Below are 57,671 nucleotides of genomic sequence, written 5' to 3'. Positions count from 1 at the left end.
TTGGTGCCGGTCAAACCTTCCCGCTCGCGCAACAGGTCGAGCAGCGAGACGCGGGGGTCGTCAGGCAGGGGATAGTCGGCACCGTTGATCGAGATAGGCATGAACGCCTCCGTGCTGAGGCCGGTGCGCTAAACCTGCGCCGGCATATCGAAGAATAATACGAAGTTCGTATTATTCAACGTTCGTATTTGCGACTTTCTCCGTAAGTCGGATCAGCTCGTTTCGTTCCGTGCTATCGAGCGCCCGCAGCATCGCCGCGCAGGCGTTGCGATAACCCGCCTTGTGGTCATCGACCGCTTGCAGGCCCTTATCGGTCGCCGTCAGCGCCACGGATCGGCGGTCTTCCTTGGGCCGGCGCCGCTCGATCAGACCCTTGCGTACGAGCCGCTCGATCGCGGAAGACATCGTGGTCGGCACGACATCGAGATAGCGGGCGATTTCGCCGGCATTGCAGCCTGCATTTTCGCTGACGAAGACGAGCGCCTGCGCGTCCAGGGCGTTCAGCGCGTTCTTGGCCGCGGCCGCTGCCTCGGCCACTTTGAAGCGGCGCGTGAAGCGTTCGAATGCGAGCGATAGCTGATCGATCTGTTCCTGGGTCGGTTCGGCCATGGCCCCGAGGAAAGCATGTGTTCGCGCGTGAAACCAGCGCGGTGATGGCGGTTCTGCCCGTTTCAGATCTGCGAAGTGACGTCTCGAAGGGCCTCGGCGAGCGGTGTATCAGTAATCCGGGCAAATCATGCGGTCAGGCCTGATGGGCAGGCTTCAACGCCGGCTCGGTCGTTTGCGCCGGCGGGCGCAGGACCAGCACCGCGCCGAGCAGGGCGAGGGCGATGGCGGCAAGGACATAGAAGGTCCCGGCAAAACTCCCCGACATGTCGCGCATGTATCCCCCGAACGCGGGGCCGATCGCGGCCGAGGTCGAAATCGCGGTCATGATCGAATAGAGTTCGAGACTGGCGCGCTGTCCGAAATACTCCTGCAGCAGCATGGCGGTGCCGACGTAGCTGAAGCCGAGGCCGACGCCGAGCGTCAGCACCCAGATGCCAAGGACAATCTCGCCTTGTCCGATCCCCAGTGTGATCGCGGATATCGCAAGGCATCCCAGCGACAGCATGGTCAGGCTGCGCGGGCTGAAGATTTCGCCCATCCACCCCGCCAGAGCCGCGCCGCCCGCGCCGATCAGCGCGGACAAGCTGATGAGCTGAGTAACCTTTTCGGCGCTCAGGCCGTTTTCGAGCAAATGCTGATACGAGAAGCTGTGAGTGGTCGTGTTGATCGCCAGGCAGGCGGTGTAGGCGAACACGATCACCCAGAATTGGACCGTCGAGAGGGCAGGGCGCACCAGCCACCCATGAATCGCCGTCGGCAGGTCCGGCGCCTCCATACCGTCCGATGCGGATGACGTCGTGCCGGGGCTCACGCGTGTCGAGAGGGCGGCAAGCACGCCGATGACGAGCGAGCCGAACGCGAAGCTCAGCCAGTAGCCGCGCCAGTCCAGGCCCAGATCGGTCGCAGCCCAGTAGAACAGCGGTCCTGCGACCGAGCCGAGGCTGCCGACGGTGAAATAGACGCCGAGCACTGCCGAGCGCCTGGCGAACAGGCTGCTCAGCACATGGACGCCGGGTACCGTGCCGCAAAAGCAGAAGCCAAGCCCCAGAAGAGTCGTGCCGACATAGTAGCTGGTAGTGCTTTGCGCGAGGTACATGGCCAGAAAGCCCGTGACCAGGAGCGCGGTCCCAAGCAGCAGGGTGCCCGTCACTCCGATCCGGCGGATGAGAAGCGCTGGCCCCAGGCTCATGATACCGCAGGCGATCCCGAGCAAGGTGAAGCCGAAGCCGGCCTGGGCCCAGCTCATGCCGAAAGCCTCGACCATCGCCGGCAAGACGAGGCCGAGCGAGTTGAAAGTGCCGGCCATCAGCAGGAAATACAGCAGGCTGAGCATGGCCAGCACGGCGAAGGATTTCAGACGCTCGCTCACCATGACCGTGCTCGCTCCGCTAGTCTCAGTTCGGGCGCCCGTTTCGTCACAGCACGGGCCACCGGCATTCGACGGTCTTGCCTGCCCGCTGGATAAGACCCGGCGCGGCCGCTTCGACTTGCGCCAGCAGCCGCTCTTCGTCGATCAGGGTGTGGCGATAGCCATCGACCACGCGCCGGCCGCCGACCCAGACCGAATGGACGCCGCGTCCGTCTGCCGACCAGATGAGCTGATTGATCGGATTGAGCAGCGGCGTCCATTCGGGCCGGTTGCGATCGTGAGCGACGATGTCGGCCATCCTGCCGGGCTCGAGCGCGCCGATCGCGTGACCGAGACGGGCAGCCTTGGCTCCGTTGCGTGTCGCAAACTCGAGCACTTCGTAGGCGGAGAACAGCGAGACGTCGCGCCGCGAGTCCTTGAACAGGCCGGCGGTGACGTACATCGCGCGCATCATGTCGGCGCTGTTGCCGTTGTTGTTGCCGTCTGTGCCCAACTGGAGCAGAACGCCCGCCGCGGCCATCTCCGGAAACAGACCGGAATGAGTGGCGCCGTAAGCGCCTTTCAGCGCGGTCATCGGGCAATGCGTGACGTGGGTGCCGCTTTGCGCCAGCAGCGCGACCTCGTCGAGGTCGGCAAAGATCATGTGAGTCAGCGACAAGTGCGGTCCCAATGCGCCGAGTGCGTCGAGATGCGCGACGGGGCGGCGACCGCAGGTTTCGAGATAAAATTCGGGATCGGCCGGGTCCGGGCTCATGTGGGCAGTGAGGCTCGCGCCATGTTCCTTGGCCAGGTTGCTGGCGGCAATCCACAAGTCGTCGGTAGCGGTGTTGTGCCCGACGAGGCTGGCGCAGGCGGAAAGGAGCGCGTCGTCGCGTGCCGGATACCGCTCCAGCTGCGCTTCCAGCTTGGCGATCGCCTCCGCGGTCATTGCCGCCTGATCCTCGCCCGGCGCAAACGCGCGGTCCTGCACCCATTGGCCGATACGGCCACGAATGCCTGTCTCTGCCAGGCCATCGTGAACGGCGTCGAGATCCAGGATCGTGCCCGCCTCGATGAAGCATGTCGTGCCGGTGCTGAGCATCTCGAGCGCAGCGAACTGGGCCGATAGTCGCTCCTCTTCGGGCGTCTGCGCGAGGTAGGTGGGGATCAGCCAGTCCATCACGTTGGTCCGCCAATCGAGGTCATCGGGCATGTACCCGCGGGTCAGCGGTTCGCCGGTGATGTGGACGTGGCAATTGACGAAACCGGGCGTGAGGACGAACCGGCTGCCGTCGATCGTCTCGGCGGCGTCGACGTGGGCGGCGACATCGGCGTCCGGGCCGACGGCGACGATGCGGTCGCCCCGGATCGCCAGCGCGCCGTCACGGTAAATGCGCCGCTCCTCGTCCATTGTGACGATCCAGGCGTGACGGATCAGCGTGTCCGCCGTCACCGGCGTCGCCGCTTCGCCGTCGGGTTGGCCGTGCGCGCTCATGCGCCGTAGCTCGCGCGGGCCATGTCTTCGATGTGCTCGCCGACGGTCGGCGGTGGGACGTCATCGCGGGTGTCGCCGATGCAAGTCGGCGCCCGCGCCATGCGATAGTCGGGTTCGAGTTCAAAGAAGCTCGCCACCGAATGCCGCGCGCGTTGCGCGTGATTGTTGCGCACACGGTGAAGGTTGGCGCGATAGATGCCGGCCGTGAAGCGCTCCATCATCTGGCCGATGTTGATCACGAAGCTGCCGCCAAGCGGCGTCGCCGGGATCCAGTCACCGTCGGCATTGCGCACTTCCAGACCGCCGAGATCGTCTTGCAGGAGTATGGTGATCGAGCCCCAGTCGCTGTGCGCCCCCGCGCCCAGCAGATTGCCTTCCACGTCTGCGGGCTGGGGCGGATAGCGCAGCAGCCGCACCCCGCACTGAGGTTCGCCCAGCCCATCGGCGAACCAATCGAAGGGGAGGTCCACCGACTGCGCCAGACAGCCCATGAGGTGCCGCCCCAGGCGGACCATCTCGTCCTGCCAGGCGCTCATCTGTTCGCGGAAACCGGGCAACGCGTCGGGCCATTGGTTGGGGCCCTGCATTGGCAGACCGGCGACGACCCAGGGATGATCCGGCGCAAGCTCGCACGCAATCATGAAGCTTTCCTTGAAGTCCGCGGCCGATCCTTCATCGAGGACCTGGCTGCCGTAGCCTTCGTAGCCGCGGCGACAGGGCGAACGATCGATCGAAAGCGCCAGCTTACGGGTTCGATCCTGGTCGAAGAAGCGGCGTGTCCAATCGAGCTGGGCCTCGACCAGCGCTTCGGGAACGCCATGGCCCGTCACGTAGAAGAAACCGGTTTCCCGGCACGCGTGATGGATGGCGTCGGCGACGCGGCTGCGCGCTTGGGCGTGCGTAAAGCTACCTTCGAGGTCGACGACCGGGATCGACTGTGCGGCGCTGGGAGGGTCGTAGAGGATCACGCCTTGGCGCCATCCCATGCGGTCACGACAGCCTCGGTGGTCACGAGCAGCGAGGTGTGAAGGTGCAGGGCATTGAGGGTTGCCTCATGCAGTCCGGGGTCCAGGCTCGCGCAAGCGTCGGAGACGACGAACGTGTGAAAATCGTGGTGGAAGGCATCGCGCGTGGTCGAATCGACGCAGCAGTCGGTCGTGAGGCCGGTCATGACGAGCGTGTCGATGCCGCGCGTACGCAGCTGGTTCGCCAGGTCGGTGCCATGGAAGCTCGAATAGGCCAGCTTGCTCACTTCAATGTCGCCCGGCTCTGGCGTCACCCGGTAATAGTCCTCGCCGCCGCTGCCGATGCGGCAGATGCCGGCCCCGCCGGGCGTGCCGCGCCGTTCCATCCAAGTCTTCAACGCATTGGAATCGGTTTCCGGCCGAGTCATGACCCGCATGAAAGCGACGGTCGCTCCGGCGCTGCGGGCTGCGGCAATCAGGTCCTCGATCCGATCGATCGCGGCTTCGGCGGGGCTCATATCGACGCCGTGGCGGCCGATCACGCCTTCGCTCGATGCGAAGTCGACCTGGATATCGACGACGACCAGCGCGGTGCGGGTCGGCGCGATCATCTCGCCGGGTTCGGCGACGTGGGGAAGCATGGTTTCTGCCTCAGGCATGAGTCGGTTCCGAAGTACGCGCCGGGAAACGTTCGCGAAGCACGGGCAGGATTTTTTCGCCGAACACGGGCAGAGCGCTGAGGTATTCAGGGAAGATCAGCATCAGTCCGTCGAGCGAGGTTTTCTCGAACATTTCCGACAATCGCTCGATCACGGTATCGGCCGTCCCCGCAACGTGCGGTGTCATGAAGCCGGAGCGGCTCTTCTTCACAAAGTCGTTTTCCCGTCCGATTTCCGCATCGATCATGCCGTAGGCGCGCATCATGCCCCAAAGCGCTTCCTCGTCGAGTCCCGCAGCATAATGCGCGGCGGTTTCCTCTGCCGCCGCGTCGCTGTCGCCCAGCACCACGGTCATCATCGAATAGGTCCGGATGGGGTTGCCTTCCTCCAGCGCGCCTGCTTTTGCCCCCGCGCTGTTCTTCGCGAGTTCCTCCAGATTGCCACCCGAGAGGAACAGGGCATCCATTTCCTGCGCGGTGAAGCGGATCCCGGTCTTCGACGTGCCGGCGCAGACCAGGAACGGCGGGACGAAGGGCTTGGGATCGGACATGCAATCCTCAAGCTGGAAATACTTGCCCTGCATCGTCACGCTGTCTTGAGTCCACAGGGCTTTGATCGCCTGGATCCACTCGGTCGCCAGGACATAGCGCTCGTCGTGGTCGACGCCTTCGGGCCAGGCGCCCATCTGCGCGAACTCGCCCTTGTAGGCCCCCGTCACGACGTTGAGACCGGCGCGTCCGCCGCTGATCTGGTCGAGCGTAGCGATCATCTTTGCCGTGACCGCGGGATTCTGCAGGATCGTATGGACCGTCGCCCAAACCTTCACTCGGCTTGTCGCCTGGGCAAGGCCCGCCATCATCATCGGCGAATCGAGCGTGTAGCGCCACTGCTCGATCTCGCCGCCATACCCGCGGTATTTCGCCATCGCCATGATGAAGTCCAGGCCGATGTCCTCCGCCAGTTTCGCGGCCTTGAGGTTGTATTCGTAGGACCCGTCCAGCCGGGGCGAATTGCGCGACATGATCCAGCCGCCGTTCGCCATCGGCATGAAAATGCCGAGATCGCGTCCACCCGTGTCCGAAGGAAGGCCGAAGTGTGAAGGGCGTCGTGTAGAGGTCAAGATCCGCGTCCTATTGGCCATGTGCAAGCGCCCCGGAGACTATGGCGCGGGCAGGCCGGGTTCTTGTCACCTAGCGCCCGCGCTCTTGTCACGCTCACTGTGTCTGGCCGCAGTGCTGTGGGCAAGCCGGCTTTCCGTCAAACGGACGCACGGTAGGAGACAAGAAATCGGCGCGAGCGGTGCGCACAAGTAGCGGACGTGAACAGGAAAGGACGCGGCGACATGGCAAACTGGTTCATCACGGGGGTCAGCACTGGCCTAGGGCGATCGCTGGCTTCGGCTGCGCTGTCGCGGGGGGACCGGGTGGTCGGCACTGTGCGCAGCGATGCGGCACTTGCCGCGTTCGAGGCCCTTCAGCCGGAGCGCGCCATCGGGATGCGCCTCGACGTGACCGATCTCGAGGCCGTCGGTCCCGTCGTCGATGCCGCCGAGGCACGGCTGGGGGGGCTCGACTATGTCGTGAACAATGCCGGCCACGGGTACACCGGTGCGATCGAGGAGACGCCGATCGCCGACGCCAAAGCCATGTTCGATGTCAATGTCTGGGGCGCAATGGCGGTGATCCAGGCCGCGCTGCCGCACATGCGCGCAAGCAAGGCGGGTCACATCGTCAATATCACCTCGATCAGCGGCCTTGCCTGCTGGCACGGTACCGCGCTTTACGGAGCATCGAAGTTCGCGCTCGACTGCATCGGGCGCACATTGGCGCAGGAAGTCGCGCCACTGGGGATCAAGGTCACCAACGTGGCGCCAGGCGGGTTGCGCACCGAGTTCGCCGCGGCCCGCCTGCCGGGCGCGCCGCAGAGCATCGCCGATTACGCCGAGACCGCACACGTCGCGCGCGAGACGCTGCTGGGGCACCATGGCGAGGAGCCGAGCGACGCCGATCTGGCGGCGCAGACCATCCTGCGCGCGCTGGAAGAGCCGGAACCGCCGCTCCTGCTGCTGCTGGGCGCGGATGCACTGGGCTACGCCAAGAGCGAGTTTGCGATGCTGAACGAGCAGTTCGCGCGCTGGGCAGACTATACGCTGTCGGTTGCCGCGCAGAGCGAACCGGCCGCCTGATCCGGCCGCTTCAGGACGAGAACAGGCTTTTGCGGATTACGGCGTGGACGCCCCAGTTGCCGTTGGCCACTTGGCTGACGCCGAAGTCCACGCCGACCGAGAGCAGCGAGATCGCCTCGTCCTCTGTCAAATTGCGTAAGGTCATCAAGAACCGGCGCGCTTTGCGGAAGCAGTCGCGCATGGCGGTATCGAGCGAGGACTGCTTGTAGATTTCGCTTTGCGCGTTCGCGCCGAGGTCTTTCAAGTATTCCCCGTTGCTGAAGCCCAGGATCACCCATTCGTCGCGCGTTTCGATCATCGGATAGTCGAGGTCGCGGATATAGGGTCGGCTGGTTTTGGCCGGATGCAGGATGACCTGGATCATCGCGGTCATCGAGCATTCGATCGCCGTACCGCAAAGCTCGGAGTCGCCCTGGCTCGCATGGGGATCGCCGAGCGATAGCAGCCCTCCCGCCACGTTCACCGGCAGGAACGCGCTGGCGCCCGCGCCCAGCCGCCAATTGTCGATGTTGCCGCCGAAGTTGGCCGGTGGCACCGAATCGACCAGTTCCGAATGCGCGGGAGCCAGCCCGATCACGCCGAAGTGCGGACGCACCGGGATCACGACGTCGCGCAGCACGTCGAAATTGCGCGTGATCGTTTCGGGATCGACCGGAACGCCCGGATAATCGATCGTCTTGTGCACGACACCGTTCGGATCGGTCTGCGGCGTCCAGCGATAGGAATAGACGGCTTCCGCGGTCGAACGTCCCGGCTCGCCGTCGATCTCATAGATCGTCACCACTTCGCGCTGCTTGGGCTCGGTCAACAAGTCGTTGAAGTGGAAGCCCCAGTAGGCGGCCGCGTTCGAACCGAACGAGCGCCCGGCGAAGCGCGGATTGGCGCTGGGGCGCGTATTCATGTCGAGGATGCGGACTTCAACGACATCGCCAGGCCGCGCGCCCTCGATGGCGATCGGGCCGGTGCAGATGTGGACCCCGAACCCTTCGCCGGGGCCGCGCCCCAGCGTCGATCCGTCGAGCGGGCCTGCGCCGCGTCGGTCCACTGCTTTGAAATCGGCGGTCCAGCGGTAAACGCTTTCCGCCCCCGGATCGCCCTCGATCATGCGCTCGGCATCGTCGTTGGCATGGTGCGTCAGCGTTTCGACCGTGACGAAATCGCCCGATCGCACTTCGAGAACGGGCTTGAGCGAGCGGCTGAAATAGCCCCAGTGGATCGTATTGGGCCGCACCGGCAAGTGATGATGGCGCACTTCGATCGGCGCTGGCGGCTCACTTTGCAGCGCGGAGATTTCCTCGGCGTCCTCGGCGCTGCGCGGTTCCAGTCGCACGTCGCGCGCCTTTTCCGGGCGCCCCCGACGCGGCCCATCGGTAGGCGGCCCGCCGACATCCGGCGACTTGCGATATTCGCGCGGGCTCATGCCGTATTGCTCGCGAAAGGCACGGCTGAACGAGGCGCTGTCGTTGAAGCCCCACTGGAACAGGATTTCCGAAATCGAGCGCTGCGCGTGGAGCGGGCTGCCGAGATCGAGCCGGCAGCGCTCGAGCCTGCGCAGCTTGACGTAGTGGCCGAAGCTGTCGCCGTGCGATTCGAACAGCTTTTGCAGATAGCGCGGCGAAATGTCGTGTTCGGCGGCAACCTGATGCGCATTGAGATTGGGATCGGACAAGCGCATCTCGATCGACTGGAACACCCGCTCCAGGATGGCGGCGCGGCCGCCCGCCGCTCCGCCGAGCAATTTGGCCGGCGCGCGATCCAGCAAGGTTGCCGCGATGAATTCGGGAAGCGCCAGTTCGACCGGCCGGATATGATCGTCGGTCAGCTCGACGATCGAATCCGCGACTGTTCGCAACAGCCCTGAAAGCATCCGCCCGATCGCAGTATCGCTGATCAGGTTGCTGATCTCGGTCGGTAGCGGCGAACGTGCCTTGAGGGCCGGGAGCGACAAGGGCACCTTGATGACGAGCAGGCGGAAATCGCCGTTCAGCGCCAGTCGGCAACTGTTGTCGGCTCCGCCGTACAGCATGTCGCCTTCACTGATGGCGATCGTGGTCTCGCCGCTCTTCGCCTCGAGAGTGCCCTCGAGCAGCAGGACAAGCCAGAAGGACGGCGTTTCCTGCTTACAGTCGATCGAAAGCACCTGGGCGGTCCCGGTGACGCGGATGAACTGGATCTTCTGGCCGCTGGTGAAGCTGACGAGATCGCCATAGACGTCGTCCTGCGCCTCGATCAGGTCGAGCGAGACCCGCTTGAGAGCGAAACTCCAGGCATCGCGCCTCTGGTCACGCGGGAAGGCATTGGTCGTTACGCGTAGGCCGCTCATGCAGCGGGACCCGCTCGGTATTGAACCACAGTTATGTGCATCACCAAGGCCTGACGTAAACGTGAAGTCAGGTCAATCCAGACTATGGCTAAGACACCGATGTCAGGGCCGTATCGGCAGGCTGGGCTGCCACGAGGCGGTCCTGCGTGGCCTTGTAGCGGTGGATCAGCCACTTGTTGAGCTGGCCCTGAGCGCCTTCCTGCCACGAATAGCGCCCGCGCGGGGCGTAACGCGAACGCAGGCCCTCCTGGACGAGCGCGTCGACGTGCATGTCCTGCGCAATGATCGAAAGCGCGCCCCGCTCGTTGACGTCGAGCTTATGCGCGAACGCAGGGTCGGCCATCGCTCCGGGGGCAAACAGCAGGCCCGTATCGAGTTCGTGCGTTTCCGGCCCATCCGGACGGATCAGGAGGTAGATGATCATGTCGCAGGTCATCACCAGGCTCAAAGAGGGCGGGACATTGGCGAACACGAGACGATTGCGTCCCTCGTCCGACAGGCCCGGGAAGATCGGCAGGATCGCGCGCTGCGTCGCATTGAAGCTGGCATCGGGATGCAGGGTTCCGTTGTAGCGCAGAAAGCCCGCGTCCGATGGCTCGGAATCCGGGAATTCGGCGAGCCCCGAAGGCACGAAGTCGTGCATGGGGCCCTGGTGCAGGCGGCTGGCGTGGTAGCCGTCGTTGTTGTTCTCGAACATCACCTTCCAGTTCCAGGGCAGCTGCTGGACGGTCTCCGGGCGGACGCCTTCGGCCTTGTCGAGCTCGTATTCCGCGATCGCCTCGTCGACTTTGGCGAGACGCGGTGCAAGCGGTGCGGCCTCGAGATCGAAGTTGACGAAGATGAAACCGTTCCACAGTTCGACCGCGAAGCGCGGCAGACTGTAGGCCTTCTTATCGAAATTGCAGGTCTTGCTCATGGCCGGTGCCCCCACCAGCGTACCGTCGAGCGCATAGCTCCAGTGATGGTACGGGCAGACGAAGCCGCGCGCGTTGCCGCTGCCCTCTGCCACCAGCATCGCGCGGTGCTGACACACGGAAGACATCGCGGTGATCTTGTCGTCGAGAGTCCGCGCCACGACAATGGGTTCGCCTACGATGCGAGTGGTGAAATAGTCGCCGGTCTTGGGAATCCAGTCCGCGCGGCCGACGCAAAGCCATTCGTGGTAGTAAAGCGCTTCCTTCTCGAACTCGTAGAAGTCACGGCTCGTGTAGCACGCGGGAGGCAAGGTCGAGGCGTCCGCAAGATCGAGAGCGGATTCGTCGAGTGAAGCGATGAAGGGTTCGGGAAGCGGACCTGCGGGCATGATCGGGGATCGTCCTGACTGAGTGAGGTGAGGGGGCGGCAGGAAGCGATCCTGCCACATTCGTTCATGGTGAAAAACTACTCGCGCGTATAATCAGCCGGAATCTCGGGGCTTTCTCCGCCCTTTTCCCAGAGCACGATGTCGTTCCCCCAAGGATCGCGGAAGGCGTGGTTGAGCCCGTTGAATGTGGACCAGTAGTGCTTGGTCCACAAAACGGTCGCACCGCGTTCGACGGCGCGACCGAGGATCGCTTCGGGCGAGTCTTCGTCGCCGATCAGGATCCAGATGCGCGGACGGCGACCATCCGTCGCGATCGTGCGGGGCTCCGCTCCGTCGGCATCGGGATGCGGCCGCGCGTTGGCCGCATTGAAGATCCCCATGTGCAGGTTGCCGATCTCGCTGTCCGAGCCGTCGGGGTTCGGAAATTGCCCCCCTGGAACCATGCGATGGTAGGTCCCTTCCGGCTTCAGATCGTTTTGCCACCCGAAAACCTCGGAATAGAAGATGCCGGCTGCGGCCGGATCGTCGCTGGGTATGTCGAAGAAAATAAGAGTATTGGGCATGAAGCGATCCAGTTGCTTGAGGCGGGTTGGCGCCAGGGCGCGGCGCGCCGGTTTCGTTGAACGTGTTGTGGCCAAACCGCCCGGTCATCTCTTGGCACGAGGCGACCGCATTCTTGATGGACGGCTCCACATCCGCCCTCGCACAAGTTTGCGGGCGCTTTCCGGCAAGACCATGCGGCGGACTGCGCCTGAAACGTGGGCCGACTATTTCCCGTGGATTGAGAAGGGGCTCGTGGATGGCGTCGGTGACGATGAAGACGATGAACGATGCGGCGGCTGCGACGCCGTCGAACTTGTGGCATTTGAAGGCCACGCCGGAGACGATCCACTGGGGCTATTTCTCACCCGACATCAAGCCGGTTCTGACCATCAAGAGCGGTGATCTCGTCCATGCCGAGGCGATCACGCACCATGCCGGCGATGCCCCGGACCTGATGTTCGACGAAGGGGTCGAGCGCATCTTCCGCGAAGTCGATCCCGCCAGTCGCGCGCCGGGCGTGCATATTATGACTGGACCGATCTACGTCGAAGGTGCGGAGCCCGGCGACATGCTCGAAGTCCGCTACCTGCAGATGCGGCCGCGCAACAACTACGGCTCGAATCTCGCCGCAAACTGGGGCCATCTCTACGAAGAGTTCGGCAAGAAGGAACGTGTGACGATCTACGAGCTGGATCCCGTCGCCAACACCGCCAGCGCGCTATACGCCTATGATTTTCCCGGCGAGTATCTGGTGCCGGGCACGATCACCAATTGCCCGACCTGCGATCGGCACCCGGCGCTGCCGGGGATCACCATCCCCGCGCGACCGCACCTCGGTACTGCCGGGGTCGCGCCTGCGGTGAACGAGCCTGTCTCGACGATCCCGCCCGGCCTGCACGGCGGCAACATCGACAACTGGCGCATCGGCGCCGGCTCGACGATGTTCTACAAGTGCCAGGTCAAGGGCGGACTGTTTTCGATCGGCGATCCGCATGTCAGCCAGGGCGACGGCGAAATCTCGGGCACCGCGATCGAATCCTCGCTCGATTGCCTGTTCCAGATCATCCTGCGCAAGGATTTCGACTTCCCGTCGCCGCTGCTCGAAACGCCGGACAACTGGATCGTCCACGGGTTCGGCGAGGATCTCGACGCGGCGATGAAATCCTGCTCGATGGACATGCTGCATCTGCTGACCGAACAGCAGGGCTTGTCGCGCGACGACGCCTATTCGCTGATGAGCGTGGCGACCGATTTCGGCGTTACCCAGGTCGTCGACGGCACTCTCGGCGTACACGCACGCATCGAACGCCGGATGTTCCCTCAGAAGGGGGTCGTAAAGGACAGTGATGCGGACTGATCGGACCACCGTCTAACGGGAATCTTCAGTTCCCTTTCCCGTACGGACAAGAACTGGTCGGGGCGCGATCTGATCGGGCCCCGACTTTTTTGTGGCGGTCCGTGGTGCAGCGGCCCGACGCGAAGCAACGTTTCTTAGATGCGCACCGATAGCGATGGCGTCAGAGGATCACCCCAGCGAGGCCATCGGGGGTTCTGACTCCATCACCTGGTCGATGCGGGCCGAAGGCAGGAAAAACAGCAGCAGCGCCCCGGCCGCGAGTATGACCGCGATGGCGATCGTCGCCTGGTTGTAGTCCCCTGTCGCATCGAAGCTGAGATCCATCAGCGCGGGCGTGAGGCCTTGGGCAAGGATGACTGCTCCGTAGAGCGTGCCGATGATCGCGCCATAGTGCGCGAGGCCGAAATAGCGCGATGTGAGGTAGCCCAGCGCGCCGTATTCGGCGCCCATGCCGATGCCGAGCAGAACCCCGGCGCTCATCACTGCGGCAGTGCTGTGGCCGAACTGGAGCTGGAACAGGCCGACGATCGCGGCGAGGTACATCGGCACCACCAGCACGGGGCTCGATACCTTGTCGAGCAGTCCGCCGGTGACGATCTGCCAGCCCGCCGTCACCAGCGCGAAGACGGCGACCACGCCGGTCGCTTCGCCGATCCCGAAGCCGCGGTCTGTCATCATCGGGACGACATGCGTGAACACCGCGGTCATGCCGCCCGCCCCCGATGCGACCGCGACGAGCAGGATCCAGAAGCGCGGGGTGCGCATCGCTTCGGCCAGGGTCATGCCCTGGAGATCTGCCGGCGTGCTGGTTTCGGTGGGCGGCGCATCGCGTAGCCATGCCAGCAGCACGGGGAAGCCGATCGCCAGCACCACGGCGCCGATCGCGAGATACGTTGCGCGCCAGCCCAGGACAGGCAGCAGAATGCCGGCGAGGATCGGCATGAGCGTCGCGCCAATGCCATTGCCCGCACCGGCCGAAATGCCCATCATGAGGCCGCGATTTTCGTCGAACCAGTTGGAAATGACTTTGCTGAACATAGGCGAGCTGCAGACCGCTCCGGCAAGGCCCACCGCTGCGAACTGGAGGTAGAACAAGCCCATGTTGGGGCTCGCCAGAGAAAGCGACATGATCAGACACGCCAGGGCGACATGGCCGCCGATCAACAGGTTTCTTGCACCCCATTTGTCCATCGCGCGGCCGATAAGCGGGTAGGAAAACGCGGAAATCACCGCCATCAGTCCGAGAACGCCGGAGACTGCGGCCCTTGGCCAACCGAAATCCTCCGAGACAGGGACGAGAAAGGTGCCGAACGTCGCGCTGACGGCCGCGGTCACGCAAACGACGTTTCCGGTCGTCGCCGCCGCGAGGACTTTGGTCGGGTTCACAGGTTGACGGACGTCGGGTTGCGCGACGAAGCTGGATAGGCTGGTCATGGAGCGGCTCCGCTGGGGTGCTGTTGTGGCAGTTTGACTATGTCGGCGACGCAATCCCAAGCGATTCCGGCGGCCCGCAAAGATATTCTTCGTTTGTCGTCAAGTTTGCGGACTTGCGTCCCTGCGCACTTCGCCTCAGTTCACGGGCTCGAACGGCGGCAACGCCTCGGGCGTGACGCCGCGCCTTGCAGAAACAGGATTTATGAGACCGATGGTCACAGACACCGCAATGCCGACGTTCTTCATCCCGCATGGCGGGGGACCGTGCTTCTTCATGGACTGGTCGCTGATGGGCGGCCCGGCGGACACTTGGGACAAGACCGAGCATTGGTTGCGCGGACTGGTCGAGACTCTGCCCGCACGGCCGAAGGGGATCGTGGTGATTTCCGGCCATTGGGAAGAAGACGCCTATACCGCGTCCACAGCCGAGCAGCCGGAGATGATCTTCGACTATTATGGCTTCCCTCAGCATACTTATGAGCTCTCGTTCCCGGCGCCAGGCGCTCCGAAACTTGCCGAACGGATCGTCTCGCTGCTGCAAGGGGCAGGGCTGCCGGCGCGCACAGATCCGTCGCGCGGGTTCGATCACGGGGTCTTCGTGCCCTTCCTGCTGATCACGCCCGATGCGGATATCCCGGTCGTGCCGCTCTCGATGAGGAACACGATGGACCCTGCCGAGCACATTGCCGCCGGCCGCGCGCTTGCGCCCTTGCGCGAGGAAGGCATTCTCATCGTCGGGTCCGGCATGAGCTTTCACAACATGCGCTCGTTCCGTTCTCCCGCGGCGCGCGAGCCTTCCGCAATCTTCGACGAATGGCTGACCCGCGCGGCCGAGGCGCCCGCTGCCGAGCGCGATGCCATGCTTGGCCAGTGGTCTTCGGCCCCTGCGGCGCGGATGGCGCACCCGCGCGAGGAGCATCTGATGCCGATGATGATCGCGGCCGGCGCAGGCGCGCAATCTGCCGGCGCTCGCGTGTTCACCGACAACGTGATGATGGCGGACGTTTCCGCTTACCGTTTCGGCTGAGCTCGGCTCGGCCGGGAAAGCTGCTGTCAGCCGAAAACGCTTCCGCGCTTGAAGGTCCTCGGCAAGGCTGCCAGAAGAGGACCGCATCCGGCCCTGTCTGCGGCGTTCGCAAGCACGGGCCCATCCGGGAGTAGATCATGGCAGCCGGCGGCCATCAGCTTATGCGGCCAACGAAGGACAGCGTACGCGACAGGCTCGCGCAGGCCGGGATCGAAGTGCCCGAGGAATGCCTGGAGGGCGTCGCGGCCAATCTCGACGTGCTCGTCGATCATGTCTCCACGTTGCGCGCCTTTGCGCTCAATCCGCGCAGTGCCAGCGCGATGACGTTTACCGCGTAGATATGTCCGCGACGACGAACTTGACCGAGCGCGGCGCGATCGGCTTGGCGAAGGCCGTGCGGGAGGGCCGGCTTTCGGCCCGCGATCTATGCGCGCGTGCGCTGGCGAGAGCCGAAGCGCTGGGCCCCGAGTGCAGCGGTTTTACCCGCCTTTTGCAACGTCGCGCTATGGCGCGGGCGGACGCCGTCGATGCCGTTGTCTCGAACGGTGGGGATCCCGGTCCGCTGGCGGGCGTTCCCTTCGGCGTTCCAGATCAGTTCGACATTGCCGGTCAGGTCACGCATGTCGGGTCGCGCACCCGCGCCCATTCGCCGCTCGCCAGTCGCGACGCCAAGGCCATTGCGCTGCTTGAGGCTGCGGGCGCGATCCTGATCGGAACCCAGTTGATGGACGAGGCAGGCTACGGCTTCGTCACCATGAACGAGCATTTCGGCACTGCTCGCAATCCCTACGACGAGACGCGGCTCGCGGGCGGAGCGGCCGGAGGATCGGCAGTCGCGGTTGCGCGCGATATCGTGCCGTTCTCGCTGGCGTTCGATTTCAACGGCTCGCTGCGTGTTCCGGCGGCGCTGTGCGGCGTGATCGGCCTCAAGGCGACTTTCGGCGACTTGCCGCTCGACGGGGTGTTCCCGTTCGCCGAGAGCCTCGATGTGATCGGTGTCCTGGGGCGCGACATTGAGGATGTCGCGCTCGTGCGAGAGATCTTGCGCGCCGACCGACCGCAGTCGGAAGCGGCGCCCGATCGGCCTTTGCGCTTCGGCCGCCTGCTGAGCTGGTTCGATCAGAACATCGGCGCCGAGGCGCGCGCACCGCTCGAGCAGATGTGGAGTGAGGTTGGCCGCGTCGGATTCGATCTCGAATACGCCGAGCTAGCGCGTGCCGCGGCCTCGATCATAATCGCTGCCGAGGGCGCGAGTCTCTACCGCTCGGCACTCGAGGCCGATCCCATGGCGTTCGAGACTCCGGTCCGCGACCGGCTTCTGGCCGGTTGCCTGCTGCCGGCGGAGGACTATCTGCGCGCCCAGCGTACGCGCAACTGGATTCAGCAGCGCGCGCGCGGGCAATTCGCCAAGAGCGACGTGCTGTTTACGCTGGCGGCGCCCGGTTTTGCCCCGCTGATCTCCGACCCCGTCATGGATTTCGCCGATGAGAAGGTGCCCGCGCGCAGCCACCTCGGCATTTACACCCAGCCGATCAGCCTGATGGGGCTGCCCGCGCTCGTGCTTCCGCTGGCCGGCGAACACGCGATGCCGCTTGGCGTGCAGCTGATTGCCGCGGCGGGCCAGGAGGAAATCCTGCTGAAGGCCGCACGCCAGTTGCTGGACATGGGGCTCTGCCGTGTGCCGGACCCGGCGCAGGATTGACGCGGGCCACCGTCGGCGAAGAGCAATTTGCAAATAATATGGCGCGCAGGTGCAAGCGTTCGGCCTTTCCCGCTTTAGTCTGCGGTCGGGAAAGCGGGATTTTTCATGCAGGTTGATACGCTCATCACCGGCGCTGCGGTGATCACCATGGACGAGGACCGCCGCATCCTGCGTGACGGCGTGATCGCAGTGCAGGGCGATCGCATCGTCGCGGTGGGCCCGAGCGAAGAGCTTGCGCGCCGCTATACCGCCGATACGACCGTGTCGGGCGAGGGCTTTCTGGCGACGCCGGGCCTCGTCAATGGCCATGCCCATATCACTGAAACGCTGATCCGCGGTTTCCTGCCCGAAGATCTTCCCTTCGATGAAGAACTGATGGAATGGGTGATCCCGCTCTACAAAGGGCACGACGAGGCCGAACAAAGCCTGTCCGCCCAGCTCGCCGTGGTTGCCATGCTGCGCACCGGGACCACCACGTTCATTGAAGCCGGCACCGTGATCGCCCTCGATGCGGTGATGGAAGCGATCGCGCCCATCGGCATTCGCGGGCGCGTGGGCCGCTGGTGCGAAGATCGCGCCTGGGATCGCGCGGCCGACCAGACCGGCATGACCGAGACGGCCTGCGCCGCGCTCGATGCGGATTGCGCACGTTGGCCCGATGACGGACGGCGGCTCAGCGTGTGGCCCAATCTAATCGGCCACAGCACCGGGACCGACGCCTTGTGGCAGCATGCCAGCGCTCTCGCGCAGCGCGAAGGCCTGGGCGTGAGCGCACACATGAGCCCGGTTCTCGACGATCCCGCCTGGTATCTCGAGCACGAGGGCAAGCGCCCCATCGTCCACTTGTCCGAGATCGGCGTACTGGGACCATGGCTCAATCTCGTGCACATGGTCCAGATCGACGAGGCCGAACTGGCACTCGTGGCTGCTTCGGGCACGAACGTCACGCATTGTCCCGGAGCCGCGATCAAGTGCGGCTTTGGCACCACTCGCGACGGTCTATTTCCCGAGATGGATGCGGCCGGGGTCAACTTGGTGCTCGGCACCGACGGCGCGGATAGCCACGACATGGTGCGCGCGATGGCTCTGATGGCCGGACTGTTCAAGGACGGCAGGAAAGACCGCGGCTTGTTCCCCGCCGCCAAGGTGCTGGAAATGGCGACGATCAACGGCGCCCGCGCGCTAGGCCTCGGCGAGACCATCGGACGGCTCGCGCCGGGCTATAAGGCGGACATCGTGCTCCACGCGCTTGATCGGCCCGAGTGGCGCCCGCTCAACAATCCGGTCAACCAGCTCGTTTGGTCCGCAAGCGGCGCGAGCGTCCATTCGGTCTGGGTCGATGGCGAGCGCGTGGTCGAGGCTTACCGCTGCACCAAGATCGATGAGGGCGCGCTTTATGCCCGCGCGCAAGTGGCGGCGCAGCAAATCCTTTCCCGTTCCGGCCTGCCCGCGCATGGCGCGTGGTCGGCTGCCTGATCCTCCAGATTGAGAGCTTGGCATGGCGACATCCACCATAAATGCACAGATCACCGTCTCGCCGCTGACCCCCGGCATCGGCGGCGTGGTTTCAGGCATCGACCTTACGCGTCCGTTGAACGACGGTGCCATCGCCGAGCTCAAGGACGCGCTGGCGGATAGGCTCGTGCTCTTCTTCCGCGACCAGCCGATCGATCACGAGGCGCACATCGCGCTTGCAAGGGCATTCGGCGGCATTCACATCGCGCCCAGCACCGCGCCCTGGCGCGTGCCGGATCACCCCGAAGTGACGATCATCCATGCCGACGCCGATTCCAAGTTCGTCGCGGGCGAGGACTGGCATTCGGACATGAGCTGCGACGAGGCTCCGCCGCTCGGCTCGATTCTTTACCTGCACACCGTGCCGCCCGTTGGCGGCGACACCGTGTTCTCCAACATGTACGCGGCCTACGAAGCGCTATCGGACCGGATGAAAGCCCATCTTGAAGGGCTTCGCGCCATGCATGACGCGGTGGTCGGTTTCGGGGGGATCACGCCCGAGGGCATGACGCTCCCGCGTCACAGCCATCCCGTCATCCGCACGCACCCGGTTACGGGCCGCAAGGCGCTGTATGTGAACAAGGGTTTCACGACGTATATCGAAGGGATACCGCGCGCCGAAAGCGATGCGCTGCTGGCCTACCTGTACGATCATGTGCAGCATCCGATGTTTCAGTGCCGCTTTGCCTGGCAACCGCATTCGATTGCCTTTTGGGACAACCGTTGCGCTCAGCACTCGGCCATCTGGGATTATTTTCCGCAGACCCGCTCCGGCTACCGCGTCCAGATCGCCGGAGACGTACCGCATTGACCGCGCCGCACGCCCCAGCGGCAAGGGCGTCCTCTCGCGAAATTGTTATCCTTGTCATTGCCTGCTTCGCCATCGTGCTGGTGCAGTCCGTGGTTTTCGCGGCCCAGGGCTTGTCGCTGTTCGCGATGGCGCAGGACCTCGGCTTTTCTCCGGCGACGACGGGCACTGCGTTCACCTGCGTCGTGCTGGGGGCGAGCGCGGGGGCGCCGCTGCCCATCTTACTGATCCCACGTTTGGGCGGGCGCGGAACGATGGTTGCGGGTCTCACCACGCTCGCGACGGCAGCGCTGACGCTGTCGAACGCCGAAGGGTCGCTAGCGCTGTTCCTGGGCACGTTTTTGTCCGGGATGGGGTTTTCGTTGGCCGGCACGACGACGGGCGTCCACCTGATCGCGGGATGGAGCGGAGCGCGGTCCGACCGGATGATCAGCACCTACATGATGGCGGCCATGGCGGCCAACGCCATAGGCCCGCCGCTGGCCCAGGGGCTCATCGCCCAGGTCGGCTGGCGTGGCTACGATCTCAGTGTCGCGCTGCTTGGCGGCGGGTTGGCGCTCACCGCTCTCTTCTTGCTGCGCGAGCCGCCGGTCGCATCGGGCGAGAAGGCTGGTGGTCGCGCGACCGCCGCGATTGGGCCGATCGTGCGCTCCGCACCCTTCGTGGTCCTGGCGCTGGCGACCGTCGTAACGCAGACGTGCCTGGTTACGGTCTCGAGCGTGGCGCCGGCCCACCTTGCCGATCAGAATCTCTCCGCCGACGTCACTGCGAGGCTACTGGGAATCGAAGGGCTGGCAGCGACCGCGATTGCCGGGCTTGGCGGTTTCCTGACCCGGTTTTTCCCCGCGCGACATCTTCTGACTGCCTCGCTCGTCAGCACGGGACTGGCCATGCCGATTCTGGCGATGGCCCCGCCCGGTGCGGGCCTGTTTGCCTTTGCGGTGCTGCTGGGCGCGGGTGTGGGCGGCGCGACTCTAGCCGTGACCTTGCTGGTGGTGGAATTGTTCGGTCAGCAGGGCGTGTCCAGCCTCGGCGTAGTGTGGACCTTGGCCGGCTTTGCCGCACTCGGGCCCTGGATAGCGGGCGTTTCGGCGCAGGCGACCGGCAGCTACGTCCCCGCGCTGATCGGGCTGGGTGTGGTGCAGTTGCCGATCGCGCTGCTTAGTCTGCGCCTGCGCAAGAGAAGGGTCGCGCTGCACCCCGCCTGACAGGTGCGCGCGTTCAGCTCAGGAAATCAGCCGCGGCACTGCCATCGCATGGACGGAAAAGCGCGCGTCGGGATGCTCCGGGCTGCCATCGCGCGTGCTCGAGCGATGCTGGACGACGCCGTTCTTGCCGAAGCCTTTGACCACGGGCCGGTCGGTCTTGCTCGACAGCCAGAGACGCAGCAAGTGACGCTTGCGCTGCGGCTCGGGAAAGTCCTCGAAGCTGGTGCGGGCATGAAGCGCGGCGTAGTTCGAAAGCCACTGGATGTCGCCGGGGCGGAAATCCATCTCGATCGCCATGCCCGGCTCATACGTGATTTCGTCGAAGAGCCGCAGAACTTCCAATTGCCCTTCCGTCAGTTGCGGCACGCCTTCGTATTCCTGCGCGGTGAGGATATAGAGCGAGCCCGCGTACATGCTGAACACGCCCTCCTGCATGCTGACCACCGGCGAGGTATAGGTATTGGCGGGGGCATCGTGATCCTGGCGGCGCCAATCCCAATGGAAGGGTTCGAGCAAGTGGTGCGCAAGGTCCGGGCGGCGCTGCAGGATTTCGTTGTAGATCTGCGCACCCGATACCAGGCAGGAGAGCCCGCCATCCTTCGCACCGCGCAGGCACATCAGCGACACCATGTCGGAACTGTCCGAGTGATATTCCAGCTTGTCGCGCACTTTGGCCGAAAGCGCGGTGGGATCGTCCATCTTCTTGTCCGAAGTTGCGTAGACGTGATCGATCAGGTCGCCCATCTCGTTCTGGCGGATCGGATCGCCCATGTGCAGGCCCAGCACGTAATAGATCGCGGCCGAGAGCGCGTCGGAATAATAGTCCGACCTCAGGCCGCGAACCAACACGAAGCCGCGGCCGAAGTCGACGTCGTGCCGCCAGGAGTCGACCGCCTCCCCGCAGGTTTCGAGCGGATAATCGGATGCCTGGACCGAGCGCAGGTCGGGATCCTCGTCCAGGAATCGACGCCCCAGGCCTTCCAGTTCCGCGACCTGTTCCGGAGCGAGTTCGTAGATCCAATCCGAGCCCCGCATCAACGCGTCGCCGCGCCAGGCGGCGTCAGTGTTCACGGGCGGCGGGGTTGCGATGACGGACATGCTCTGGCTCAGCTCCTTGCAGCCTGTTTGTAGCGCATATGATCGGGATGCGGCTCTTTTGTCTTGCCTCCCGGCGCACTGGCACTTTGCATCCTAGCGGGAGTGACGTTTCACGGCCGGCTAAATTGCGGCGAGGGGAATTCGCTCATGCAAATTCTCGCGGGGACGGACAGCTTTGCGAACAAACTGCATGACAAGTTGCTCGCAGGGAAACAGATTTGCAGTCTTAGCGCCTGGAATCGTCCCCCGCCGGACGCGGCGCCTTGCCGCTGATGGGCTACGTTACGCAGTCGATCAGCAGGCCCGAGGGCCAAAGCAAGAAAGGGCGTGCTGCATCTGCAACACGCCCTCGGTGCGCTGGGCCGGCTTGGACTTAGAACTCCAGTGCAACTGTACCGATGACCTGGCGCGGCGCGACGTACTGGCGGCTGACCGTTGCCGAACCAAAGGGATCGGCAAAAAGCGAAGCGGTCGCGTCCTTGTCGCCGATATTGGTGGCCGTAACCGAAAACCGGAACGGCGATTCGTACGGCTTGTAAGCGATGAAGCCGTTGAACAGGGTGTAGGAGGGCACCCGGTCGTTCACCGAATCGCCGATCACGCGGTAGTTGTATTCGCCGCGATACGTCACTTCGCCGCGCAGGGTGAGTTCGCCACCGCCGAGGTCCGCTGTGTAAGTGAGCGCGGCATTGGCCTGCCACTCGGGCATCTTAGGCAAGGATTTGCCGCGCGCGTTCTCTGCGGAATCGAGCACCGCCTGCTCGATCGTGGCATTATAGTAGTAATTGTAGGGAAAGCCCAAGCTTGCAAAGAGCGACTGCCTGATCTGGCTGGCGATGATGTTGTCGATCAGGTTGTAGTCGCTGGTAATGCTGCTTTTTGACCACGCGGCGTTTCCTTCGAACTGAAGCTGCGGCGTGAGCTTGATGGTGGTTTCCGCCTCGACGCCCCAGACTTCCGCTTTGGGAATGTTGTCGGTTCCGCCCGCGAATGGCACGGGATCCTCGGCGGTGAACTGGAAGTCCTTGTACCAGTAGTAGTACCCGGCGACATTGAGACGCACGCGTCGATCGAAGAATTCGTTCTTGGTACCGAGCTCGAGCGCCTTGACCGTTTCTTTCTTGAATGACTGGCCGACGATCTGCGGGCCGGACGAGAAGCTTCCCGCCTCGAAGGGCGCGTCAGACACGAACGAGAGGCCTGCCGGCTTGTAGCCGTTCGAGGCGGTGACATAGACCGAGTTGAACGGCGTCAGTTCGTAGTCGACGCTGATCTTGCCGGTGATCGCGTCGCTCTTGGTCTCGCGCGGAGGGATCACGTTGTAGAACTGGTAGGGCTGTGCCGTAATCTTGTCCCAGCTGTACCGTGCGCCCGCGGTGATCGACAGGCTTTCGGTGGGATGCACGATTGCCTGACCGTAAACGCCGACCGAGGTGTGCTGATAAGGGCTATCCGTCTGAAACACGAAGTTCTGGCCGTCCGGCGTCACGCCCGCGGCGTTATAGGGTCCTGCCAGTTCGAAGATGTTCTGCCGGGCCCGCTGGCGCAGGTACAGTCCACCGACGGTCCATTCCAGAAGCTGCGTATTGCGCGAACTGAGCGTGACTTCCTGCGAGAACGTCTTGGAAATATCTTCCCAGGGCAGCAGGTGATCGAGCAGGCTGGGGTCCGAGGTGCGATCGGATTCCGTAATCTGGTAGTGATGCATGTACTGGTAAGCCGTCACCGACTTGCCCACGACCGTATCGGAAAAGTCGTTATTGAGCGTGAGCGAGAACATGCTCGTGTCGAGCTGGTAGATCTGCTCCAGGTCCTGATCGACGACGCGCGCGCCGGGCGTCGTGTCGGTAACGCTCTTTTGCAGCGGACCGCTTTGGTCGGCAGTGAACCCCTGTGCTTCGAGTGTCGCGCTGAACGTGCTGGACGGCTGCCACAAGATGGCGATGCGGCCGGTGTAGCGGTTCGCATCGTCGAGGTCGTACTTGTCGGTGCCCGGCACGCCGATCGAGTAGCCATAGCCGTCGTGGTAGAGGTATTGCGCGGCCATGCGCACCGCGAGGCTGTCCGTCAGCGGGGCGTTGACCGCGCCGTCGAGCTTGACGAAATTGTAGTTGCCGTAGCTGGCGGAGGCGCGTCCTTCGGTCACGCCCAGTTGCGGTTGCTTCAGGATCACGTTGATCGCGCCGCCTGTCGAGGTCTCGCCGAAGACGGTCCCTTGCGGTCCGCGCAGAACCTCGATGCGATCGATGTCGATCAGGTCCTGTGCCGCAGCATGGCTGTGCGCGATGTAGATGCCATTGATGTGAAAGGCGACGCCCGGAAAGCTATTGGGGTTCGACGCGGTCTCGTAGCCGATGCCGCGGATCGTGAAGACCCGCTCGGCGCCCTGGTTGTTCGTGACGTTGAGTCCCGGAACGTAGCCGGACAAGTCGTCGAGGCTGCGGAAGTTGCGTTGAACCAAGGTCTCGCCGTCGATCGCGGTGATGGCCAGAGGCACATCCTGCAGATTGGTTTCGCGCTTTTCGCCCGCGACCACGATATCCTGCAAACGCGCGCTGCTGGCTGCGTCCGCGGCGGCCGGCGCTGCATCTTCGGCATCCGCTTCCGTTTCGGCGAAGGCTGGTGCGGCAACGGCAATGAAGGCGCTCGCCGAACTGGCAAGCATGAGTTTTCTGGCAAACGTCCTACGCATTGGGACCCCCATGTTATGGTTGCTGATCCCCTCCCGCGACCGGTCTGGTGCCGGCTATGCCATGTTAGGCTTGTTCTTCGTCTTCAAACCGAAAGGCATGACTCATGCCCTCGCTCAGCCTGCTCGCGCAGATTTCTCGAGCTTCGTGATCCGTCGCTTCGCCATCAAAAAAGCTGTCCAGTCCTTTGATCTGCAAAGCCAATCCCATTGCAAACATCGATCTTGATACCGTAAAAAATTGATGCGATCCCTGTGCAGGACCGATGACGCAACCTTTCACGGCCCGCGCGTTCGCGCAATCGGATGCCGACGCTGCAACGAAGAGAGTGCGCCCCATGACAAGTCTTCGTTAAATCAGCGGTCGCGACGCACTTTTTTCTGATTCCACCGCAAAAACCTGCGCTTGTCGGTGATCGGTGTCGTGATTACGGCTGCGCTGCGAAAGCAAACGCTGCTTATCTGAGCCGAGCCGAGCATGCGCACCTGCATCGTGCATGACGACACGCGCGGCATCGCACGAATGCACTGTAGGTGGATCAAGGGCGACAGGGCTTAAGGAGGGATTGAGAATGTCTGTTACCGTTTTTGGCTCGCTCAATCTCGATGTCGCGCTTCGCGTGCCATCGCGTGCGACGTGGGGCCAGACCGTCCTGGTCGATGATGCCGCACAGGCCGTTGGCGGCAAAGGTCTCAACCAGGCCGTTGCCGCGGCCCGTTTCGGCTCGAAGACGCGGATGGCCGGCGCGATCGGGGAGGATGAAGCCGGGGCACTGCTGCGCTCGGCACTGGAAGACGAAGGTGTCGATACGCGCGGCCTTGCTACCATCTCCGGTGCGACGAGCGGGCGCGCTACGATCCTGATCGAGCCTGGCGGAGACAACTTCATCGCGGTCGAAACGGGCGCGAACCGGCTGGCGACAAGCGAAATGGCGCTGGCGGTATGGGACCCCGGCACCCGTGTCCTGCTGATGCAGCTGGAAACCGACATCGATGCCATGGCCGCGCTGCTGTCGCACGAGGCGAGCGCTCCGGTTCGCAAGATCGTGAACTTCGCACCCGCCTTGCCGGAGGGACGCCGCCTCTTCGACCTGACTGACATGCTGATCTTCAACCAGAGCGAGTTCGCGGAATACCTCCAGCTCGATCGCGAGCCCGAGGGACTTGAAGACCTGCTGGTTGCGCGGCGTATTCTGAGCAGGCCCAAGCAGGCCGTGGTCGTGACGCTGGGAGCGTCCGGTTCGGCCGCCGTCTGGGCCGACGAGGCGATGGTGTTTCCGGGCTTCAGGATCGACGATGTGGTGGATACCAGCGGCGCGGGAGACTGTTTCTGCGGCGTGGTCGCGTCTTGCGTCGACCAGGCAATCGATCCCAAATCGGCGCTACGGCTGGCCAATGCCGCAGCCGCGCTTTCGGTAACGGGTCGCGGCGCCGCCCCTTCCATTCCCGCACGCCCCGCCGTCGACGCATTTCTGGCTTCGATCACGGGATGAAAGATCCGTCCCGCTGGGAAGAGGCATGCAGGACTACGATGCTCCGCTGAACCTCACGCTCTCAAAAGGCGGTGCCGTGCGACGCGTCCCACTTCGCCCGACCGCCAGCCGCCAGGATGCTGCGCTGCTCCCAAGCAGACGGCCCGCAGGCGGTCACGAGAGCCATTCGGAGCGGTTCCGACCGGCATCCTTCGCAGCGTAAAGCGCCTTGTCCACGGTTTCCAGGACGGTTCGCAGACCCTCTACGCTGTCATCGACATCGTCGGGGATGATCATCGCGCCCGAACTCACGGTCAGGCTGCCGAAGGGGCTCATCGTATGAGGGATGCCCGCCCGGGCGACCGCTTGCACCGCCCCCTCGACCGCGCGGCGCGCGCCATTCGTGGCTGAGCACGGAATGATGGCCGCGATCTCTTCGCCGCCATAGCGATAGATCGAGGCGCCAGGCAGAGCCGCGTCGATTTCGGAGACGACCTCTTCGAGCGCCCTGTCGCCCGCCACATGGCCGTAGTGATCATTGAAGGGCTTGAAGAAGTCGACGTCGAACAGAGCCAGGGTGATGGCGGTACCTTGTGCGGCATCCAGCATCGCTTGGCGCAAATCCTGGTCGAACGCGCGCCTGTTCAGCGCACCGGTCAAGGCGTCCTTGCGGCTCTGGTCCCGCAGCTGCTGGTTGGCGAGTTCGAGTTCCACGGTTCGCTCCGCAACGGTGCGCTCCAGGCTGGTTCGCATGTCCTCGACCTTGTCGGCCATCCGCTGGAAGCTGCGCGCGAGCGTTCCGATCTCGTCCGTACGGCAAACCGGAAGGTTGTGGTCGTTGCCTGCGACGGACCCGTAGTGGCCCTCGGCCAGGTGATGGGTGGCCTGCGTCATAGTCTTGATCGGGAAAGAGACGCTGGTCCGCAGCACGAAGATCGCCGTGAGGATGAACGCGCCGAAAAGGAGCGCGATGAGGGCCAATATCGACGCAGCGGTGCGCAGGGCACGGGCCTCGACTTGCGCTTGGGGGTGGATGGTGATCAGCCACCAGTCCGGCCCATCGATGCCGGAACTGGCGATGTAGGCATCGAGGTCCGGATCGAACACCACATTTGCCTGATCGACCTGAGACGGATCGGTCCGCATCAGCCGCTGGTAGATTTTCTTCAGGGCAGGGTGGCCAGTTTCCGTGATCTCGATCTGGCCGGCGTCTTTCGGAAGACCCTTGAAGCCCGTGGGATACGCCACGAGCATGCCATCGCGCGACAGGATCAGGTCGAACGTTCCGTCGGGCCCGCCGTTGACGACATCGCCGATCAGGTCGGTCAGGCTCACGTCGACACTCGGAGTGATGAGGTGGCGCCCTTTGCGATCGATCGGCTTTTCGTAAGTGATGGTCCAGTTCGGCGCGGTGGCGTCGAAATAGAGGCCGGTCCAGACCGGTTTTCGCTCGGGGTTGTAAGCTTGCAGCGTGGAGCGGAGGACCGAAAGGTTGGTCATGTTCAGATCGCTCGCCGCATTCAGGCCCCAGGGCACTCCGGGCCAGTGAATGATCAGTGCGTTTTCGGGCAGACTGACATGGACGTTGGCGAATTCCGCCGAGGCGCCCGGCCCGAACTTGGCCACAGTCTCGTAGCTGAGAATGAGGCGGCGCTGCAATTCGGGGGTTAGCGGCGGTCGATCGCGGGCGATGAAACCGGACACGCCCGTACCTTCGGGGCGCGTCTCGTTCCCGTCGCCGTCTCCCGAATAGAATTCGGGGCGCAGGCGTATCGTCCCATCACCGGGCTGATAGAAATAGTCGGAGAACGTGTCCGAGGACGCAGCATCGGGATTGGCATAAGCCGCCAGGAAGCTGTCGGCCATGCGATCCGCCATTTGCTCGGCGAGCAGGAAGCGACGGCTTTCGTATCGGCCACGCAGTCCGATCTGCGTTTTCCACTCGGCGACCAGCGTGGTCTCCGCTTCGGTTTTGGCGGCGTGGAAGGAAAAGAGCGCGACGATCCCGGCAGCGCAGAGCGCCAGGACGATCATCCGCAACGCCACCTTGCGCGTGAAAGATATCCGCTTGCGGCCGAAGGCATCTTCCGCAAAGCGACCAATCTCGCCGGGAACAAGAATGCCTTCGTACTTCACAAGTCCCCGGTCCTCACATCCCCATGTCCCCGTAGCGCTACGGATAGATGGTTAAGATCGGGTTATGAATAAGGCACCGATGCGGTCGGTCGACCGGCCTCCGTGCGGGCCGCCGAGGCTCATCGGACACCATCGAAACACAGCGGCCGTGGCCTTGCGCAGCGCATATCAAACCCCGCGCTTCAGGTTTCCCGATCCTGCGCGCCCTCCAACCACAGCGCTACGGTTTGCCTCATTTCGTGGTCACCGGAGTGAACAGCAGATCCTGATAGTCGAAGCTGAAATCGGCGATCGGTGAGACCGGCTTCGCAGTGATCCGCTCGACCTTGCCTTCGGCGTCGAGCGAGAACGTCAGATAGGCCGGCTCGATCGAAGGATCGGTGAAACGGGCGATGAACGTATCGTACTGATAGTGCTTCAGCGGCGCCTGCATGTTGGGCGTGGTCTTGAAGTCGACCCTGAGCCCTTCGGCTGCTTGCGTGACCGCGATATCGCCGTACCAGGGATCCCGATAGGTACCGACATAGCGATCGAGCGGAAGCGATGGTCCGATGGCTGCGGGCTTGGCTTGCGTTTCGGCGACCAGCTTTTCGGCTGCGGCGATCCGATCCCGCTTGAAATCGCCGAACGGCTTCGCCCAGTCGCGTTGGGGCAAACCGAGGTACTGGTCGAGCAACTCGTACATCAGGCCGTAGCGCGGCTCGATCTCTTCACTGTTGATCGAGATCGCGAAGCCGACGTTCTTCTCCGGGATCATCACCACGACAGTGGTGAAGCCGAACAGACCACCCGCGTGCCACACGATCTTGTGGCCCTTGTAGTCCTGAACGTCCCAACCCAGCGCATAGGCGGCAAAGTGTGGCGCGGTTTCGGCGAGCACGCCGGGCCAGGGTTCGATCGGCACCGGCGTCACCGGCGTCCACATTTCCTTTGCGGCCGCCTCGCTGTAGAGCCTGCCGTCAGCCGGAATCGCGCCATGGGCCAACTGGATCTGCAGCCAACGCGCCAGGTCCTTGGCACTGGCCGCGATCAGCCCCGCAGGCGCACCCGCCTGACCGAGCCGGTCGGTTTCGTCGAGCAGCTTGATCGGCCCGGTGCCGCGAACCGGGCCACCCACGCGGCCATGCGGTTGCGCGCGGTTCGGCGCGCTGAGCTGGCGATCCTTGTCCGCAGTCGCGCTCGCAAAGCCTCCCGGCTTGAAGACATGATCGCGCATGTAGTCTTCCCAGCGCTGCCCGCTTACGACCTCGATCAGCCGCCCGGCGACGATGTAGAGGATGTTGTCGTAGGCATAGCCGCTGCGAAAGCTGGTCGCCGGTTTCAGGTAGCGCAGGCGTTCGACCACGTCCTGCCGCGACAAGTTGCTGCGCGGGACGATCATCATGTCGCCCGCGCCCAGGCCCAGTCCGCTGCGATGGACCAGCAAGTCGCGCACGGTCATCTCGCGCGAAACCCAGGCGTCGTACATCTGGAAGCCCGGCAGGTGGTCGATCACCTTGTCGTCCCAGCCGATCTTGCCGGCATCGACCAAGGTCGCGAGCGCGGCGGACGTAAACGCCTTGCCGGTCGAGCCGATCATGAACAGCGTATCGGCATCGGCCTTCTTGTCCGAGCGGATGGAGCGCACACCGTAACCCTTGGCCAGCATGACTTCCCCATCCTCGACGATCGCAACCGCCATGCCGGGGGTGTCGGACAGCGTGCGCAGTTCCTCGATCCGCGCATCGATGTTTGCAGGCGGAGCGGCGAGCGCAGGGGCGGCGACACACGTGGAGAACACGAGGACAAGAGGCAGCAGACGCTTCATTAGGGCTCCGATTGCAGGATTGGCCCGCTCCCGCCGCGGCGCAAAAGCACGTAGGCGAGAAGCGGAATGATGTAGACGGCGATGAAAATCCAGGCGAGCACGCGGTAGCCCGACGCGATCAGCGCGACGAGACCGATCCCGTCGGCGACCAGCATGCAGGGCAGCAGCAGCGCAAAAGCGAGCGCGGCGCGAACGGCAGCGGTGATCTCGATGCCGCGCGTTTTGGCAATTCGCTCGTTGACGGCGTGCACCGCGCCGATGCCGCTTTCGAGCAGGGCGGCAAAAATCATCAGCTGGAACAGCGCGTTGAACGCAGGGTGGCCAAGCCGCCCGAGGATGAAGTCCGAAGGCAGGACGGCGGCGGTGACCTCGGGCAGGAAGGCGACCATGCTGACGAAGAAGAGCAGGGCGGGCAGCATCGCGAGCGGTCCGGCGATGAGGCCAGCCCTGACGGCGTCGCGCTGGCTGCGGAAGTGACGCGTGATCGGCAGGATCACGACTGCGCCGACGATGTTGTAGCTGGCATATGCGAGCGCGCCGAGGGACCAGCCCGCCCCAGGCGGGGCAGCGGCCGCAAAGGTGTCTGCGATGCGGCCACCCACGCCGGCCAGCGAGAGGGCCAGGAAGATGGCGTATGTCAGGTATAGCAGCACCGAGAGAACCATGAAGACCCGCTCGACGCTGTCGTTGCCGAAAGCGACGCAGGCGACGATCGCCGCCATGAGCGCGAGGGTGCCGGCGATGCCCGGCAATCCCAGCGTCGCTTTCGCGATCTCGCCTGCCGCGGCGCCGAATACCGCAAGGATCAGGACGATGAAAACCGCATAGGCGATCTCGAACAGGAACCAGCTACGTCCCAGAAGCTCCTGAAAGAAATGGCGATAGTCGCGGGCGCCTGTGCGAAAAGCGACCGCGAACGTGGCGGCCGCCACCAGCGACCAGATGAGTGTCGCAAGCCCCATCGCCGCGACACCGCCCCACGGCCCATGAGGCAGGAAGAACTCGGCAAGCTCGCGGCCGGTCGCGTAGCCGCCGCCGATCACCACCGCCTTGAAAGCCAGCCCCGGAAGGAGGAAGCGGCGAAAGCGATCGGCGGCGACGCTCACGATGTGCAGGCGTCCAGCAGCCGTTCGAATGCCTCGCCGCCGCGCACCGGATCGGCGACCGGGAGCGACACGCGCGCGGATGTTTCCGCGATGACTCGCGCTGCTGCGTCATCGTCCAATTCGTTGGTCGCAAGGCTCACGCCGGCGCAGCGGATCGCGCCATTGGTGAGGCGTCCTGCGCGAATGGTGAGATCGATCACGTCCTCGATAGACGGCAGTGCGTAGCCGGGATGCCCAAGGATCTGTTCGCGTCCCGGCTTGTGGCACACGACGAACAGATCTGGTTGGCTGCCATGGAGGAGGGCGAGCGACACCGCCGCGTAGGACGGATGGAACAGCGAACCCTGGCCCTCGATGACGTCGAGATGATCGGGATCGGCGTCCGGGCTCAGAAGCTCGGCCGCGCCGCTCGCGAAATCGGCCACGACCGAATCGATGGCGATGCCGCCGCCCGCGATCAGGATCCCGGTCTGGCCGCTGGCGCGGAACGTGGCGTCGAGCCCGCGCGCCTGCAGACCGCGAGCGATCGACAGCGCCGTGTATTTCTTGCCCAGAGCGCAATCGGTGCCCACCGTGAGCAGCCGGCGCCCGCTGCGCTTGCGCCCCGTGCCGACCGGAATGTTTGCGGGCGGTGTGCGGATGTCGAACAGCTTGCGGCCGTAACGGCGGGCCGCCTCGCGCACCGGCTCGAGATCGGCCAGGCGAACATGCATTCCGGCAACCAGATCGAGCCCGGCGGCGAGCGCTTCGACCAGCGGCGGCAGCCAGCTGTCCGGAATGAGCCCGCCAGGATTGGCGACGCCGACCACCATCGCCCGCGCGCCCCGACGAGCCGCGTGTGCGGGCGTCATCGGTTCGAGGCCGGTGGTCACGGTCGCATCGGCGAGGGCATATTCGCCGATGCAGCGATCGCTTGCCCAGTCCCTCAGACCGAAGGCGGTCTTCGCGAAGGCGGCTTCGGTCGTGTCTCCCAGGAACAGCAAGTAGGGGGCGGGCAAGGCCGTGCTGTCGCTTTCGTCGCGCTGGATCAAGGCTGCGTCAGGCACCGATCAGATCCCGGCGCCCAGCGTGATGCCGAAGGTCCGAGGCCGGATCACACCCGCACCCACCGCGCCATTGGGAAACTCTCCCAGCGCGGGATAGCCCGACGAGATCGACAGATCGGTCCGCCCTGCCGAATTGGTGAGGTTCTTGGCATACAGTTCGACCGAGAATGGCCCGCGAATGACACCGGCGCGCAAGTCGACCGTGGCGTATCCGTCAAGTTCGGGCTGGCGTGCGTTCACGGCGATGAACTCCGGGCTGAAATTGGCGGCGCGATCGCCGACGAGCCTAATCGAACCACCGATATAGGCATCGGTATCCGGTCCCAGCGCCCAGTCGTAATCGACATTGGTCGCGACCGACCATTTCGGCGTGAACGGCAAGCGATCGCCGTCGAAGCCGCCGACGACGGCGGGCGTATCCTGCGCCAGCCGCGCATGGGTATAAGCGCCGTTAACCGAAGCGACGAAGCCTTGCGTCGGACGCATCGTCGCGGTGAATTCGACGCCGTCGCTCTTGGCCTTGCCGCCATTGGCGTTGACGCCGTAGTCGTTGACCACGGCCAGCAACTGGATGTCCTTCCAGTCGATATGGAAGGCGGTAATGTCGATCGAGAAGCTGCGGTCCGGGGTCTGGGCCTTGAGACCCAGTTCATAGCTGACCAGAGAATCCGAATCGAACGTTCTCGGCGTATCCGCCGGAGCGTCGGGAGGCAGCAGGTTAGGGCCGCCGGGGCGGAAGCCCTTGGCGACACGCGCATAAAGCGTCGCGTTGTCGGAAAACTCGAACTGCGGTGCGACCGACCAGGTGAACACGTCCTCGCTGCTGCTCGATGCCGATGGCGGTGCGCCGAGCAGGCCAGTCGCAATCTGCTCGGCGCTCTGCTTGTTATGGCTGTAGCGCCCGCCGAAAGTGAGATCGAAGCGTTCGGCCAGATGCACCGTCGCGTTGGCGAAGGCGGCGATTTCCTCGTATTCGGAATCCAACGTGATGTCGGCGAGTTGCGGGAGCAAGTCGGAAACGTCGAGCGTCCCACGGACCAGGGCGTCGAGCCGCTGGTGGATCCCGGAATCCTCCTTGTTGTAATATCCGCCGACCAGCCAGTCGAGAAGGTCGGTTTCGTTCGAAAGCCGCACTTCCTGGGTGAAGCGTTCGATAGTGTTCTTCTGATCGAGACCAATATCGACTGCTCGGTCGGGCCCGTCTCCGTAGAGCCCGAGCTGAACGCCGTAGAAGACGGTGAAATCGTCGCGCAAGGTTTCGTTCAATTTGCCGTAGCTGGTGACCGACGTAAGATCGGCAAAACCGAGATCGGCGGTGACGGTGCCCGAATAGAGCCGGTAATCGACGTCGGTGAAGACGGGAACGTACTGCGATTGGGTGAATCGGCCATTGAGCTTGCGCAAGGTAAGCGGATCGGTTTCGATCGTGTTGCCCGCTTCTCCTTCGAGATTCTGAAGGAATGCGCTGAGGCGCACCGAGACCATCGGGCTGGGCTCGAACAGCGCGGAAATGCGGCCACCGTAGCTTTTGTAGCCGTTGATGTCCTTGGCGACGTCGGACCCTGCGGTGCCGATGGAATCGATGAAGCCTGCCATGTCCCGGTAGAAGCCGGTGGCGCGCACCGCGAAGGTTTCGCCGAGTGGGACGTTGACGACCGCCGAGCCGAGATAGCTCAATTTCCCGCCGTCGACCGTCTCGACACCGCCGCGCACGCGCGCTTCCAGCGCATCGGGATCGGGCTCGTTAGTCACGTACTTGAGCACGCCGCCCAGCGCGTTGGCACCATAGAGCGAGCCCTGCGGCCCGCGCAGCACTTCGATGCGCGCGATGTCGAAGGTATCGATCTCGGCCGCCAGGATCGCGCCGTTGACGAGGCTGGTCGATGAACCGAACGGCGTTTCGTCGATATAGGTGGCGACCGTCGACGCGACGCCGCCGGTGTTGATACCGCGCAGTGTCAGCCGCGCTTCGCCGGGATTGGACTGAGTGGCCTGGAGGCCCGGAACCAGCTTGAGATAGTCCTGAAACGTCTGGGCGCTGTTACGCTCCAGCGCGCCGCCGCTCACGACCGAAACCGATTGCGGCACATCGATCAGGGTCTGCTCGCGCTTCTGTGCGGTCACGATGATGACCTCGTCCGATCCGCTCGCTGCACGTTCGCGCGGGGTCGCCTCCTGCGCCTGTGCCGAACTCGCGATGAATGTCGCGGCGAGCACGGTGGTGATGAGAAGCGATGATCGAATGCGTCGCATGGTTGTCCCCGATGTATCGAATGCCAGAAGCCCAAGGCCGATTAGAAAACTATTGTCCTAATCAGAGAAATGTCAATCCGTTTCGCGCTGTCTGTCCTCAACGCGCTGTTCCATCGGACTGATGGCGCGCAGCAAGAGCGCCGCGATCGCTGCGAGCGCAGCCAAGAGGAAGAAATAGACCGCATGGTCCATCCGGCTCCACAAGGTGCCAACCACCCCAGCCGACAAGCTCCCCGCGAAAATGGTGAGGTACCACAGCGCCACCGTCGTCGCGCCCAGCCCGGCAGGCGCAAGCCGCGCGAACAGGCCGAGCCCGGTGGGCAGGATGTAGAGTTCGCCGAAGGTGAAGATCACGAAGAAGCCGACGAGCCACAGCCAATGGGTGGGCCCGCCCAAGGCTTCGAGGCCGCCGAGCATCAAATAGGCGCTGCCGACGATGAGCGCGCCGGTCGCCATCTTTCGCGCGGGTTGCTCGCGCGTGCCGCGCTCCGCGCGCTGCCGCCACCAAGTCAGCAGGAAGGGAGTCATCACCATGACCAGCAGCGGATTGAGCGACTGGAACCAGGTCATCGGCACTTCGCCGGAGCCCACTTGCCGATCGACACCGCTGTCGGCCCACAAGGCGACGGTATTGCCGACCTGCTCGTAGGCGCCGCGGAACACCACGACGGACAGGGCGATCGCGCCGAGCAGCAACAGGACGTCGCGCGGGAATTTCGAAAACGATCCCGCCAGCGGGTCGATCGACCTCGCGCTCGATTGACGCGACTGCTCGGGCAGATAGCGCTGCCCCCAGATATAGATGAGGAGCCCCAGCACCATTCCCACGCCGGCGACGCCGAAGCCCCAGTGCCAGCCGTAGAGCTCGCCCAATGTTCCGCAAATCAGCGGGGCCATGAAGCCGCCGATGTTCACGCCGACGTAGTAGACATTGTAGGCCCAGCCGACGCGCGGGTCGCCGTTCTTGTAGAGGTCGTCGATCTGGCTGGGCAGGCTCGGCAGGAACAGTCCGTTGCCCAGCGCGATGGTGACGAGCGCAGCGTAGAACAGCGGCTCGAACGTCATCATGAAATGCCCGAGCGCCATCACCGAGCCGCCGATCAGGATCGCGCGGCGTTTGCCGAGATAGCGGTCGGCGATGACGCCGCCGAAGATCGGCGTGAAGTAGGCGGTCGCGGTGTAGAATCCGTAGACGAGCGAAGCGTGCGCCTGCCCGAACATCAGCTCCTTGGTCATGTAATAGACCAGCAGCGCGCGCATGCCGTAGTAGGAGAACTGCTCCCACATATTGGTGAGGAACAGCACGGTGAGCCCACGCGGCTGACCGAACCACGTCTTCTCCCCGGCTTGCGCGGGGCTCATGCGCGGACCGGCGCCCCGGAACCCCAGACTTGCGCGCCCGCATAGAGCATGCCGTCTTCGTAAGTGACGCTGGGCTCGCGATCCTGGGCGATGAGGATGGGACCGTCGAGATCGACAAGGTCCGCCAGCTGGCCGAGCAGGAAGCCCGGGGCGGTGCCGAGGCTGGTGGCGATCATCGTGCCGACCATAACGCCGAGCCCGAGCCGCCGCGCTTCGGCGGCCATCAGCAGGCCTTCGGTCAGGCCGCCGCACTTGTCGAGCTTGATATTGACGACATCGAACCGGCCGACCGCGCCCGCGACGTCCGCGAGGCTGATCAGGCTCTCGTCGCCGGCGATCGGAATCGGCGACGAAAGACCTTCGAGATCGGCCTCGCGGCCGCGTCGCAACGGTTGCTCCAACAGGGCGACATCATGCGCTTGCAGGGATTGAATCAGGCGATCGAGTTCGTCGATGGCGAAGCCTTGGTTGCCGTCCACGCCCAGCCAGACATCCGGCCGTGCCGCGCGGATCGCCGCGACGCGCGCGATGTCGAGCTCCAGCTCGCCCGTCAATTTGACCTTGATCGCCTTGGCGCTGGCATAGCCGGTGGCACGCCTCGCCATGGCTTCCGGATTGTCCGCGCCGATGGTCATGGTGGTGCGGACGGGTTTGGGTTCGTCGAGACCGGCAAGCTGCCATACGGGCTTGCCTTCACGAGATGCCTCCAGTTCCCACAGCGCAGCGTCGATCGCATTGCGCGCGCCGCCGGGCGGCAGGACCGAGCGCAAGTCCTCGCGCGTCAGCCCGGCCTCGATGGCCTCCCTTGCGGCTTCCGCCTCGGCGCGCATATGCGCGAGATCATCACCGAGGTAGTAGACCCCCGCCGCCTCACCGCGGCCGCGATGCGCGCCCTCCTCGAGCGTGGTGACCATGACTTCGACATGTTCGAAGACATAGCCCGAGATCGCAAAGGGCTCGGCGAGGCGAAGCGCTTCGGTTTCCAGTGTCAGCCGCATCAGTACTGCACCGAGAGCACGAGGATGTGGAAGGTGATGGCGGTGTAGAGGATCACCAGCGTCGCAATGAGGAACAGCACGCTCCACAGCTTCGCCGTCCACTTGCGCCCGCCCGTCCAGGTGAGCCAGGCGTTCCAGCCCGCGATCAGCACCGCACCCACCGTGACGATGTTCGCGGCGATCTTGGCGAACCACAACAACGGGTCGGTTTGCGAACTGAGCAGTTGCAGATCCGAGAACATTGAAATGACCAGGGTAGCGAAGCCGGCGATGGTGAGCAGTTCGGCCCAGGCCATCACTCCGCTCGCCCGGTAGGCGCGCCGGGCGTTGCCCGACAGCTTCAGTTCCGAAGCGTAGCGGCGCCTGACGAACCATGTCGCAGGCCAGTACAGCGCGGTGAGCAGCAGTATGGCCAAGCTCGCGTAGATCGCGGGCAGCAGCCAGGCTTTGGAGCGATGCGCTTCGACCCGATCGAACATGGTGAAAGGCGAAATCATGTCGAAGCTCCAGCGCACGACTTTGCCGTCCACGACTTGTGCCGCCAGCCGGTCATGGCCCCCGCGCTGGCGCCAGACGAAGGGAGCGATCTCGTCCCACTTGAGCACGCCGCCGCCGGGGCCGGTCAGCGCGGGCACGAGGAGCCCGCCGTCCTCGTTCACCGTCACTTCGTTCTGGCCGAACAAGTTAAGGATATCGAGGAAGTTCGAATGGCCGCGGCGGCTGCCCACCCACAAGCCCGACATCATCTGCGCGTGCTGCTTCGCCGTCTCGGGATCGACGCGACCATCGGGGGCAGGGCCTGTTGCGGGGAAGTAGCGATCGGCAAAATCGGTGAACAATTGCCCGCGTGCCGTCTGCGCCGCGCCGTCCTTGCCCAGCGAATTGAACGAGACGTAGAGGCCGACGCCCTCGTTCATGAAGAGATGAAGCGAAGTATGGAAATTCTCGGTATCGCCCAGGTGCGCAATGACCTGGCGACCGTTGATGTTGGTTTCGAAGAAGCCGAGTTCCATCCGATTGAGCGGCGGGATCAGCGAGGCGCGATTGACTTTATCGAGCGGGCTGTCGTGCATCATCTTCGCGGTCGCGGGGGACAGGATGCCGCCCCCATTGTTCAGATGCGCGATCATGAACTTCGCCATGTCGAGCCCCGACGCGGAGAGCGCTCCGGCAGGGCCCGGAATGACATATTCGAAGCCCGTGCTTTTGCCCGATCCCAGCGGATAGCCGGTCGACATCAGCGGTTTCAGCCGATCGGGCAGCGGCTGGCGCATGCTGGCGGTCTGCATGTTCAGCGGCTGAAAAATGCGCTGCTCGACATAATCGTCGAAAGGAATGCCCGAGGTGCGCTCGACGATGTACCCGGCCAGCGCCGTCGCCCAGTTCGAATAAGCGGGCGTGGTTCCCGCGTCGAAAATGCGTTCGGGGGTCCAGCGCTTGAGGTACGTGCCCAGCGGCTGCGGCGACTTGGGATCGTAGCTGATGAGGTCCTTATAGGCCTCTTCGAAGCCGGCCGTATGCGTCATCAGCTGACGCATGGTGGCGGGTTTGCCGTGGCGCGCGGGGATCTTGAAGTCCAGATACTGGTTAATGTCCGCGTCGAGGTCGATCTTCCCTTCCTCGACCTGCTGCATCACCGCGGTCCAGGTGATCAGTTTTGACACCGAGCCCGGCCGGAATAGCGTGCGCGCCGGATCGACAGGCTTGCGCTTGGCGACATCCGCATAGCCATAGCCCTTGGCGGTGATGACTTGCCCGTCCTTCACCACCGTAACCACGGCGCCGGCGAGATCACCGGAGCGCAGCGCATAGGGCATGTAGCCATCGAGCCAGGCGTCGAGGTCTTGTGCGGTCAAATCCTGCGCGGTTTGGCCAAAGGGCGTAATGCGTCTGGCAGGTGCCGCCGGCTCGGGCGTCAACGGAGTTTCCAGCGTGGCGTTCTCGGCTGGCGCCTGGGCGATCGACATTCCGCCGATCGTCGCCAGCAGCGCCATGACCATGAGGCTAAGGCTGGTCTTCAAATGTCGCATTCTCATTGCCCCCGTCGATGTGTATCACTATCGTAAGCAATAGCTCTAATCAGGACATTCATATCCTGATCGGAAAATTCGTCAATGGCTAGATGGGGATCAATAATGTCGGCTCAGCCAGCCACTCTCGGCAATCTGCTTCGCAACTTGCGCATGCGCGAGGGATGGACGCTCAAGGAAATGAGCGCAAAGAGCGGGATACCCGTCTCCACGCTGTCAAAGATCGAGCACGATCGGCTCACGCTATCTTACGACAAGCTCCAGTTGCTCGGACAGCGATTGGGCCTGCGCATGTCCGAACTGTTTTCCGAAGAGGACGACGCGGTCGCGCAGCCGGTAACCGCGCGGCGTAGCCTGGGTGATCTGGCCAAGGCGGTCCGGGTCGAGACGCCCAATTACGATTATTACTATTTGTGCACCGAGCTTCGCCGGAAACGGATGATCCCGGTCGTAACCAAGATCCGTGCGCGCTCTGCCGAGCAGTTCGGCGAGCAGGTCCGCCATTCGGGCGAGGAATTCATCTACGTTTTGAGCGGGAAGATCGTCGTCCAGACAGAATTCTACGATCCGGTCACACTCGAGCCTGGTCAGTCGCTCTACATCGATTCGAGCATGGGACACGCCTATCTTGCCGCGGAGGATTGTGATGAAGCCGAAGTTCTGGGTGTCATGTCGAGTGCGGACGAAGCGCTGATGGAATCGATGCTGATCATGCACGAGGAGCAAAAGCAGGCGACGATCGCCGCCAACGAAGATACGCCCAAGTCACCGCGCGAGCGCCGCAAGGGGGCCGGCTGATGCGCGCAATCCTGGTCGCCGCCACCGCCGCTCTGCTGGCCACGACTGGCCCCGTGGCGGCGCAAGACTACGCGGCGCGCGTCGAACGCGTGCTCGCACGCACCCCGCTGATCGACGGCCACAACGATTGGCCCGAAGCGTTGCGCGAAAACGCCGAGGACAAGCGCTGGTCGATGAAACTGGACGACCTCGCCGCCGATCCGGCGCGCTACAACACCGACATTGAACGGCTGAAGCAGGGAAGGGTGGGCGGCCAGTTCTGGTCGGTCTGGGTTTCCCCGACGCTGCCGGGCGACGAGCAGGTCATCCAGACGCTCGAGCAGATCGATCTCGTCCGCGCGATCGTGGCGCGATACCCTGAAACCTTCGTCCTCGCGCGAACCGCCGCGGATGTCCGCCGGGCGCACAAGGACGGGCGCATCGCCTCGATGATCGGCGTGGAAGGTGGCGGCCAGATCGACGGCAACTTGTCGATCCTGCGCAGTTACGCGGCCTTGGGCGCGGGTTATCTGACGCTAACGCATTCGCTTACGATCGACTGGGCCGACTCCGCCACCGACAATCCCAAGCACGACGGCCTAACGCCTTTCGGCGAAGACGTGGTCCGCGAACTGAACCGGCTGGGCATGCTGGTCGATCTCAGTCACGTCAGCGAGGCGACCATGCGGGACGCGCTGCGCGTCACCAAGGCGCCCGTGATCTTCTCGCACTCGAGTGCGCGCGCGCTCGACGATCATCCGCGCAACGTGTCGGACGAGATGCTGGCGCTGGTTCACCAGAACGGCGGCGTCGTCATGGTGAATTACGCCAATCCGTATATCTCCGACGCGTTCCGCCGCTGGTCCGCCGATTCCTCCGCCGAAAAGACGCGGCTGAATTCGCCCCCCTTCGGCGGTCTTGCGATCGGCCAGCCGGAGAAGGCGGATCGGATGTACGCCGAGTGGCTGAAGGCGCATCCCGCACCGACTGTAACGCTGGCCGAAGTGGCGGACCACATCGAGCATATCGCCAAGGTCGCAGGCGTTGATAATGTCGGCATCGGTTCCGACTTCGACGGTGTCGGCAATCAGCTTCCCGAGGGGCTCGCCGATGTCGCGACCTATCCCGCCTTGCTGGCCGAACTGATGCGCCGCGGCTGGAGCGACGGCGACATCGCCAAGTTGGCCGGCGAAAATGTCCTGCGCGTCATGACCGCAGCCGAAGCCGCCGCGGGGCATTGATGGACTGAAAGGGCTGGCGGGATGCGGCGCGGCCAGTGCTTGCCGCGTCCCGCGAATGCAGCGAGGCTCGCTGATTGAAGTGGGCGCAGGGCAATCGTCGGCAGGCACGCCGTCCCGCTTACCCAACTTGTCCGGGCTAGCTGGCGCGAGACCGTTCTGCAAAAAGCTCTCAAGTAGATGCCCGCCGGTTTGCCGTCAGGGCAGGGGCCTACCCGATTTCGCGGGACGGCTACCCGGCCAAAGCCCTTGCCAGCGCTGCACGATAGCGATCAGCATCGCGGCGAAACTCTGGGAGTCGCAATGTCGTTTCTGATCGCCGGTGCGCGCCTGTTCGACGGATCATCCGAGAACATCGAAGCCGGTCGGTCGATCCACATTGAAAACGGTGTCATCCGAGAGAGTGGCGACACCATCCGCGCCGCTGCGGCTGCTTGGTCAAGGACAGACCGTGCGGGTGATAGCGCGCGCCGGCCGATGCGGCGATGAGTTCGCCGCCGCTATTCGCTGCACGTGACCGCTCGACGGCGCGGCGCCTCGTTCCGCCTCGGCAGCAAGTCGTCCTGTGCGAACGCGCGCTCGTGCTGCGCTCGCTGGAGGTGGCGCGACGTGGTAGGCTGACGATTGTGATGGGGCCGCCCGGTTACGGCAAGACGACCGCGCTGGGGCAATGGCATGCGCGGCTGAAGCAAGCCGGTCACGCCGTCGCCTGGTACAGCGCCGCCGAGGCCGAGCGGGAGCCGACGCAATTCCTGCGGCTACTGGTCCTGGCAATGGAGGTGGGCGGCATCGATCCGGGCGCGGCCGCGCGGCGGGCGGCGGTGGGTAGTTCGCTCGAAGCGATCCTCGATGGGATTATCTTGGGCCTCGAGCAAGCGAAGGAGCCGATCGTCCTGATCGTCGATGACTATGACCGGATCGATCAGGATGCAGTCGGGCGCTGTGTGACGGAACTGCTCGATGCGTTGCCGTCGCAAGTGAATCTCGTCCTCGGAACGCGGCGCAAGCCCGGGCTGGCCTTGGCAACACTACGCGCTTCGGGCGGGGTGCGCACGATCGATCCCGACGAACTGCGCCTCTCCACCAAGGAACTCGCAGTCACGCTCGGGCTGCCTGAAGACGCGCCCGACGTCGCCACGGTGCTGGCGCAGACCGAAGGTTGGCCGGTCGCCGTCCAGCTCTACAGGTTGTGGCGCGAGCGCGTGGCCACGGGCGCCATGCTGCCCGCTTTCGGGGGCAATGCGGGCGAGGTTGCCGACTATTTCGCCGAGCAAGTCGTAGCCGCGCTGCCGACCGAGCAGCGCGAGGCGCTCATCGCGCTGTCGATCATCGAGCAAGTCGAGGCCTCGCTTGCCGACGCGATCCGCGAGGCGGATGACAGCGCGGTACTGCTCGATGCGCTGACGCAGAATTTGCCGAGTCTGGTCCAGCAGACCGACTCGAACGGCGAAATTGCCTACCGGGTGCATCCGCTGCTTTCCGATTTCGCTCGCGGGCGACTGGCGCTCGAACCTGGGCACGCCGCTGAGCTTCATCGCCGCGCCGCGTGCTGGCTTTCCAGCCATGCTCGACCCGTCGAAGCGGTGCGCCACGCGGTGCGAGGTAATAGCGAGGATTTCCTTTTCGAAATGCTCGGGGAACTGCCGTTCCGTTCGATCTTCATCGATTTCGGCGTCGGTGAGCTGCGCGCGATCCTTCGGGAAATTCCGCCGGGCGCACTTGCGGCCGTTCCCGAGATGCGGCTGATGCAGGCACTGGTTCTGTTCAAGTCCGGCCTCTTCCGCGAGGCGGAGCAATTGCGCGCCGAGGTGGAGCAAACCATCGGCGGGGAAGGCTCCGGGAATCGCGTGGCCCTCATCGAAAGCCGCGCATTGCAGCTGCTGTTCAGCGTCTACATGGACGGGACGGCGTCTTCGCTGGAGGAACAGGTCGCCTGGCTCCTGACGCATGCCCCCGCCGATCCGCTGACCTGGGCCTGGTGCGAGAACACGCGCATGGTGATCGAGCAGGAACAGGGCAAGCTCGAGGTGGCGGCCGCCTCGCTCGCGCGGACACGGGAGGCGTTCCAGGCCAAGCAGGATTCCAATTTTGGGCTCCTGCAACTTGTCGTCCACGACTTGCTGCTGGACTTCGCGCGCGGTTCGCTGGGCGCGGTTCACGATCGTGCCGGCGACCTCCTGCGCCGCGATCCGACCAGCCAGATCGGCGAGCGCTGCCTTCATGCGATGGCGCGGATGATGGCGGCCGCCGTCGACTACCAGCGCACGTATCGCGCGCAAGCCGCCGACGAGATGCGCATCGCGCTCGCCGAATACGGCAGCGGTGAGGCATGGTTCGATCAATACGCGATCGCCATGCCGGCGATCGTCGCAGTGACTTTCCGCCGCCACGGACTCAGCGAGGCGCAGCGCGAGATCGATTTAGCAGCGCGCGACTACGAACTTCGTGGGATGGCCTGCCTGGAAGGAATCATCGTCGGCGTGTCATTGACATACCATGTCCGCGCCGGGGCCAGCGAGGCAATCGCTGATCTCGAGGCCGAGTGCCGTCGTCGCCTGGCGCAAGCTGCGATTGGACCTTCGCCTTGGCGCGAGCGCGATCTGCTGCGCCGCGCGCTCGGCGAGCTAACACTTGCGCGCGGAGAAACGAGCGAGCCTCTCGCCTTGGCGGACGCGCTGGCTGCGGAAGGGCGCCACGAAGGCCGGCGAAGTGCCGAGATCGATGGGCTCATCCTGCGGGCGCGGGCGCATCGTGCGGCTGGCGATCGGGACGCCGCGATCGCGGCGCTGCAGGACGCGGTCCTGTGCGCCGGTACGGAAGATGTTGTCGCTCCCTTCGTCGAGGGCGGCGAGGATGTGGAAGCGATTCTCCGTGAGCTGCTGGCCGGTCCGGCGCCGCGCATCGTCCAGCGACACGCGGTGGTCATCCTGCGGATCATGGAAACCGAAAAGCAGGTCGACGATCCCGATGCGCTGAGCGACCGCGAAGCCGAGATCGTCGCTCACCTGGCCGACGGCGCTTCCAACAAGCTCATCGCCAGACGGCTGGGACTGACCGAGAACACGATCAAGTTCCACTTGAAGAAGGTCTACGCCAAGCTGGGCGTGCAATCCCGGCAACAGGCGGTCGCGCGCGTGCTTCAGCGCTGAGTGCTGGGGTAGGGCGAAGACACATGCCCACCACCCCGATTGCTGCCTCCACTACCCGTTTCCTCGCTGGTGCGTCGCCACGCTTTTGACGATCCTGCTGTCATCGAAAATTCAAAAAGGGGGGTTTTCCGGTGACGCAATCCTTTCGCGACCGTCTTGTCCTTGGCGTAGCCACCCTGGCGCTGGTACCACTCCAGGCTCAGGCTCAATCCGTCCCCGACCAAACCGCCGATGATGTACCGGGCGAGATCGTCGTCACCGCGCAAGCGCGCACAGAGCGGCTGCAGGATGTCCCGATCCAGATCCAGGCCCTCAGCGGCGAAACGCTTGAGAACGCGGGCATCCGCACCTCCGCCGAAGCTCTGTCGCTGACGCCGAATGCCAGCTTCGACCAAGGGAACACGTATAAGAGCACGTTCGTCACCATGCGCGGGCTTACTCAGATCAACAACGCCGATCCGCCGGTCGCCTTCGTGATCGACGGTGTGCCGCAGACCGATCAGACCCAGCTCGACGTCAATCTCTACGGGATCGAGCGGATCGAGATCCTGAAGGGGCCGCAAGGCGCGCTCTACGGTCGCAATGCGGAAGGCGGCGCGATCAACATCGTTACTAAGCAGCCGACCGATCGCTTCGAGGGCTTCGGCAACCTGCTTTATGGCAACGGCGATCAGTTCGTGGGCTCGGCGGGGGTCTCCGGGCCGATTACCGGCGAGGACCTGGTGTTCCGCTTCGATGGCACTTACCGCCAGTTCGATGGGCTGATCCGCAACACTTTCCGTGGCGACAAGGCCGATTTCGTCGATCATGACTGGTCGCTGCGCGGACGTGTCATCGCTCGCCCGACCAGTGCGCTGACGATCGACCTTCGCGCCGAGTACGGAGAATTCCGCGCGGCCAGCAATTACTATTCGGCGGTGTTCTCCGGTGATGCCAACGACTTCGTCCTGCCGCAGTTCAACCTTCCGGGCTCCGCCGAGGGCGATAGCCTCAACCTGACCGCGAAGATCGACCTCGATCTCGGCTTTGCGACGCTCACCAGCATTACGGGTCACACCGAACTCACGCAGAAGAATCGTGCCGACCTCGATTATCGTAACCCCGTGGCGTCGCCGGGCGGCATCTTCGGTCTCGGGTTCCAGGCGGGGCAGGGGCAGGACCTTGATTTAAAAACCACCAGCCAGGAATTGCGGATCGTCTCCGACGACGATCAAGCGTTCCGCTGGCTGGCGGGGGTCTACTACCTGCACACCGATCGTAGCTTGCGCACCCGTGCCTTCGTTGACGTCAACAGCGATCCGGCGCAGTTCGACAATCTCGGCCAGCTCTTCGCCAACAAGTTCGAAGACAACAGCAACAACGCCTATGCCGCTTTCGCGCAGCTCGACTACGACATCGTCGAGAACCTGACTCTGACCGGCGGCCTGCGTTACGACGAAGACCGTCGAAAGCAGACCGATATTCTTGCCGGCACAGTGCGCAAGACATCGTTCGATCGCGTCCAGCCCAAGGTCACTCTGACCTACAAGCCGGCCAGCGACCTGTTGTTCTACGCGACCTACAGCACGGGGTTCCGCTCCGGCGGGTTCAACGCCCCGGGCGTGCCCGTCCCCCTGTTCGACGCGGAATCGTTGCAGAACTACGAAGCGGGCTTCAAGACCCAGTTCCTCGATCGTAAGGTGACCTTCAACGGCGCCTATTACTTCGAAAACGTCAAGAACTACCAATACTTCTACGTCGATGCATCCACCGCTTCGCAGATCATCGATACGATCGACCGCGTGCACATCCGGGGCATCGAGCTGGAACTGGCGGCGCGGCCGATCCCAGGGCTCGACATCACCGGCGCCATCGGTACCACTCTGTCGCGGATCAAACGCAGCAGCGTCGCCGCCGACGAGGGCAACCGCACGCCACGTTCGATTCCGTTTTCGTCCAACCTTTCAGCGCAATACGCCTGGCCCTTCACCGAAACTGTCAACGGATTGGTCCGTCTCGACTGGCAGCATTTCGGCAAGAAATACTGGGGCGCCGACAACGTCGACGTGCAGGACAGCTATGATCTGATCAATGCCCGCGCCGGCATCGAGTTCGGCAACGTTGGCATCTTCGCTTTCGCCAAGAACTTGGGCGATGCGAAGTACTACACCGAATATGTCCCCACCAAATACAGTGGGCTCGACGTTGCGATCGGCTATCGCGGCCGGCCGCGCACGTTCGGCGGTGAAGTCCGCGTGACGTTCTGAGAGTGGATCGGATTAGCGGGAGAACGACCATGGGTTCCGGACCGATACGCCTCGGCATCGATGTCGGTGGCACCAACACCGACGCGGTGCTGATGCAGGGCAGGGATGTCCTCGCCACCACCAAGACCTTCACCACCGCCGATGTGAAGGACGGTGTCATTGCCGCCGTGCGCACGCTGCTCGCAATGCATGGCGGCGCGCGGTCGACGATCGAGGCGGTGATGATCGGCACGACGCAGTTCGTGAACGCCTTCGTCCAGCGCCGCGACTTGTCCCCCGTCGCGGCGATACGAGTCGGGCTGCCTGCGGGAGACGGCGTCCCACCGTTCTCGGGGTGGCCCGACGACGCGCTCGCGGCGGTCGACGGCAGACATTATCTCGTCGGCGGCGGTTCATTCTACAACGGCAAGGACTATGCGCCGCTCGACGAGGATGCCATCGCGGCGGCGGCGGTGGACGCCGCGAAAAGCGGGATCACCGCGTTCGCGCTGTCGGCCTCGTTTGCGCCGATCCGTCCGGACCTTGAGACGCGCGCGGCGGCCATCGTCGCAGCGACCGTGCCCGATGCACGCATTACGCTTTCCTCCGAGGTCGGCGGCATCGGCATCCTCGATCGCGAGAACGCAGCCATCATCAACGCCAGCCTGTCGGACCTCGCGACACGCGTGGTCGGTTCGCTGCGCCAGGCCTTTGCCGATCTGGGCGTGACCGCTCCAATTTACATCAGCCAGAACGACGGCACGCTGATCAGCACCGAAGTCGCGCAGCGCCTGCCGATCCTGACGTGCTCGGCCGGGCCCACGAATTCGATCCGCGGTGCCGCGTTCCTCAGCGGCCTCGACGATGCGATCGTCGCCGACATCGGCGGCACTACAACAGACATCGGGTTCCTACGTGGCGGTTTCCCGCGCGAGACGACCGCGCCGAACACGATCGGCGGGGTGCGGACCAATTTCCGTATGCCTGATGTCCTCTCTATCGGTGTGGGCGGAGGGAGCCTCGTCGTGCCGACCGAGGGCGGCGCCGATGTTGGCCCCAGGTCGGTCGGTTATCGGCTGCCGCAGGAAGCCCGCGTCTTCGGCGGCGACACTCTGACCGCGACCGATATCGCGGTGCGCGCCGGGCAGGGGGGTATCGGCGAGGCGGCGCGTGTCGCCGACCTCGATCCCGCATTCGTCGAGGCTGCGCTCGCTTCGATTCACGGCCAGATCGCGGATGCCATCGATCAAATCAAGGTCAGCGCTACGGCGCAGCCGTTGATCCTCGTGGGGGGCGGCAACATCCTCGTCTCGCGCGCAATCAAGGGGGCCTCCGAAGTCATCCGTCCACAGCACGGAGAGGTCGCGAATGCCGTGGGTGCCGCGATTGCGCTCGTCAGTGGGCGGGTCGACAAGCTTTACGATTTTGCCGGCCTGGGCCGCGAGGCCGCGCTCGATCAGGCGCGCGATGATGCGATTGTCGCGGCAGTGACCGCCGGCGCATCGCGCGACGAAATCGAGATCGTCGATTTGATCGAACTGCCGATGACTCACATGAAATCGGGCCTGGTCCAGGTGAAAGTGCGTGCGGTCGGCCCGCTCGCCGCATTTGTCTGAGCGGCTCAAGGGGGAGACAGCCATGATCGAAACGGTTCAGGATCTGCAGGACATGGCGCGCGGCGCGGTGCTGCTCGGCACCGGTGGCGGCGGCGATCCCTATGTCGGCGAACTGTTCGTGAGCGAACAGATCAAGCGCGGCAAGCTGCCGAAGGTCGTCTCGCCCGAGAGCCTCGACGACGATGCCTTCGTGCTGTCCATCGCTGGGATCGGGGCGCCGACCGTGATCGTCGAGCAGCTCGTCAGCGAGAAGACGCTGCTTCGGCTGCTGGCGCGTGCGGAAGCGTTCTATGGCCGGCGCGTCGACGCGCTGATCTCGGCCGAGATCGGGGGCGCGAACTCCGTGTTCCCTTTGGCACTTTCCGCGATCAGCGGGGTACCCGTCGTCGATGCTGACGGCATCGGCCGAGCTGTGCCGCAGCTCGAAATGACGACGTTCAGCATCTACGGGATCAAGGCGACGCCGTGTCTGCTGATGGACGACGTCGGCAACGTCGTGGTCGTCGATGCCGTCAACGATCGTACTGCCGAGGACCTGTGTCGCTCGGTCGTCACGGCCATGGGCTCGATGGCGTTCAGCGCGATCTATCCGATGAGCGGACGGCAGGTGCGCGAGTGCGCCGTGCTTGGCTCGCTCACGCTTTCGCAGGGGATCGGACGCGCGATCCGCGTCGGTCGCGACCGGGCGGACGGCGATCCCTTCGCTTCGCTCCTCGCGTATCTGCGCCAGCAGGACGGGCGCGTGGCGCGCATCCTGTTCGACGGTAAAGTCACTGACGTTCTGCACGAGACGCGCGACGGCTGGCACTTTGGTCTCGTCACGCTCCAAGACCTTCGCGACGACAAGGACCAGTTCACCATCGAGATCCGCAACGAGTTCATTGTCGCGCGCCATAATGGCGAACCGGCGACGATGGTGCCGGATCTGATCTCCGTGCTCGACCGCGAATCCGCCGAGCCGTTGACCGGCGAGATGCTAACCTATGGGCAGCGCGTGAAGGTTCTCGGTTTCGCCGCCGACCCGATGCTGCGCCGCCCGGAAAGCCTGGAAGTGCTCGGACCGCGGCTGTTCGGCATCGATAGCGATTTTATCCCGATCGAGGATCTCGCGGCAAAAATCGAGGCCGCGGATATGGTTTCGGCGCACTGAAGCACTATGTGTTCCGGACGGCGGAACTGGGATCGACCGACTGCGACGGAATCACCTGGAGCACGTGCCTTTGCCAGCGGCGCGGAATAGACGGCGACCTAGGCGGCGTTTGAGCAATGAGCCGAACGGTGTGGGATCAGCTTCCCTTGACCGAAGCGGCGAATCCCGCTAACGGCGCGCTTCCCTTGCGGCTGGTCCGCTGGGAAACGACATAGAGCTGAGCATTGCGCGGGTGCGTGCGGGGTTGGAACCAAGGTTCCGGGTCCTTGCGCAACGGGAGGGAAACCTCCGGCGTCCCGTGGCAAAGTAATCCGGTGCTTTCGAGTCCGGGTGGAGTGTCTTTCGGCTCATGGACGCGCTCGAGGATTGCGCTGTTCCGACTGCGGTTCCGGCTTTTGCCGGGGCGCTCGGTTGGAGCGCTTCTGCAACTCGGTGCGGACATGATCTGTCTGCCTTTATCCATCCGTCCTCGCGCGCACCGGCCCCATGGCCCGGGGTGCGACGGGTCCGTTCCGCCTCGGGCCACCGAGGGCTTGCCTCTCTATTCCGGAGAGGACGAGGCGGAGCGGTCCCATCGCACTCCACAACCAGAAAAGAGTACAGATGCCCACGATCAACCAGCTGGTCCGAAAGGGCCGCGAGCCGCAGAAGGCCAAGAGCAAGGTCCCGGCCATGGAGCAGAACCCGCAGAAGCGCGGCGTCTGCACCCGCGTCTACACGACGACCCCGAAGAAGCCGAACTCGGCGCTTCGCAAGGTCGCCAAGGTGCGCCTCACCAACCAGCGCGAGGTCATCACCTACATCCCCGGCGAGGGCCACAACCTGCAGGAGCACTCGGTGGTGCTGATCCGCGGCGGCCGTGTGCGCGACCTTCCCGGCGTGCGCTACCACGTGCTGCGCGGCGTGCTCGATACGCAGGGCGTCAAGGACCGCAAGCAGAGCCGTTCGAAGTACGGCGCCAAGCGGCCGAAGTGATCCGTCCGATCAGTCCGTCATCCCAGCGAATGCTGAGATCGCTGTCGGGCTGGTCGAACCGTCGCGAGTTTCAACCGGAGCGCCTGAGGCCCACGATCCCAGCTTTCGCTGGGATGACGTCTGAGGACGGTCGCTACGCTCCCGGATTCTGGAGTTTCTAAATGTCACGTCGTCGTCGTCCCGAGAAGCGGGAAATCCTGCCCGATCCCAAGTTCGGTGATCAGGTCCTGTCGAAGTTCATGAACAACCTCATGTACGACGGCAAGAAGTCCGCCGCCGAAGGCATCGTCTACGGTGCGCTCGACACCATGGAATCGCGCGCCAAGGCCGATCCGGTGCAGCTGTTCCACGAAGCGCTGAACAACGTGAAGCCGCAGATCGAGGTCCGTTCGCGGCGCGTCGGCGGTGCGACCTACCAGGTCCCCGTCGAAGTGCGTCCCGAGCGCGCCCAGGCACTGGCGATCCGCTGGCTCATCACGGCGGCGCGCAACCGTCCCGAGACGACGATGTCGGCGCGGCTATCGGGCGAGCTGCTCGATGCCGCCAACAACCGCGGCAACGCGGTGAAGAAGCGCGAGGACACGCACCGCATGGCCGACGCCAACCGCGCCTTCTCGCACTACCGCTGGTAAGGCGAAGCGCGGTCGTCATCCGGGCGTCACACTTTTAATCGAGGGGCGGGGACCTATCTGACGAGCGGTTCCCAGTCCCGAAAATCCAAGGAATTTTCCCATGGCACGCAGCCATCCGATCGAACGCTATCGCAACATCGGCATCATGGCGCACATCGACGCCGGCAAGACCACGACGACCGAGCGGATCCTCTACTACACCGGCAAGTCCTACAAGATCGGCGAAGTCCACGACGGCGCCGCGACCATGGACTGGATGGAGCAGGAGCAGGAGCGCGGCATCACCATCACGTCGGCCGCGACGACCACGTTCTGGCAGGCCGAGGACGGCCAGGGCCCCGAGCACCGCATCAACATCATCGACACCCCCGGACACGTCGACTTCACGATTGAAGTCGAGCGTTCGCTGCGCGTGCTCGACGGCGCGGTCGCGGTGTTCGACGGCGTTGCCGGCGTGGAGCCCCAGTCCGAGACCGTGTGGCGCCAGGCCGACAAGTACGGCGTTCCGCGCATGTGTTTCATCAACAAGCTCGATCGCACCGGCGCCGACTTCTATTATTGCGTTCAGTCGATCATCGATCGCCTCGGCGCGGTGCCGCTGGTGATGTACCTGCCGATCGGCGCAGAAGCCGATCTCAAGGGCGTTGTCGACCTCGTCAACATGCGCGGCATCGTCTGGCAGGATGAAAGCCTCGGCGCGAAGTTCGACTACACCGACATCCCCGCCGACATGGCCGACAAGGCTGCCGAGTATCGCGAGAAGCTGCTCGAAACGATCGTCGATCAGGACGACGACGTCCTCGAACAGTATCTCGAAGGCAACGAGCCGGACGTCGCCACCATCAAGCGCTTGATCCGCAAGGGCACGCTGGCGCGCGATTTCGTTCCTGTGACGTGTGGTTCGGCGTTCAAGAACAAGGGCGTGCAGCCCCTGCTCGACGCCGTTGTCGACTACATGCCGAACCCGCTCGACGTTCCGGCGATCGAAGGTATCAATCCCGATACCGAAGCCGAGGAAAATCGTCCCTCCGACGACGCCGCTCCGTTCTCGGCGCTGGCGTTCAAGATCATGAACGACCCGTTCGTCGGCACGCTCACCTTCTGCCGGATCTATTCCGGCACCTTGGCCAAGGGTTCTTACCTGAACTCGGTCAAGGACAAGAAGGAGAAGGTCGGCCGCATGCTGCTGATGCACTCCAACAATCGCGAGGACATCGATGTGGCGTACGCGGGCGACATCGTCGCTGTCGCGGGCCTCAAGGAAACCACCACCGGCGACACGCTGTGCGCCGAAAAGGCTCCGATCATTCTCGAGCGGATGGAATTCCCGGATCCGGTCATCGAACTTTCGGTCGAACCCAAGACCAAGGCCGACCAGGAGAAGATGGGCATTGCCCTGTCGCGCCTGGCTGCCGAGGATCCCTCGTTCCGCGTCTCGACCGATCACGAGTCGGGCCAGACGATCATCAAGGGCATGGGCGAGCTTCACCTCGACATCATCGTCGATCGCATGCGCCGCGAGTTCAAGGTCGAGGCCAACGTCGGCGCCCCGCAGGTCGCTTATCGCGAATATCTCGGGAAGCCGGTCGAGCTGGTCTACACTCACAAGAAGCAGTCGGGTGGTTCGGGACAGTTCGGTGAAGTCAAGGTCAAGCTTACCCCGGGTGAGCGCGGCGCCGGCATCAACTTCATCGACTCGGTGAAGGGCGGCAACATCCCGCGCGAATACATTCCTTCGGTCGAGAAGGGCATGCGCGAGACGGCTGAGACCGGTGCGCTGATCGGCTTCCCGATCGTCGACTTCGACATCGAGTTGCTTGACGGTAAGTACCACGATGTCGACTCTTCGGCGCTCGCGTTCGAGATCGCGGGTCGCGGTGCCATGCGCGAAGCCGCGCAGAAATCCGGGATCAAGATCCTCGAGCCGATCATGAAGGTCGAAGTCACGACGCCCGAGGAGTTCATGGGTGACGTGATCGGCGACTTGAACAGCCGTCGCGGCCAGATCCAGGGCACCGACAGCCGTGGTAACGCGCAGGTCGTGGAGGCCAACGTGCCGCTCGCGAACATGTTCGGCTACGTCAACCAGCTGCGCTCGTTCACTCAGGGACGCGCCCAGTATTCCATGCAGTTCTCTCACTATGACGAGGTCCCGGCGAATGTCGCGGCCGAGGTCAAGGAGAAGCTTGCCTAAGTGACGTGATAGGTCTAGGGGCGGCGCTCGATTCCGCGGGTGCCGCTTTCGAATTCCCGCAGTCTCAATTTCAGAAGAAAAGAAGGTTTGTGTAAATGGCGAAGGCAAAATTCGAGCGGAATAAGCCGCACTGCAACATCGGCACCATCGGTCACGTTGATCACGGCAAGACCACGCTGACGGCTGCCATCACCAAAGTCATGGCCGAAGTCTACGGCGGTGAAGCCGTTGACTTCGCCAACATCGACAAGGCTCCCGAAGAGCGCGAGCGCGGCATCACGATTTCGACGGCGCACGTCGAATACGAGACCGACGCCCGCCACTACGCGCACGTCGACTGCCCGGGCCACGCCGACTACGTCAAGAACATGATCACCGGTGCCGCCCAGATGGACGGCGCGATCCTGGTCGTGAACGCCGCCGACGGCCCGATGCCGCAGACCCGCGAGCACATCCTGCTCGCTCGTCAGGTCGGCGTGCCGGCGCTGGTCGTGTACATGAACAAGGTCGATCAGGTTGACGACGAAGAGCTGCTCGAGCTCGTCGAGCTGGAAGTTCGCGAGCTGCTCAGCTCGTACGACTTCGACGGCGACAACATTCCGATCGTAAAGGGTTCGGCTCTGGCCGCTCTAGAAGGTCGCGACGACGAGATCGGCAAGAACTCGATCATCGAGCTGATGAAGGCCGTTGACGAATTCATCCCGCAGCCGCCGCGCCCGACCGACAAGCCGTTCCTGATGCCGGTCGAAGACGTATTCTCGATCTCGGGTCGTGGTACGGTCGTCACCGGCCGCGTCGAGACCGGTATCGTCAAGGTTGGCGAGGAAGTCGAAGTCGTCGGTATCCGCGACACGCAGAAGACCACCGTCACCGGTGTCGAGATGTTCCGCAAGCTGCTCGATCAGGGCGAAGCCGGCGACAACATCGGCGCGCTCGTTCGTGGCCTGAAGCGTGAAGACGTCGAGCGTGGTCAGGTTCTGGCCAAGCCCGGCACCGTGACCCCGCACACCGACTTCGACGCCGAAGTCTACGTCCTTTCGAAGGACGAAGGTGGCCGTCACACGCCGTTCTTCGCGAACTACCGTCCGCAGTTCTACTTCCGCACGACCGACGTGACCGGCGAAGTGATCCTCCCCGAGGGCACCGAAATGGTCATGCCGGGCGACAACGTCACGATCTCGGTCAAGCTCATCGCGCCGATCGCGATGGACGATGGCCTGCGCTTCGCCATCCGCGAAGGCGGCCGCACCGTCGGATCGGGCGTCGTCTCGAAGATCACGAAGTAAGCTTTCAAGCCTACTTCTGAACGGATCGGCCCGGCCTCCTAGCGGAGGTCGGGCCTTTTCGTTGAAAGGAACCCATGGCACGCAAGTACGGCAAGCACGGCCCGCGCGAGGACGTCTACGACGAACCGGACAGCGAGGAGGAAGCATCCCCGCCGCCAGACTGCTGGCTGTGTGGGAGGCCTTGTGGCGAAACTGTGGTCTGGCATCACCCGGTTCCCAAGAGCCGGGGAGGGCGCGACACGGTGCCGATGCATCCGATCTGCCAGAACATGGTCATCACCACGTTCACCAATTCCGAGCTGCAGCGCTACGGCCTCGATGGCGGCTTGCTTCGGCTCGATCCCCGGATCGAGAAGTTCGTCGCGTGGGTTTCGAACAAGGAACCCGATTTCAACGCGGCGCTCGGCAAGAAAGCCAAGCGCTGACGGCGAGATCGCCCCGGGTTTGGCCAACAATTCAATTGCGTGTATAGAGGGGCGGACAAGCCATTCGTTGCGCGGAACACCCGGCGCATCGAAACCTGGCAGAAATCCGAATTTTTCGCGGGCTTGGGGCTTGCACGAATCCCGCATCCCCTGTAGTGGCGCGCTTCGCAATTCAACGGGAGCCGCGGCTCCTTCGCTCTTTCTCATCGGTAGTGGACATGGAAGCTCAAAACATTCGCATTCGCCTCAAGGCGTTCGATCACCGCGTGCTCGACCAGGCGACTGGCGAAATTGCAGATACGGCTCGCCGCACTGGCGCGCTGATCCGGGGCCCCATTCCGCTGCCGACGAAGATTGAGAAGTTCACCGTGAACCGCGGTCCTCACATCGACAAGAAGTCGCGTGAGCAGTTCGAGGTTCGCACCTACAAGCGTCTGCTCGATATCGTGCAGCCGAATGCCACGACCGTCGACGCGCTGATGAAGCTCGATCTTGCGGCGGGCGTGAACGTCGAAATCAAGCTCGCGTAAGCGAGGCGGCCCTCCGGCTTCGGCAGGAGGGCACTTACCGGTTCCCACGGAACCGCGAGGACAGAGCCCGACGAAACGCCGTCGGGACACAAGGGATACCGCCGGGGGAATTTCCTCCGGGTCTGCGTCCCCCGTCCAGTCTCTCTCAACGGAGAGGCGCTTCAGCCCGGACGGGGCGACGCATCATCAAAAGGGCTGAGCATGCACCCGGGGATGGTCCTCGTGTGCCTCTGTTGAGGAGTTTTGATCATGCGCACTGGCGTGATCGCCAAAAAGGTGGGGATGACCCGCCTGTTCCAGGAAGACGGCCGGCATGTGCCCGTAACCGTTTTGGCGCTGGAAGATTGCCAGGTTGTTTCGGTTCGCACCAACGATGTGGACGGCTATGTCGCCGTTCAGCTCGGTGCCGGCGAAGCCAAGGCCAAGAATGTCAACAAGCCGCAGCGTGAGCACTTCGCCAAGGCGGAAGTGCCGCTGAAGATGCGTGTTGCCGAGTTCCGCGTCGCTGACGATGCGCTGCTCGATGTCGGCGCGACGATCGCCGCCTCGCACTTCGTGCCGGGCCAGCTGGTCGATGTCGCCGGTCACACCCAGGGCAAGGGCTTTGCCGGCGCGATGAAGCGCTGGGGCTTCGGTGGTCTGCGCGCAACGCACGGCGTTTCGCTCTCGCACCGTTCGCACGGCTCGACGGGTAACCGCCAGGATCCGGGCAAGGTCTTCAAGAACAAGAAGATGGCCGGTCACATGGGCGACCGTCAGCGCACGCAGCAGAACCTCGAAATCGTGCGCGTCGATGACGAGCGCGGCCTGATCTTCGTCAAGGGCTCGGTCCCGGGCGCGAAGAACACCTGGCTCACCGTGTCGGACGCCGTGAAGGTGTCTCGCCACGCCGAGGCTCCGTACCCGGCCGGCCTGAAGCAGGCCGCCAACAGCAATGAACCGGCCGCTGCCGACACGCCTGCGGATGACACCGCGGCGCCGGAAGCGACCGAAGGCCAGGAGGGCTAATCGTGAAGGTCAAGGTCCTCAACCTGGATGGCTCCGACGCCAAGGGCGACATCGAGCTTTCGGACGAAGTGTTCGGTCTCGAACCGCGCGCCGACATCCTGCATCGCGTCGTAACCTGGCAGCTCGAGAACCGTCGCGGCACCGCTCGCCCGACGCGCGAGCGGTCCGACGTCGCTCGCACCGGCAAGAAGTGGGGTCGCCAGAAGGGCGGCGGCACGGCTCGTCATGGTGACCGTGCGGCACCGATCTTCATCGGCGGTGGTAAGGCTCACGGTGCGCGCAAGCGTGACTTCGAGCAGTCGCTGAACAAGAAGGTCCGTGCACTCGGCCTCAAGATGGCGCTTTCGGCCAAGGCCAAGGACGGCCTCGTGGTCATCGACAGTCTCGATGTCGCCGATGCCAAGACCAAGGCCCTGGCGGGTCAGCTTTCGCAGGCTGGCTTCGGCAAGAAGGTTCTGGTGATCGACGGCGAGGCGGTGAACGACAGCTTCGCACGTGCGGCCGGCAACCTCGTCGGCGTTAACGTGATGCCTGCCGTCGGCGCCAACGTCTACGACATCCTCAAGCATGATACGCTGGTGCTGACGCGCGCCGCGGTCGAGAAACTGGAGGCGCGTTTCAATGGCTAAGGCAAAGGACATTGCGATCCGTCACTACGACGTGATCCTCTCGCCCCACATCACCGAGAAGTCGACGCTGCTCTCCGAGCACAACGCGGTCGTCTTCAAGGTGGCCGACGATGCGACCAAGCCTGAGATCAAGGCGGCGGTCGAAGCGCTGTTCGACGTCAAGGTGACTGGCGTGAACACCATCGTCCAGAAGGGCAAGGTCAAGCGCTGGCGCGGTAAGCCTTACCGTCGCAGCGACGTGAAGAAGGCGGTTGTCACGCTGGCCGAGGGCCAGTCGATCGACATCACCGAAGGCGTACGGGGCTGATCCGATGGCATTGAAGAACTACAACCCGACCAGCCCGGCGCGCCGTGGCCTGATCCTCGTCGACAAGACGTCGCTGTGGAAGGGCAAGCCCGTCAAGGCTTTGACCGAAGGCAAGCGCAAGACCGGCGGCCGCAACAACAAGGGCCACGTGACTTCGCGCGGCATTGCTGGCGGTCACAAGCAGAAGTACCGCTATATCGACTTCAAGCGTCGCAAGTGGGACATGTCGGCTACGGTCGAGCGGATCGAATACGATCCCAACCGCACCGCGTTCATCGCGCTCGTGAAGTACGAAGACGGCGAACTGGCCTACATCCTGGCGCCGCAGCGTCTGGCGATTGGCGACAGTGTGATCGCCGGCGAGAAGACCGACGTGAAGCCTGGCAACGCCATGCTCCTGTCGCAGATGCCGGTCGGCACGATCTGCCACAACGTAGAGATGAAGCCGGGCAAGGGCGGTCAGATCGCTCGCTCGGCAGGCAACTACGTGCAGATCGTCGGTCGTGACCGTGGTCTCGTGATTGCCCGCCTGAACTCGGGCGAGCAGCGTTACCTGCGCGGCGATTGCATGGGTACCGTCGGCGCCGTGTCGAACCCGGACAACGCGAACCAGAACTTCGCCAAGGCCGGTCGCACGCGCTGGAAGGGCCGTCGCCCGCTCACGCGTGGTGTTGCGAAGAACCCGGTCGATCACCCGCATGGTGGTGGTGAAGGCAGGACCTCGGGTGGCCGTCACCCGGTTACTCCGTGGGGCAAGCCGACCAAGGGCGCCCGTACCCGGAACAACAAGCAGACGGACAAGATGATCATCCGTTCGCGCCACGCGAAGAAGAAGAGGTAAGACACGATGGCACGCTCCGTCTGGAAAGGCCCCTTCGTCGATCTGTATCTGCTCAAGAAGGCAGAGACCGCTCAGGAAGCAAGTGGCCGTACTGGTCCGATCAAGACCTGGTCGCGTCGTTCGACGATCCTGCCGCAGTTCGTTGGTCTGACGTTCAGCGTCTACAACGGCCACAAGTTCATTCCCGTCTCGGTCAACGAAGACATGGTCG

At 64.0% G+C, this 57,671-nt stretch carries 49 protein-coding genes (2 of these 49 cut by a window edge); 27 read left to right on the top strand and 22 right to left on the bottom strand.

The features are described from left to right. The 7 genes from GQO94_RS11905 to GQO94_RS11875 all read right to left on the bottom strand — a co-directional run. Nucleotides 1–101: the beginning of a (2Fe-2S)-binding protein gene (locus GQO94_RS11905; protein WP_156841717.1), read on the bottom strand. Its footprint begins 409 nt before the window's first position; the window shows 101 of its 510 coding nt (coding positions 1–101); it begins with the start codon at nt 99–101; its stop codon lies off the left edge, out of view. A 70-nt stretch (nt 102–171) separates the two neighbouring features. After that, nucleotides 172–609, bottom strand: a complete 438-nt coding sequence (locus GQO94_RS11900) for a MarR family winged helix-turn-helix transcriptional regulator (protein ID WP_156841715.1) — start codon at nt 607–609, stop codon at nt 172–174. 133 nt (nt 610–742) lie between these two features. Further along, nucleotides 743–1,981, bottom strand: a complete 1,239-nt coding sequence (locus tag GQO94_RS11895) for an MFS transporter (protein WP_156841713.1) — start codon at nt 1,979–1,981, stop codon at nt 743–745. A gap of 43 nt (nt 1,982–2,024) precedes the next feature. Then, entirely contained in the window at nt 2,025–3,452 is a 1,428-nt protein-coding gene (locus GQO94_RS11890; protein ID WP_156841711.1) for an amidohydrolase family protein, read from the bottom strand. Beyond that, nucleotides 3,449–4,420 (bottom strand): isopenicillin N synthase family dioxygenase, encoded by a 972-nt coding sequence (locus GQO94_RS11885; RefSeq protein WP_156841709.1) that lies wholly within the window; start codon nt 4,418–4,420, stop codon nt 3,449–3,451. The genes GQO94_RS11890 and GQO94_RS11885 overlap by 4 nt, the downstream gene beginning before the upstream one ends. Continuing rightward, nucleotides 4,417–5,076 carry a cysteine hydrolase family protein gene (locus GQO94_RS11880; RefSeq protein ID WP_156841707.1) on the bottom strand — a complete coding sequence of 220 codons (660 nt, stop codon included), beginning with the start codon at nt 5,074–5,076 and terminating at the stop codon, nt 4,417–4,419. The genes GQO94_RS11885 and GQO94_RS11880 overlap by 4 nt, the downstream gene beginning before the upstream one ends. Then, complete coding sequence (locus tag GQO94_RS11875) at nt 5,069–6,196, bottom strand: LLM class flavin-dependent oxidoreductase (protein WP_408636621.1); 1,128 nt, start codon at nt 6,194–6,196, stop codon at nt 5,069–5,071. The genes GQO94_RS11880 and GQO94_RS11875 overlap by 8 nt, the downstream gene beginning before the upstream one ends. Nucleotides 6,197–6,418: 222 nt before the next feature. On the opposite strand from GQO94_RS11875, the gene GQO94_RS11870 reads away from it, so the two are divergent. Beyond that, the gene (locus GQO94_RS11870) at nt 6,419–7,261 is read left to right on the top strand and encodes an oxidoreductase (protein WP_156841703.1); all 843 of its coding nucleotides are present in this window, start codon (nt 6,419–6,421) and stop codon (nt 7,259–7,261) included. A 10-nt stretch (nt 7,262–7,271) separates the two neighbouring features. Here the strand turns inward: GQO94_RS11870 and GQO94_RS11865 are convergent, their stop codons facing one another. The 3 genes from GQO94_RS11865 to GQO94_RS11855 form a co-directional block, all read right to left on the bottom strand. Further along, on the bottom strand, nt 7,272–9,584 hold the full coding sequence (locus GQO94_RS11865) for an acetamidase/formamidase family protein (RefSeq protein WP_156841701.1): 2,313 nt from the start codon (nt 9,582–9,584) through the stop codon (nt 7,272–7,274). An 88-nt stretch (nt 9,585–9,672) separates the two neighbouring features. Then, a complete protein-coding gene (locus GQO94_RS11860; RefSeq protein WP_156841699.1) occupies nt 9,673–10,887 on the bottom strand; it encodes an aromatic ring-hydroxylating oxygenase subunit alpha in 1,215 nt (404 codons plus the stop codon). A gap of 77 nt (nt 10,888–10,964) precedes the next feature. Continuing rightward, a complete protein-coding gene (locus tag GQO94_RS11855) occupies nt 10,965–11,450 on the bottom strand; it encodes a VOC family protein (RefSeq protein ID WP_156841697.1) in 486 nt (161 codons plus the stop codon). Nucleotides 11,451–11,686: 236 nt separating this feature from the next. Here GQO94_RS11855 and GQO94_RS11850 point away from each other — a divergent pair, with 236 nt between their 5' ends. Next, nucleotides 11,687–12,787, top strand: a complete 1,101-nt coding sequence (locus GQO94_RS11850) for an acetamidase/formamidase family protein (RefSeq protein ID WP_232332903.1) — start codon at nt 11,687–11,689, stop codon at nt 12,785–12,787. 168 nt (nt 12,788–12,955) lie between these two features. Here the strand turns inward: GQO94_RS11850 and GQO94_RS11845 are convergent, their stop codons facing one another. Beyond that, nucleotides 12,956–14,221, bottom strand: a complete 1,266-nt coding sequence (locus GQO94_RS11845; RefSeq protein WP_156841695.1) for an MFS transporter — start codon at nt 14,219–14,221, stop codon at nt 12,956–12,958. Nucleotides 14,222–14,432: 211 nt separating this feature from the next. Between GQO94_RS11845 and GQO94_RS11840 the strand changes: the two genes are divergently transcribed. The 6 genes from GQO94_RS11840 (at nt 14,433) to GQO94_RS11815 (ending at nt 20,481) form a co-directional block, all read left to right on the top strand. Continuing rightward, nucleotides 14,433–15,248, top strand: coding sequence for a DODA-type extradiol aromatic ring-opening family dioxygenase (locus tag GQO94_RS11840; protein ID WP_156841693.1), 816 nt, complete (start codon nt 14,433–14,435; stop codon nt 15,246–15,248). Nucleotides 15,249–15,385: 137 nt separating this feature from the next. Further along, nucleotides 15,386–15,586 (top strand): hypothetical protein, encoded by a 201-nt coding sequence (locus GQO94_RS11835; RefSeq protein ID WP_156841691.1) that lies wholly within the window; start codon nt 15,386–15,388, stop codon nt 15,584–15,586. Between the two features lie 2 nt (nt 15,587–15,588). Next, nucleotides 15,589–16,950 carry an AtzE family amidohydrolase gene (locus GQO94_RS11830; RefSeq protein ID WP_156841689.1) on the top strand — a complete coding sequence of 454 codons (1,362 nt, stop codon included), beginning with the start codon at nt 15,589–15,591 and terminating at the stop codon, nt 16,948–16,950. A 105-nt stretch (nt 16,951–17,055) separates the two neighbouring features. Next, nucleotides 17,056–18,426 carry an amidohydrolase family protein gene (locus tag GQO94_RS11825; RefSeq protein ID WP_156841687.1) on the top strand — a complete coding sequence of 457 codons (1,371 nt, stop codon included), beginning with the start codon at nt 17,056–17,058 and terminating at the stop codon, nt 18,424–18,426. A 22-nt stretch (nt 18,427–18,448) separates the two neighbouring features. Then, nucleotides 18,449–19,276, top strand: coding sequence for a TauD/TfdA dioxygenase family protein (locus GQO94_RS11820; RefSeq protein WP_156841685.1), 828 nt, complete (start codon nt 18,449–18,451; stop codon nt 19,274–19,276). After that, a complete protein-coding gene (locus tag GQO94_RS11815; RefSeq protein WP_198045931.1) occupies nt 19,273–20,481 on the top strand; it encodes an MFS transporter in 1,209 nt (402 codons plus the stop codon). The genes GQO94_RS11820 and GQO94_RS11815 overlap by 4 nt, the downstream gene beginning before the upstream one ends. An 18-nt stretch (nt 20,482–20,499) precedes the next feature. Here the strand turns inward: GQO94_RS11815 and GQO94_RS11810 are convergent, their stop codons facing one another. The 3 genes from GQO94_RS11810 to GQO94_RS11800 all read right to left on the bottom strand — a co-directional run bounded on the left by GQO94_RS11810 (nt 20,500) and on the right by GQO94_RS11800 (nt 24,608). Beyond that, nucleotides 20,500–21,579 (bottom strand): TauD/TfdA family dioxygenase, encoded by a 1,080-nt coding sequence (locus GQO94_RS11810; protein ID WP_156841681.1) that lies wholly within the window; start codon nt 21,577–21,579, stop codon nt 20,500–20,502. 373 nt (nt 21,580–21,952) lie between these two features. After that, nucleotides 21,953–24,271: a TonB-dependent receptor gene (locus tag GQO94_RS11805; protein ID WP_232332902.1), complete on the bottom strand. Its 2,319-nt coding sequence runs from the start codon at nt 24,269–24,271 to the stop codon at nt 21,953–21,955. A gap of 64 nt (nt 24,272–24,335) precedes the next feature. Beyond that, complete coding sequence (locus tag GQO94_RS11800; RefSeq protein WP_156841679.1) at nt 24,336–24,608, bottom strand: hypothetical protein; 273 nt, start codon at nt 24,606–24,608, stop codon at nt 24,336–24,338. A 232-nt stretch (nt 24,609–24,840) separates the two neighbouring features. On the opposite strand from GQO94_RS11800, the gene GQO94_RS11795 reads away from it, so the two are divergent. Continuing rightward, entirely contained in the window at nt 24,841–25,761 is a 921-nt protein-coding gene (locus GQO94_RS11795; RefSeq protein WP_156841677.1) for a ribokinase, read from the top strand. 153 nt (nt 25,762–25,914) lie between these two features. Here the strand turns inward: GQO94_RS11795 and GQO94_RS11790 are convergent, their stop codons facing one another. From GQO94_RS11790 to GQO94_RS11755, 8 genes are all read right to left on the bottom strand, one after another. Next, on the bottom strand, nt 25,915–27,876 hold the full coding sequence (locus tag GQO94_RS11790; RefSeq protein ID WP_156841676.1) for a GGDEF domain-containing protein: 1,962 nt from the start codon (nt 27,874–27,876) through the stop codon (nt 25,915–25,917). Nucleotides 27,877–28,108: 232 nt separating this feature from the next. Continuing rightward, nucleotides 28,109–29,683, bottom strand: coding sequence for a serine hydrolase (locus GQO94_RS11785; RefSeq protein WP_156841667.1), 1,575 nt, complete (start codon nt 29,681–29,683; stop codon nt 28,109–28,111). Next, complete coding sequence (locus tag GQO94_RS11780; RefSeq protein ID WP_156841665.1) at nt 29,683–30,789, bottom strand: YkvI family membrane protein; 1,107 nt, start codon at nt 30,787–30,789, stop codon at nt 29,683–29,685. The genes GQO94_RS11785 and GQO94_RS11780 overlap by 1 nt, the downstream gene beginning before the upstream one ends. Next, on the bottom strand, nt 30,786–31,835 hold the full coding sequence (locus tag GQO94_RS11775) for a DUF1611 domain-containing protein (protein WP_232332901.1): 1,050 nt from the start codon (nt 31,833–31,835) through the stop codon (nt 30,786–30,788). Before GQO94_RS11775 ends, GQO94_RS11780 begins: the two co-directional genes overlap by 4 nt. Before the next feature lie 3 nt (nt 31,836–31,838). Then, complete coding sequence (locus tag GQO94_RS11770; RefSeq protein WP_156841663.1) at nt 31,839–34,088, bottom strand: TonB-dependent receptor; 2,250 nt, start codon at nt 34,086–34,088, stop codon at nt 31,839–31,841. Nucleotides 34,089–34,160: 72 nt separating this feature from the next. After that, nucleotides 34,161–35,450 (bottom strand): peptide MFS transporter, encoded by a 1,290-nt coding sequence (locus tag GQO94_RS11765; protein ID WP_156841661.1) that lies wholly within the window; start codon nt 35,448–35,450, stop codon nt 34,161–34,163. Then, nucleotides 35,447–36,448, bottom strand: coding sequence for a dipeptide epimerase (locus tag GQO94_RS11760; RefSeq protein WP_156841659.1), 1,002 nt, complete (start codon nt 36,446–36,448; stop codon nt 35,447–35,449). The genes GQO94_RS11765 and GQO94_RS11760 overlap by 4 nt, the downstream gene beginning before the upstream one ends. After that, nucleotides 36,448–38,478, bottom strand: coding sequence for a serine hydrolase domain-containing protein (locus tag GQO94_RS11755; protein WP_156841657.1), 2,031 nt, complete (start codon nt 38,476–38,478; stop codon nt 36,448–36,450). Before GQO94_RS11755 ends, GQO94_RS11760 begins: the two co-directional genes overlap by 1 nt. A 105-nt stretch (nt 38,479–38,583) precedes the next feature. Here GQO94_RS11755 and GQO94_RS11750 point away from each other — a divergent pair, with 105 nt between their 5' ends. The 18 genes from GQO94_RS11750 to rpsS form a co-directional block, all read left to right on the top strand. Beyond that, entirely contained in the window at nt 38,584–39,276 is a 693-nt protein-coding gene (locus GQO94_RS11750) for a helix-turn-helix domain-containing protein (protein ID WP_156841655.1), read from the top strand. Further along, a complete protein-coding gene (locus GQO94_RS11745) occupies nt 39,276–40,496 on the top strand; it encodes a dipeptidase (RefSeq protein WP_156841653.1) in 1,221 nt (406 codons plus the stop codon). Before GQO94_RS11750 ends, GQO94_RS11745 begins: the two co-directional genes overlap by 1 nt. 300 nt (nt 40,497–40,796) lie before the next feature. Then, nucleotides 40,797–40,982 (top strand): hypothetical protein, encoded by a 186-nt coding sequence (locus GQO94_RS11740; RefSeq protein WP_156841651.1) that lies wholly within the window; start codon nt 40,797–40,799, stop codon nt 40,980–40,982. After that, the gene (locus tag GQO94_RS11735; RefSeq protein ID WP_156841649.1) at nt 40,979–43,642 is read left to right on the top strand and encodes a LuxR C-terminal-related transcriptional regulator; all 2,664 of its coding nucleotides are present in this window, start codon (nt 40,979–40,981) and stop codon (nt 43,640–43,642) included. The genes GQO94_RS11740 and GQO94_RS11735 overlap by 4 nt, the downstream gene beginning before the upstream one ends. A gap of 131 nt (nt 43,643–43,773) precedes the next feature. Continuing rightward, on the top strand, nt 43,774–45,888 hold the full coding sequence (locus tag GQO94_RS11730; protein WP_156841647.1) for a TonB-dependent receptor: 2,115 nt from the start codon (nt 43,774–43,776) through the stop codon (nt 45,886–45,888). A gap of 29 nt (nt 45,889–45,917) precedes the next feature. Then, nucleotides 45,918–47,483, top strand: coding sequence for a hydantoinase/oxoprolinase N-terminal domain-containing protein (locus GQO94_RS11725; protein WP_156841645.1), 1,566 nt, complete (start codon nt 45,918–45,920; stop codon nt 47,481–47,483). A 22-nt stretch (nt 47,484–47,505) separates the two neighbouring features. Then, a complete protein-coding gene (locus tag GQO94_RS11720; protein WP_232332899.1) occupies nt 47,506–48,633 on the top strand; it encodes a DUF917 domain-containing protein in 1,128 nt (375 codons plus the stop codon). 603 nt (nt 48,634–49,236) lie between these two features. Then, on the top strand, nt 49,237–49,608 hold the full coding sequence (rpsL, locus tag GQO94_RS11715; protein ID WP_156841643.1) for a 30S ribosomal protein S12: 372 nt from the start codon (nt 49,237–49,239) through the stop codon (nt 49,606–49,608). Nucleotides 49,609–49,769: 161 nt separating this feature from the next. Beyond that, nucleotides 49,770–50,240 carry a 30S ribosomal protein S7 gene (gene rpsG, locus GQO94_RS11710; protein ID WP_156841641.1) on the top strand — a complete coding sequence of 157 codons (471 nt, stop codon included), beginning with the start codon at nt 49,770–49,772 and terminating at the stop codon, nt 50,238–50,240. 100 nt (nt 50,241–50,340) lie between these two features. Next, nucleotides 50,341–52,434, top strand: coding sequence for an elongation factor G (gene fusA / locus GQO94_RS11705; RefSeq protein ID WP_156841639.1), 2,094 nt, complete (start codon nt 50,341–50,343; stop codon nt 52,432–52,434). A gap of 95 nt (nt 52,435–52,529) precedes the next feature. Next, nucleotides 52,530–53,720, top strand: a complete 1,191-nt coding sequence (tuf, locus tag GQO94_RS11700) for an elongation factor Tu (RefSeq protein WP_156841637.1) — start codon at nt 52,530–52,532, stop codon at nt 53,718–53,720. Between the two features lie 74 nt (nt 53,721–53,794). Continuing rightward, nucleotides 53,795–54,145: a hypothetical protein gene (locus GQO94_RS11695; protein WP_156841635.1), complete on the top strand. Its 351-nt coding sequence runs from the start codon at nt 53,795–53,797 to the stop codon at nt 54,143–54,145. 218 nt (nt 54,146–54,363) lie between these two features. Then, a complete protein-coding gene (rpsJ, locus tag GQO94_RS11690) occupies nt 54,364–54,675 on the top strand; it encodes a 30S ribosomal protein S10 (protein ID WP_098106970.1) in 312 nt (103 codons plus the stop codon). 249 nt (nt 54,676–54,924) lie between these two features. Next, a complete protein-coding gene (gene rplC / locus GQO94_RS11685; protein WP_156841633.1) occupies nt 54,925–55,683 on the top strand; it encodes a 50S ribosomal protein L3 in 759 nt (252 codons plus the stop codon). A gap of 2 nt (nt 55,684–55,685) precedes the next feature. Further along, nucleotides 55,686–56,312, top strand: a complete 627-nt coding sequence (gene rplD / locus GQO94_RS11680) for a 50S ribosomal protein L4 (protein ID WP_156841631.1) — start codon at nt 55,686–55,688, stop codon at nt 56,310–56,312. Then, on the top strand, nt 56,305–56,619 hold the full coding sequence (locus tag GQO94_RS11675) for a 50S ribosomal protein L23 (protein ID WP_156841629.1): 315 nt from the start codon (nt 56,305–56,307) through the stop codon (nt 56,617–56,619). The genes rplD and GQO94_RS11675 overlap by 8 nt, the downstream gene beginning before the upstream one ends. A 4-nt stretch (nt 56,620–56,623) precedes the next feature. Next, the gene (gene rplB, locus GQO94_RS11670; protein ID WP_156841627.1) at nt 56,624–57,460 is read left to right on the top strand and encodes a 50S ribosomal protein L2; all 837 of its coding nucleotides are present in this window, start codon (nt 56,624–56,626) and stop codon (nt 57,458–57,460) included. 6 nt (nt 57,461–57,466) lie between these two features. Then, on the top strand, nt 57,467–57,671 hold the 5' portion of the coding sequence (gene rpsS, locus GQO94_RS11665) for a 30S ribosomal protein S19 (RefSeq protein WP_156841625.1). It continues 74 nt past the right edge of the window; only the first 205 of its 279 coding nucleotides appear in the window; its start codon is at nt 57,467–57,469; its stop codon lies beyond the right edge, outside the window.

Source organism: Novosphingobium aquimarinum (assembly GCF_009746585.1).
Classification (GTDB): Bacteria; Pseudomonadota; Alphaproteobacteria; order Sphingomonadales; family Sphingomonadaceae; genus Novosphingobium; species Novosphingobium aquimarinum.
The sequence above is the reverse complement of the archived record's forward strand: the minus strand, read 5'-3'. Positions and strand labels throughout refer to the sequence as shown.

Coding starts and splice junctions, on each gene's coding strand:
- GQO94_RS11900 (WP_156841715.1), bottom strand. CDS start 609: ATGGCCGAACCGACCCAGGAACAGATCGATCAGCTATCGCTCGCATTC.
- GQO94_RS11895 (WP_156841713.1), bottom strand. CDS start 1,981: ATGGTGAGCGAGCGTCTGAAATCCTTCGCCGTGCTGGCCATGCTCAGC.
- GQO94_RS11890 (WP_156841711.1), bottom strand. CDS start 3,452: ATGAGCGCGCACGGCCAACCCGACGGCGAAGCGGCGACGCCGGTGACG.
- GQO94_RS11880 (WP_156841707.1), bottom strand. CDS start 5,076: ATGCCTGAGGCAGAAACCATGCTTCCCCACGTCGCCGAACCCGGCGAG.
- GQO94_RS11870 (WP_156841703.1), top strand. CDS start 6,419: ATGGCAAACTGGTTCATCACGGGGGTCAGCACTGGCCTAGGGCGATCG.
- GQO94_RS11865 (WP_156841701.1), bottom strand. CDS start 9,584: ATGAGCGGCCTACGCGTAACGACCAATGCCTTCCCGCGTGACCAGAGG.
- GQO94_RS11860 (WP_156841699.1), bottom strand. CDS start 10,887: ATGCCCGCAGGTCCGCTTCCCGAACCCTTCATCGCTTCACTCGACGAA.
- GQO94_RS11855 (WP_156841697.1), bottom strand. CDS start 11,450: ATGCCCAATACTCTTATTTTCTTCGACATACCCAGCGACGATCCGGCC.
- GQO94_RS11850 (WP_232332903.1), top strand. CDS start 11,687: ATGGCGTCGGTGACGATGAAGACGATGAACGATGCGGCGGCTGCGACG.
- GQO94_RS11845 (WP_156841695.1), bottom strand. CDS start 14,221: ATGACCAGCCTATCCAGCTTCGTCGCGCAACCCGACGTCCGTCAACCT.
- GQO94_RS11840 (WP_156841693.1), top strand. CDS start 14,433: ATGGTCACAGACACCGCAATGCCGACGTTCTTCATCCCGCATGGCGGG.
- GQO94_RS11835 (WP_156841691.1), top strand. CDS start 15,386: ATGGCAGCCGGCGGCCATCAGCTTATGCGGCCAACGAAGGACAGCGTA.
- GQO94_RS11830 (WP_156841689.1), top strand. CDS start 15,589: ATGTCCGCGACGACGAACTTGACCGAGCGCGGCGCGATCGGCTTGGCG.
- GQO94_RS11825 (WP_156841687.1), top strand. CDS start 17,056: ATGCAGGTTGATACGCTCATCACCGGCGCTGCGGTGATCACCATGGAC.
- GQO94_RS11820 (WP_156841685.1), top strand. CDS start 18,449: ATGGCGACATCCACCATAAATGCACAGATCACCGTCTCGCCGCTGACC.
- GQO94_RS11810 (WP_156841681.1), bottom strand. CDS start 21,579: ATGTCCGTCATCGCAACCCCGCCGCCCGTGAACACTGACGCCGCCTGG.
- GQO94_RS11805 (WP_232332902.1), bottom strand. CDS start 24,271: ATGCGTAGGACGTTTGCCAGAAAACTCATGCTTGCCAGTTCGGCGAGC.
- GQO94_RS11800 (WP_156841679.1), bottom strand. CDS start 24,608: ATGGGGCGCACTCTCTTCGTTGCAGCGTCGGCATCCGATTGCGCGAAC.
- GQO94_RS11795 (WP_156841677.1), top strand. CDS start 24,841: ATGTCTGTTACCGTTTTTGGCTCGCTCAATCTCGATGTCGCGCTTCGC.
- GQO94_RS11785 (WP_156841667.1), bottom strand. CDS start 29,683: ATGAAGCGTCTGCTGCCTCTTGTCCTCGTGTTCTCCACGTGTGTCGCC.
- GQO94_RS11770 (WP_156841663.1), bottom strand. CDS start 34,088: ATGCGACGCATTCGATCATCGCTTCTCATCACCACCGTGCTCGCCGCG.
- GQO94_RS11765 (WP_156841661.1), bottom strand. CDS start 35,450: ATGAGCCCCGCGCAAGCCGGGGAGAAGACGTGGTTCGGTCAGCCGCGT.
- GQO94_RS11760 (WP_156841659.1), bottom strand. CDS start 36,448: ATGCGGCTGACACTGGAAACCGAAGCGCTTCGCCTCGCCGAGCCCTTT.
- GQO94_RS11755 (WP_156841657.1), bottom strand. CDS start 38,478: ATGCGACATTTGAAGACCAGCCTTAGCCTCATGGTCATGGCGCTGCTG.
- GQO94_RS11750 (WP_156841655.1), top strand. CDS start 38,584: ATGTCGGCTCAGCCAGCCACTCTCGGCAATCTGCTTCGCAACTTGCGC.
- GQO94_RS11745 (WP_156841653.1), top strand. CDS start 39,276: ATGCGCGCAATCCTGGTCGCCGCCACCGCCGCTCTGCTGGCCACGACT.
- GQO94_RS11740 (WP_156841651.1), top strand. CDS start 40,797: ATGTCGTTTCTGATCGCCGGTGCGCGCCTGTTCGACGGATCATCCGAG.
- GQO94_RS11735 (WP_156841649.1), top strand. CDS start 40,979: ATGAGTTCGCCGCCGCTATTCGCTGCACGTGACCGCTCGACGGCGCGG.
- GQO94_RS11725 (WP_156841645.1), top strand. CDS start 45,918: ATGGGTTCCGGACCGATACGCCTCGGCATCGATGTCGGTGGCACCAAC.
- GQO94_RS11720 (WP_232332899.1), top strand. CDS start 47,506: ATGATCGAAACGGTTCAGGATCTGCAGGACATGGCGCGCGGCGCGGTG.
- rpsL (WP_156841643.1), top strand. CDS start 49,237: ATGCCCACGATCAACCAGCTGGTCCGAAAGGGCCGCGAGCCGCAGAAG.
- rpsG (WP_156841641.1), top strand. CDS start 49,770: ATGTCACGTCGTCGTCGTCCCGAGAAGCGGGAAATCCTGCCCGATCCC.
- fusA (WP_156841639.1), top strand. CDS start 50,341: ATGGCACGCAGCCATCCGATCGAACGCTATCGCAACATCGGCATCATG.
- tuf (WP_156841637.1), top strand. CDS start 52,530: ATGGCGAAGGCAAAATTCGAGCGGAATAAGCCGCACTGCAACATCGGC.
- GQO94_RS11695 (WP_156841635.1), top strand. CDS start 53,795: ATGGCACGCAAGTACGGCAAGCACGGCCCGCGCGAGGACGTCTACGAC.
- rpsJ (WP_098106970.1), top strand. CDS start 54,364: ATGGAAGCTCAAAACATTCGCATTCGCCTCAAGGCGTTCGATCACCGC.
- rplC (WP_156841633.1), top strand. CDS start 54,925: ATGCGCACTGGCGTGATCGCCAAAAAGGTGGGGATGACCCGCCTGTTC.
- GQO94_RS11675 (WP_156841629.1), top strand. CDS start 56,305: ATGGCTAAGGCAAAGGACATTGCGATCCGTCACTACGACGTGATCCTC.
- rplB (WP_156841627.1), top strand. CDS start 56,624: ATGGCATTGAAGAACTACAACCCGACCAGCCCGGCGCGCCGTGGCCTG.